The sequence below is a fragment of the Solibacillus sp. FSL K6-1523 genome, from assembly GCF_038005225.1.
GTDB lineage: Bacteria > Bacillota > Bacilli > Bacillales_A > Planococcaceae > Solibacillus.
Genome location: NZ_JBBOSU010000001.1, coordinates 3,051,246 through 3,108,916, shown reverse-complemented (window position 1 = coordinate 3,108,916; position 57,671 = coordinate 3,051,246). Strand labels below are relative to the sequence as shown.

Genomic DNA, 57,671 nt, shown 5'->3' with positions numbered 1-57,671 from the left:
CTTTATAGTTCATTTTAATAAGCTCCTGAATTTCTTCCAATACTTTACTGAAATTATAGCATAGGGAAATTGGTTAATAAATGGAAAAGTGATGTGATGAACCGTTTAAAGATTGAATGCAGCTGAAAAATTTGGTGACTGTTTTATTTGAACAATGACAGATAATAAAAAAGTCTAGGTATCATAATTTCCCTCCGTTCATATTATGTAAAAACCGTGCCCAGGATGGAGGGGAAGATAATCGAATTTTTAAGAAAGATTAGAAATTACCGGGAAGAAGAAAACAGGCTGAAGTGGGAAGGGACTTTTTCAGATTACTTACGGATTGTGCAGGAAAGACCAGAAGTTGCTCAAACGGCCCATTCACGCGTTTACAATATGATAAAAAGCTCCGGGCTTGAACAGCGAGATGGACAAAAATTATTTAACTTTTTTGGGAAAGAAATTTTTGGTTTGGAAGTGGCGTTGGAGCGATTAGTCGAGGAATATTTCCACCCTGCTGCGAAAAGGCTAGATGTTCGCAAAAGAATTTTATTATTAATGGGACCGGTTAGTGGTGGTAAGTCGACAATTGTTACGTTATTAAAACGAGGACTCGAACAATATTCACGCACGGATGAAGGCGCTGTTTATGCGATTAAAGGATGTCCGATGCATGAGGACCCTCTACATTTAATCCCACAGCATTTGCGAAAAGATTTTTATGCAGAATATGGGATCCGGGTTGAGGGAAGTTTATCTCCGCTCAATGCAATGCGTCTTGAACAAGAATATTATGGACAGATTGAGGAAGTTTTAGTGGAACGCATTTTCTTCTCGGAAGATAACCGAGTTGGAATTGGTACATTTACACCGTCAGATCCAAAATCACAGGATATTGCGGATTTAACCGGTAGTATCGACTTTTCGACGATTGCTGAATATGGTTCAGAATCCGATCCGCGTGCCTATCGTTTTGACGGGGAATTGAACAAAGCGAACCGCGGGATGATGGAATTCCAAGAAATGCTGAAATTAGATGAGAAGTTTTTATGGAATTTACTTTCATTAACACAAGAAGGAAACTTTAAGGCTGGAAGATTTGCCCTTATTAGTGCCGATGAAGTTATAATTGCGCACACCAACGAAACCGAATATCGTACGTTTATTTCTAATAAGAAAAATGAAGCATTGCATTCAAGAATTATAGTTATGCCAATTCCGTATAATTTAATGGTCAGCCAAGAAGAAAAAATTTATGAAAAAATGATTAGTGAAAGCGATATGGCACATGTTCATATTGCACCACATGCACTTCGCGTTGCTGCAATCTTTTCGGTTTTGACGCGCTTAGAAACACCGAAAAAAGCAGGTGTTGATCTGCTTAAGAAAATGCGTTTGTATGATGGTGAAAGTGTGGAAGGATACAATCAAGTGGACTTAGAAGAGCTGAAAAAAGAGTATCCAAACGAAGGAATGCATGGTATTGATCCACGTTATGTCATTAACCGTGTGTCATCTGCTATTATTCGTAAGGAAGTACAGTCAATCAATGCGCTCGATGTTTTACGGTCATTGAAGGATGGGCTTGATCAACATGCTTCGATTTCACAGGAAGACAAAGATAAGTTTATGAATTACATTGCAGTGGCTAGGAAAGAGTACGATGATATTGCGAAAAATGAAGTGCAAAAAGCGTTTGTGTATTCGTATGAAGAATCGGCGAAAACGATGTTAAATAATTACTTGGATAATGTTGAAGCGTATTGCAATAAAAATAAAATCCGTGATCAGTTAACGGGTGAAGAAATGAATCCGGATGAAAAATTAATGCGTTCGATTGAGGAACAAGTCGGTATTTCTGAAAATGCGAAAAAAGCATTCCGTGAAGAAATTTTAATTCGACTATCGGCATTTGCACGGAATGGAAAACGATTTGATTACAACTCGCATGATGCTTTGCGAGAAGCCATTCAAAAGAAATTGTTTGCGGATTTAAAGGATGTTGTTAAAATTACGACTTCATTGAAAACGCCAGATGAAGCACAGTTGAAAAAAATGAATGAAGTTGTCGCGACACTCATTGACGAGCATGGTTATAATTCAACATCAGCGAATGAACTATTACGCTATGTTGGTAGTTTGTTGAACCGTTAAAATAATTGCGAATGTTCAAAAAGTAATCTATCGACTTTTTGAACATTCTTTCTTTGGTGGATTTATGAAATATTTAGGACTTAACCGCATATAGTAAAAAAATAAAATTTTATAAAAAATAAGTATTATAGGATGAAACAGGTAATAAAAGGATAAACTTCCGAGGTGGATCTTTAATCTAATCCCTTTTTACCTAGCTAAATCAGTTTAACGAGTTTTTTTGAATAAAGTAAAAAGACTGTCTGGATTAGTATAAACCCATCCCTTTGCTGAAAATTAAATACCATATGAATTTAAAGTCAATCGAGGGGGCAGCCTTATTATGCGGTACTGATAAATCTTAATTGTAATATTTAAGCTAAAGATTAAAATCCGGTATTATATGGTAGCTTTTGTTGTGTGTAATAATTAGATTTGTAGGAGGGATATATAAAGCTTACTTTTCTTTACTAAGCTAAGCGATTTAATTGAATAACATTTAGAATATTCAAACTTTTACTCGGTGACTAAAAATTGTTGGTAAATAAAAATTAATTATTACACGGATTTTACTTTTTCAGAGGTAATAGTGTAATAACCAATATAGTATAAAAGTGTGAAGGTCATCTCTTTAACGAATATTAACATTACAAGAATAAATATTAAAATAATAAATAAGTTCAGTCTTTTTACAACTATATTAGAAAGTGTAAAAATTGAATTGCTAAACTTTCCAGAAACTAAACCTAATCCCAAACAAATTATCGAAAGAAAAATAAATATAAAATCAACCTTATTTAAATTATAATGGAAAGCTAACAAAGTAATTGTTATGGATATTAACATCATTAAAGGAGCTAAAGCTACTTTGAAATTTTTAAAGTTTTTCTTTTCTTTGTAATTAATTAAATCTCCAGAAAGATTAAAAAAGCAAATTATAAAAGATAAAAAATAAAAAATCCCAAAAATAATTAATATCCAAGTGTTAAATAAACAAAAGATTTCCCAATATTGAATTAAAATACAGAAAAATATAGATAATATAGAAACTAAAATTTTGCTTGTAGCTTGATTAGATGCCTTTTCATCAATATAACCATGAACTGTAAACCAAGTATTAATTGTCAAAACGGCATTGATTATTTGAAGTGATAATAAAACATATAACAATTCCCAAGGGATATATTGTGTGTTAAAGCTTAGTTTAAAGGATTTAAAATGAATTTCAATTATTATCCAAATTAATACTAGAATAATCATAAAGAAAACCCGATAATATTTTGAAAATTTATTTTTTGAGGGAATTCCAAATAAATGATTCCAGATATCTTCACCTAAAGATTCACCCATCCAATTGATAAAAAGTTTTTTTGAATTTTTATAAAGAGACTCAGATTGTTTAATAATCGTATAGTTATAAGTATTATCCAAGAAAAATCCATATGCCCTAAGTAAGGTTATTAAGGATAAAATAATAATTAAATTATCAATGGCATTTAAAATTAGCTGGTCTGTAATTTCAATATAATACTTAAAAAGAGATATTGTAATTAAACATAATAATGGCGCAAAATAGTTCCTTGATTTTAGTAATTTTCTTTCGAGAGTAAATAATGAAGATATTCCTAATAATATTATTGAAATTGTAATAGTGAAGCTCATTAAAAACTTTGTTATCAAGGTTATATCTATACTTTTTAAAAGTTCATAAATGCACAAATAGATTAAGAAGGAAAAAATGTGTAAGTAAGTATTTTGGGAAAAAGGTTTATATGAACTTAAAGGTATCAAAGGGATAAATAAACTAATTAAAACTAAAAGTAAATTTGTTTGAAAGTCTCCGGCACTAGATATTAAACTCCAAAAAGTGACTAAAATAAAATAAAGTCCAAAATTTTTATTTAATGAATTTTGGATATTAAAGAATAAAATAATAAATATAATGAAAGTTAGATATATACCATGATTTAAATAACCAAATTTATCAAATAATACATAACTTAATAAAGTAACTAAACCTCCTAATATACCTCTGGTAAGAAAGTTTTCTTTAAAATTATTAAATGTCATATTTAACTCTTGAATTAAATATGAATCTTTGAATTGTTTAAGAATAAATTGTAAAACTAAAGGGCTCGCTAAAAGTAATACGATACCAAAGCCTGAAAAATAAACACTTGAAAAAGTGATGAAAAATAAATACGCAATTAACCATATATATAAAGCCATTTGTTTAATATTAATACGGTTATTTATATCCTTACTTTCAACATTTAGGGATAAAGATGGGAATATTGTCAAAGCTAATAAAATGAAATAAAACATTAAAGCTCCTCCTTGAGCCATATCATAAGTAATATATTTTTTTCAAAAAGTAAAACTATCCAATAATTCCTTATTGGATAGTTTTATTATTTTTAGATTTTTTGTTTTGTAAATTTTAGATTTAATCTTTCGAACAAATATTCTTCGAGGACAATGACTTCAATTTTATGTGAATGTCTTTCATCTTCTAAGAAATATTGCGTATATTGAGTGTTATCGTCTTTTGGATAACATCTAAAAGTACGGGAAGTTTCAAATGCATCAACAACAACATCATTATTTTTAAGTTCTGTTTTAAAGCAAACGATACCATAAAGACGATTAAATGAATGGTTGAATGAGTTCTTTAAAATATTCTTGAATTCAACAAAAAATAAAGCATCTTTTTCTAGACTCACGCTACCCTTTCTTAATTGGGCTAATACATCTATTCCTGCATGTGTATCATAATCTACAATTTCAAAAGGAAATAAATCTGGTTTCAAAATATCTAATGTATGATATAAAGCAAACACACCATGTTCTTGTCGAGGTTCTCTTAATATATGCTCATTAAAAATAGCTATCTTATTTTGTAAAATGTGTTTTTTTCGCGTTTCATAATTTTTCTCTTCCTTCCTCTCACTTAGGAAGGCTTGAGAACTTTGTTCTAAATACTCTAAATCCTCCCAATAACTACTCTCAATAATATCGTTGTATATATCAACTACTTTACTTTGTATAGCTTCAAGTATTTCCGAAGATGTGTTATCAAGAGAACCACGATTGGCAGTAAGCTTTAAATCTTGGCAGTTGAAAAATGCATGAAACTTTGTGTATTCAGATCCTTTTTTTGTAATCCAATCATTTTTTCTTTGGACAGGAATAAAATCTTTACAAAGCCAAATTCCATAACGATCTTGAACTTTATAAGCCCCTTCAGGAGCTTTATATCCACTTCTTCGTATCATTGGATTGTATTTTTGCTTTGCCTTGTTTCCTTCAATATAGAAAACTGCTTGATATTCGATATCGGGAAACTTTTCTAATGTGCCATCATAAGTCAATCTTTTTACGAAGTGATCAGGTGCATCCGACAAATACTTTTCTAATAGTTTGTTCAAGTTTTCGGACTCCTCTGGGAATATGTGTCCGAAAGTTAACACTTCCACTTCATCATGATCTTTGTCGAGCCCTTTTAAATGAATTTTTATATCATTATAAGGACAAATATTATCAAAGATATTTTCGAATGAACCAAATTTTGTGAACCAATAAATATGGTCTTTGATTATATCATGGGTAAAAACAGATCTTTCATCATTGTTATATCCGATAATTTCAATATATGTACCTTTGAACTCTTTATTTTGAATGTTAACATCAATAGTTGGAAGTTTATTATCATATAAAGCACTTAATGGTTCTAGCATTAATGCAGTATATTCTTTACCATTTTGCCCAGTAATAACATTTACGTAATCTGAGTTAAAATAGATTTTTGTACCATGCCCCTTTTCACCAATTAATGTTGTATCAATATCCTTAATATCACGTCTAGATGAATTGCCCAAATCAAAGAAGGAATTAATACCTTCTTCATTCATACCTTCACCATCATCTCTTATAGTGATTTTGAGTCTCTTTCTACCTTTAATAGTAGCAATTTCAAATAATAAATAAATATTTTTGGCTTTGGCATCAAAAGAATTACTAATTGCTTCACGTACGATGTCTAGTGGATTTGAGAAATCTGATGCAATCTCTAAAAATTCTCGGCTTGGATTAACTTTAGGCTCAAATGTATATGTTGTTAATTCAGTCATAGTTTTCACCTCATAAGTAATATTTATTAATTATACATTAGTTCGAATGTAATGTGATGAATGAATTTTGAAATATATTTTATTTCCTTGATAGAACCATACATCTTTGGACGAATTGAAGAACTTTCTATCAACAAGCAACCCATCAATGAACTAGCATGCCAAGTAAATAAAATACAATTGAGCTGTACGAGGAAGACGTCCCTACCAAGGTAGCCTTACAAAAAGGTGTATCAAGGTCAATAAGCAGATTGAGCAACTTGAGGTTAGACTCTTGAAAAAACTAAAGTTGTAATCACTAAAGGTACACAATATAGAGGAAGCTACCATTCAAGTTGTCACGGCTAATTTCCACTTCTTGTTATATTTATTGTATAATAATTATTTGTAATTACATTAAATATATTTGGTGGTGCTGGTAATTGAAAAAATATAAATTAACTTTAGTAAAGAAGGATCAAAAAATTTTTAATCCACATCAATTGGCACAATTTATTTCTGACTATGGTACAGAGTGTTATAAATTAGATTTGATAAAAGGAATTTCATTAGCATTAAGAAACAACGTTGATCCAAGTAAAATTGTTATTTTAGATAAATCATTAAAGAAACTAGGTTTTAGATACAAAAGTATTAAATTAGATAACGGTAATCAATTGAATTCTATGCAGGCAATTGGAAAGCCAGTAAGCTTAGGATTTAATTTGAAAGTCTTTCATGTATCTTTGGTAATTGAGTTATACAATTTTTGTAACGCTCGACTAAAAAAGAATTTAAAACCTAATTACCTTTCATTAGCATATGAATTTTTAAAAAGTGGTGATATTGAAGAGGCATTAGAATTATTGATTCAAAATGCGGTTGAATTGTATTCAAATAGAAGAGGAGCAAGTAGTTTTACTAATGACCTAGAAAAGAAAAAATTGGAGTTATTATCAAAGGAAGATTCTTATAATGAAAATAAGGATGTTTTCTTTACTAAACTCGAAAAATTAAAAAGACCTCTCGTTGGAATAATAAACGGTGATACAATTGAAGTAGTTAAATTTGAACATTTAAACTTAAGAGGCGAACCAGCGATTGATTTTAAGCGTATTGAGCATAACAGTCCATTAGAAGCTGATCCACTTTCAGTATTAGGCTTAGCCAAAACAGCTGTTGATGTATATATGTCGTTTAAGGTAGGTAATGAACAGATAAGAACTGAACAGGAAAAGCAACGGACTGAGCAGATATTGCAAGATTATTTAAGAGAAAGTATTATTAATGATGGTTTAAGAAAAGATGCGATCATATCAAATATTAAGAGGCAGTCAAATGTTTTAGATGAAGAAATTTCTACTAAAGAGGCAATAGATTTGATTCCAAATAGAGAATTGAAAATTCGTGCAACAAATGCATATTTGAACCAGTGTCATCAAATGGCTAAGTTTAAAAGTAAATATAACGTTGATTTAAAAAGCTACGATATAAGTTGTTAAACCGCACTTACATAAAAAGCCGAATAAGAACAAATAAAGTCGCCCATGTAGTACAAGGGCGACTTTATTTGTCTTTGATTTCTATAAGGTCAATGATTTCTCTAATATCATTTAGCTCTAAAGTGTCAGCAATTTTCTCGATATGGTTAAAGTTAATATTTTGCCTCTTGTGATTAGCTAATTCACTTAAAGTAGCGTGGCGTATATCTGTTAACCGAGATAATTCTCTTAATGAAATCCCTCTCTGCTTGACTAGTTCATGAATTTTTACCCTGATTTTACTTGTCATAACTAACCCCATTAAAAAAGTGTATTGACTATCTAGTAAAAGATAGCATATACTCATAACACGAGTGGTACGCAATAGCGTACCGAAAACCTATTTTATTAAGGTTGTAGGTTTCTGGATAAATATAGGGATAGGGAAATCAACAACATTCTAATAATGATGAAATAGTCGAAGGAAATTGAAACTTTTTACAGTACATGTGAAGTTGAAATGTTAGTGGACGATTTGTGAATTGCTGAAAATAGATTTTCCAATTTATACAAACAGGGAATATTTAAGGAGAAATGATGAAATTAACACTTTAACTTTTACTTATGTTTTTAACAAAGTGAAAACAGGGGGATTCGTTGATGGGGGAATATGATGTCGAGGCAATGAAATTAGAAGAAGGTACTGAAATAATTGAGACAGAAATAGGAAGGATTTATATTCTTCCTCCAAAGGAAACGCCAATAAAAGAAAATAGTGAAAATATTTATCAACTCTTGGCTAGGTTACTGATTGAAGATAAAGTGAATGCCAAATAAGAAAGCTTTTTAACAATGGGATATTTTGTATGTATCAGTACAGTGCCGATGAATTGATCGTGGCTCATACGAACGAAACGGAATATCGTACGTTTATTTCCAATAAGAAAAACGAGGCATTGCATTCAAGAATTATCGTGATGCCAATCCCTTATAACTTGATTGTTAGTCAAGAGGAAAAAATTTATGAGAAAATGATTAATGAAAGTGATATGGCCCATGTTCATATTGCGCCGCATGCCCTGCGCGTTGCAGCTATTTTCTCAGTGTTGACGCGTTTAGAAACGCCGAAAAAAGCAGGCGTTGATCTCCTTAAAAAAATGCGTTTGTATGACGGTGAAAATGTCGAGGGCTTCAATCAAGTCGACTTGGAGGAGCTGAAAAAAGAGTATCCAAACGAAGGGATGCATGGCATTGACCCGCGTTATGTGATTAACCGTGTGTCGTCCGCCATCATTCGTAAAGAAGTGCCGTCAATCAATGCGCTGGATGTTTTACGGTCATTGAAAGATGGCCTTGACCAGCATGCATCGATTTCTCAGGAAGACAAAGAAAAGTATATGAATTATATTGCGGTTGCTAGAAAAGAATACGATGATATTGCGAAAAATGAAGTGCAAAAAGCGTTTGTGTATTCGTATGAAGAATCCGCGAAAACAATGTTGAATAATTATTTGGATAATGTAGAAGCGTTTTGCAATAAAAATAAAATCCGTGATCAGTTAACGGGTGAAGAAATGAATCCGGATGAAAAATTAATGCGTTCGATTGAGGAACAAGTTGGTATTTCTGAAAATGCGAAAAAAGCATTCCGTGAAGAAATTTTAATTCGTCTATCGGCATTTGCGCGCAACGGAAAACGATTTGATTATAATTCGCATGATGCATTACGTGAAGCGATTCAAAAGAAATTGTTTGCAGATTTAAAGGATGTTGTTAAAATTACGACTTCATTGAAAACACCAGATGAAGCACAACTGAAAAAGATGAATGAAGTTGTCGCGACACTCATTGATGAGCATGGCTATAACTCAACTTCAGCAAATGAATTATTACGCTATGTAGGTAGTTTACTCAACCGTTAACTTAATTCATCGGGGGTTTAAATCCCCGATGAATCAAGTTAAGCCCCCGGCGGATGTCATAGATTTTTTAGGGGAGCTTTTCGAGCGAGCTCGAAAAAAATCTGGACGCAATTACACCAAGGCGTAATTGATTGAGTACAAGGGTTATCCGAGAAATTGGATACCCCTTTTTTATTTCTCGAATCAAGTACAAAATTGAATAAAAATCGCATAGTATAGACAAAGCCGTTTTTTATGGGCTGTCTTTATGAATTGAAAATTATCTATTATTAAGAGTGGGAAAAATTTAAGAGAACGCAATGTTACTAGAACTTTGAGCTAAATACTATCCTGTAGGTTGCAAATAATAAAACGGCTAAAACAAAAGCTAATTGGTGAAAAGTCTTAATCAGAATCCGCCGCCTCCCACTGGAAGCGGCGCAGCAAATCTAGAAAGCTTAGAATTACACATTTTATGAAAATTCATATTAGAAAGCTTACTTCAACGTAAGATTTTTTTAGTTCATTGTATAAAATTTTTATAGAAAATAAAAAATTAATAGATTGGTGAGGATAAAATGAGTGAAAAAGAACAAAACCGTTTTGTTGTCTCACAGGAAAATTGGTCTCTCCATCGAAAAGGTCACCAAGATCAGCAGCGTCATAATGAAAAAGTAAAAGAAGCCATCAAAAATAATTTACCGGAATTAATAAGTGATGAAAGCATCATTTTGTCGAATGGTGACAAGACAATCAAAATTCCAATCCGTTCTTTAGATGAATACAAAATCCGCTATAACTATGATAAGTCAAAACATGTTGGGCAAGGTCAAGGAGATAGTCAAGTGGGAGATGTTGTGGCGCGGGAACCCGGTAGTGGAAAAAGTGCCGGTGCTGGGAAAGGGAAAGAAGCGGGAGATAAACCAGGGGAAGATTATTTTGAAACAGAAGTAAATATTGAAGAAATACAAGGCCTGTTGTTTCAAGAATTAGAGTTACCTAATTTACAACAAAAAGAAGCGGCGGATATTACGACAGAAAAGATTGAGTTCAATGATATTCGGAAAAAAGGGCTAATGGGAAATGTTGATAAGAAACGAACAATTATGACGGCGATTAAACGTAATGCGATGCACGGGAAAGCCGCGATTAGCCCGATTTTTAATGATGATCTCCGTTTTAAAACGTGGGATGAGGTCGTTAAACCGGAATCAAAAGCGGTCGTGCTTGCGATGATGGATGTCAGTGGTTCGATGGGGAATTTTGAAAAATCTTGTGCAAGAAGCTTTTTCTTTTGGATGATTAAGTTTTTACGTTCCAAGTACGAAACGGTCGAAATTGAATTTATCGCGCACCATACGATCGCGAAAACCGTGACAGAGCAAGAGTTTTTTACGAGGGGAGAAAGTGGCGGTACGATTTGTTCTTCCGCTTATGCCAAAGCATTAGAGTTGATCGATCAAAAATATCACCCTGCTCGTTACAATATTTACCCAGTGCATTTTTCAGATGGCGAAAATTTAACAATGGATAATGAAAAGAGTTTGAAATTGGTGCAGGAGCTTATGAAAGTATCAAGCATGTTTGGCTACGGAGAGGTTAATGAATCGAACAGGACTTCTGCGTTAATGATGACCTTTAAAAAAATTGATGATCCAAAATTCCGCTTCTCGATTATTAAAAGAAGACAGGAAGTATATGATGCGTTAAAGGAAATCTTCAAAAAACAGGAAGCCGATTTGTAAGGGGGGACAATGAATGGAAAGAGAGCTTGGCCGAGCAATTGACGAGATTACGGAAATTGCAGTAGGGTTTGGTTTAGACTTTTATCCAATGCGTTATGAAATTTGTCCGGCTGATATTATTTATACTTTCGGTGCTTACGGAATGCCCACGCGCTTTACCCACTGGAGTTTCGGGAAACAATTTCATAAAATGAAGCTGCAATATGATTTAGGACTCAGCCAAATTTATGAACTGGTTATTAACTCCAATCCTTGCTATGCATTTTTACTCGATACGAATTCATTAATACAAAATAAACTCATTATCGCGCATGTGTTAGCGCATTGCGATTTCTTTAAAAATAATGTGCGCTTCTCCAATACGAGACGAGATATGGTCGAGAGTATGACCGCAACAGCAGAACGGATTGCGAGCTATGAAATTTTATACGGGAAAGATGAAGTTGAAAAGTTTTTGGATGCTGTGCTTGCTATCCAGGAGCATATAGACCCTTCCATATTACGACCGAAATTATTTGCACCAGAGGAAGATGAAGTGGAAGAAATTCAAATTATAAAAACACCATATGATGATTTATGGAAAATGGGGGAGACAGAAAATTCACCGCCACCAGTTAAACTGAAAAAGAAAAAATTCCCCGTGCAACCGGAAAAAGATTTATTGTTATTTATTGAAGAAAATAGTCGTGAATTGGAAGAGTGGCAGCGTGATATATTAACGATGCTACGTGAAGAAATGCTGTACTTTTGGCCGCAATTAGAAACAAAAATTATGAATGAAGGTTGGGCCTCGTATTGGCATCAACGCATTATGCGGGAGCTAAATTTAACAACATCGGAAACGATTGAGTATGCGAAGTTAAATGCTGGTGTTGTGCAACCGTCAAAAACGACAATTAATCCTTATTATTTAGGGGTCAAAATATTTGAACACATTGAAAAGAAATACGATAACCCGACAGATGAAATGAAGCGTTTCGGTGCAAAACCAAATGCGGGGCGCGAGAAAATATTTGAAGTACGAGAAATTGAATCGGACGTTTCCTTTATTCGAAATTATTTATCAAAGGAATTAGTCAATGAAGAAGACTTGTATGTTTTTGCGAAAAAGGGTCAGGAGTATAAAATTACAGACAAGGATCATGAGGAAGTAAAAAATCAGCTTATTTCCATGCGTGTAAATGGAGGATTTCCATATATCGTTGTAGAAGATGGTGACTATTCGCGAAGTGGGGAATTATACTTAAAGCATGGCTATGAAGGAATGGAATTAGATCCGACTTATTTAGAACATGTTTTGCCGTATATTTATCAGCTTTGGGGGCGCCCTGTTTATTTGGAAACGATATTAGAAAATAAAGCAATTATTTATATGTTTGATGGTAAAAAAGGGAGCCGTAGATTTAAGTAAGGGTAGGGCAAAGATGAATAAATGGCGCTTCTTAGGACGAAAAAATCGGCTGAAGAAGTGCTATTTTTTTGTGGAAAAACTACATAACATATGAGCAAATGATGCAGTACAAAGTAGATTAAGGAAAATGGATGAATTGTAACCGTATAGCTCAGACTGGAATAACGAATACTAATATTTGTTAAAGCAATCAACAATCGACTTTTTTCAAGGAATGTAACAGCAGGAGGGAATCTTATTGGCTAGTACAGAACGTGCATTATCCATTTTTGCTTTAGGTGGCATTAATGAAATCGGTAAAAATATGTATGTCATTCAATGTTTGGATGAAATCATCATCATTGACTGTGGTGCAAAATTTGCAGATAAAAGCTTGTTAGGTGTTGATTTAATTATCCCTAATTTTACGTATTTACAGGAAAATAAAGATAAAATTAAAGGGTTAATTGTAACGCATGGACATGAGGATCATATTGGTGGCATTCCATACATGCTAAAAAAATTAAATGTGCCAATCTATGCTTCTCGTTTTACACTTGGTTTGATTGAATTAAAATTAAAAGAACATAAATTACTTCGCGATACACAATTAGTTGAAATTACGGCAGATTCCCATTTAGACTTTGAGCAGATGGCGGTTACTTTTTTTAAGACAAGCCATAGCATTCCCGATTGCTTAGGCTTAGTCTTTCACACGCCTGAAGGAAAAGTCGTTCATACAGGGGACTTTAAATTTGATTTAACTCCTATAAATGATCAAACATCCGATATTCATAAAATGGCTGAAATCGGTACGCAAGGCGTTTTAGCATTAATATCGGAAAGTACGAATGCAGAGCGACCTGGGTCAACACCTTCAGAAAAATTAGTAGCGGGTCATTTAGAAGAAGAATTTTTAAAAGCAACAGGGAAGATTTTTATTACAACCTTTGCATCAAATGTTAATCGAATTCAGCAAATCGTGGAAGCTGCTAAAAAAACGAATCGAAAAATTGTCTTGCTTGGGCGGAGTATGGTGAACGTTACCTCTGTTGCAATGGAACTTGGCTATTTAAACATTCCGAGTTGGATGCTCATTGAAGTAAGTGAAATAAAGCATATCCCACCAGAACGCATTGTTGTTTTATGTACGGGAAGCCAAGGGGAGCCACTCGCTGCACTTTCCCGGCTGTCCACTGGCAATAATCGAGATGTTAAAATTGAACAAGGGGATACCGTTATTTTTGCCGCTTCACCGATTCCTGGAAATGAAAAAGATGTTTCGAAAATTGTAGATAATGTGTTTCAACTTGGTGCCAAGGTTGTATATGGGAATTCCAGTGTGACGGGGATGCATGTGTCTGGTCATGGGTATCAAGAGGATTTAAAGCTAATGCTCACATTAATGAAGCCGAAATATTTCATTCCCATCCATGGGGAATACAGAATGCTTCACATACACCGCTTTTTAGCTGAGGCGGTTGGCATCCCACAACACCGTACCTTTATCCTTCAAAATGGAGATGTTGTGGATATTGAAGGTGCTGTTGCGCGGCAAACACGTGATGTACCTGCTGGCGATACGTATGTGGATGGAGGTGCAGGTATTGGAGAAGTAGGGGAAGTTGTATTACGTGACCGGAAACAGCTTTCTGAGGATGGGATGCTCGTAATTATCGTGACGATTAGTAAATATGATGGCTCCATTATTGTGGATCCAGATACAATTTCCCGTGGATTTGTTTACGAAAAAGAATCAAAGGGAATGTTGAACGATATAAATGAACTTGCGAAAGATGCCGTAAATAAATTTAATGAAGCAAATGCTTATGCGATGAAGCGTGCGATTAAAAAAGTAGTGGACCAATATATATTTACACTGACGATGAGAAAGCCGATGATTTTGCCGGTTATTATTGAAATATAGCACGTGATTCAAACCTGTCTTGGAAGAAGGGAAGTCTGTTTTTGGGACAGGTTTACATAATTCCCCTTTGAAATTTCGTTAATAGCCAACTTCCCGATGATAATAGCCATTTTCCAAGTGTTAATAGACAAAATACATTGGTTATTAGCTGATTGGATACAGTTAATAGCCAATCTACGTTTTAGCTGTTTATTCGTTGTTTTTCAGCAAATTATCAAGCAACCGATTGAATACTTGTTGGTTTTCTAATGGCGCATTATGTCCTACACCTTCAATTATTTCCGACTTACCCAAAAGAGCAAGTTTTTTCATAGACTGCTTCATTAATCGATTTTCCTTTTCACCAATTGTGAATAAAAACTGAGTGTTGGCATTAATAATGGTAGCCGGTAGTACAAAATTTAAATTTTCCTTTAAAATATGTATTAAGTTACTTCTACTCATATTACATGTATCCATATAATATTTTTCGAAATATGTATCACTTATTCCTAGTGTTTTTGCCTGTAATTTAGCGAATGCTCGTTTCTGTATTAATGGATATGTGACATAAATGGTTGGGGAAATACAGAGGCGCATCGTTTTTTGCGGAATTACTAATGCACTGTTAATCATTGCACGTTTGAAAGCGTTTGGTCGTTCATTGATCATTTGAAGGGCAATTTGAGAACCGAGCGAAAATCCAATGACGTTCCAGTTTTTATTGGGGGCAACTTCATCTAACGTATTCCATAATTTATTGATGGAAGATTCCATTGAAAAAACTTCGTTACTGCTCGCCCCATGTCCTGGTAAATCAGGGGTAATACAATGATAATTTTTAAAATAATTAATTTGTGATTCCCACATCCAACTACTAACGCCTCCACCATGAAGAAACAGCAATACTTCTTCGCCATCCCCAAATTGTTTGAAATTCATAATGTGACCTCCTGAATTTTTTGATAGATTGCCATATTTTTTGAAGCGATTTCGGGTTATTAGCCAATTAATCAGCTTTATTAGCCAAACTTACGCACAATATAGCCATATTACGGTCGTTACTAGCCAATCTTCAGCGCTATATAGCCAAAATAATACAGTAACTAGCCATTACACGTTTTACTAGCCAAATTCCCTCAAATACTCGCCAAACTCGCTTCCTACCTATCCGTCAATTCATTCAAAAAAGGAATGATATGTAGAAAGAACGGGATCTGGTTTTGTGCCATTTTTTAATTCAATTTACCCCACTGTAACATTCGGAATATAAAATTTCCATCAAGAGAAAAAAGAGGGAGGCTTAGAATTGCCGTTTTCACGTATGGAGATATATGTTATTCTTATAAGAAAAATGAATTAGTAGGTGTCACGTATGTATAAGGTTGTCACGGAGGAAACATAATGGGTTTTGCCAAGTTCTCATAATAATAGAATGCAATTTATAAATTATGAAACGAGGTATAACAATTATGAATAATCATACAAAGCAGTTTTGGGATAAATATTGGTCTGACTTAGGTGAAAAACAACCGAGTCATGTGGATGCTTTTCAGTTTGGTGATGATGCAGATTGGCTGGCAAGTTTAGTTGTAGAAGGGAAGAAAACCGCTACATGCTCGGGTTATGTTTTTTATGAGTTAGAACAAGAGCCACTTCCACAGAAAGGGCAATATTCCATTGTTATAAATACAAAAGACGAGCCCGTTGCAATCATCGAGCTAACAGATGTTTTCATTTCTCCAATGAATGAAGTGCCAATAGAATTTGCCTTAGCAGAAGGTGAAGGAGATTATGAATATTGGTGGAATGCGCATAAGCAGTTTTTTAGCGAGTTATTGCAGCCTTATCATTTGCCGTTTGAAGAGGACATGTTACTTGTATGTGAGCGATTTAAAGTGATTCATACTGCTGAATAAATTATTTAGTTTGAAGAAAATTATCAATTGAATTTTGACGGTATGTATTGTGAATAGTCGTATATCCTTTTTTAGCAATCGGATATGCGGCTATTTTCATAGATGATTATTTGTAGGATCTTTATGTTAATGTAACTATAAAGATTGTAAGGAAATGCTCTTAAAATCACGAGGTAGGTTAGTAAAGTGAAATGTTTTATAATATCTAACTATTTAGGAGGAATATTATGGGTCAGACATTGTTTGCGTCAAGTGGTTTGTTTATACTTTTAACTTTTTTACCTATTATTATTTATTTACTACTAACTGCTTTTGCTATTTATTTCGTAATTAAAGTAGTTAAGTTCATGAATGAAAAGACAAAATTAGACCGAGAAAAAAACGAGAAACTTACTGAAATCATTAAAGTTCTTAATCAAGATAAAAAGGATTAAATAATATTAAATTTTAATCAACAAACGGTAAAGCATTTATCTTATTGAACTAACGCTGCAGGTTAATTTAATAAGCTATCTTATTTACAAAGGATTATTTGATTGTTTCGGAGTAATAGAAAGAATGTGACGCCATAGCAACTTGGAGGCTATTAATGATTAATGACTTGTGGTTTACAATTCAACAATTGGATGGAAATTCATACGCAATTAGTGAATATGGACATTGGGAGAAAGTACATTCTTTTTTATTATTGGGTAAGGAGAAAGCTGTACTAATTGATACGGGTCTTGGGATTGATAATATAAAAAGAATAACAGACCAATTAACTACCCTACCAATTGAAGTCATCACTACTCATGTTCACACTGACCATATCGGAAGTCATGGACAATATGAAATAATTTATGTCCATGAGAGCGATAAGGATTGGTTAGTGAATGGAATTAAAGGCTTGTCAATAGAACAAATAAGAAGAGATATTAGTAGAGATATAACATTACCTACTCCAGAAACGTTTAATCCCGATAAATATCAACCCTTTCAAGGGGAACCTACAGGCTTATTGAAAGATGGCGATGTAATTGAGCTGGGAAATAGAAAATTAATTATTTATCATACTCCAGGGCATTCTCCTGGGCATATATCCATTTTCGATGAAACGAACGGATATTTGTTTACGGGAGATTTACTTTATGATGAAACCCCTATATATGCTTTTTATCCTTCTACAAATCCTTGTGATTTAGTAAATTCATTGGAAAGAATATCAGAGATACCAAACGTTTCGATGGTTTATGGCTCACATAATACTTTAGGGCTTGAGCCAAAAATTTTAAAGGAAGTAAAAAACGCAGTTAAGTTTTTAAGAGAAAATGAATTAACTAAATTTGGTACAGGCATTCATCAATTCAATGGATTTAGTGTGCATTTTTAACTGTACTTTTGTCACTAACAGAGCAGGTTAATTGAAGCCTATTTATAATTCTGGAGGATATTTATACGTCTTTAAGTGCGTGTGATTTATCAATTTAACTTCAGGTCCAGAAGATATTTCATAAGTCATTCGGTCTTTTCCTATTGGAATCCATTGCCCGCCATCAGTTGGCTCAATTTCAAAAGTAATTTGCAAATCAAAGCCTCGGAAATGATTTCTTTTAGTTTCAATCAATTCAATTTTCCACGGAGTTACATGAGGTGAAACATCCTTTATAACCTTTGGATAATAATAGTTAGTCAAATCTTTTTCAATATAAGGAGTAAGCATTAACATTAGCATATCCTGTAATCTAAGCTCTTCAGAGTCCTGTGTTGCTCCAACTGATGAACCGATTGTTGTTTGAATAGGAGTAATAAGAACAAGGAATAGTATAAAGACGATTAACATCTTTTTCATTTTTTTCAATACACCTCTTTAGAACTACATCTAATTAATTGTATTGTTACCTTATCTGAAGAAAGTATGTGCTTATTCAACTATCAGAGGCTTTAAGTGAATATACGCATCCCGAAAGATCAATCTTTATTCTAGAAACCAACTGTTTTGATCCAACTTTGTTTCAAAACAGTTGGTTTCGTTCTTTTTAAAATCAGTGTGTGTAACTTACTTTTAATCGAATTTTATTCAAAAGCCCCATTAAACCTCGGCATAATCATAGTTTTAGTTCTTCTTACAAGTATCCAACCTCAAATTCGTATATGCATTTTGCTACTGATGCTTTCCATCCCGAGATATTCATAAAATTCTACCGCATTTGTATTAAACGCCCAAACATTTAATTCAATCGAAGTAGCACCCATTTCCTTAGTCCAATTAGTACATGCTTCAAATAGTAATTTTCCGACACCTTGTTTTTGCGTATCCTTTTTTACACCAAAGTCGTGAATATAGCCATAATTGCGTTGTACCAATGATTGGAAAGGAGGGGAAGATTCGATACTTATGACAGCAAAACCGATGACAATTCCATCCTTTTTAGCGATGAAAATTGTACTGTTTGTATCCTCGAGTAGTTCGTGATAATAAGATTCCGGCATAACGGCATCAACACTTTTAAAAACAGTCGGCCTATGTAATACATGTTCATCATGGCCTTCTTTCACAAGCTCATTCACTGCTAAATAATCTTTTTCTGTTGCTAAACAAATCATTGGCATAATTTCGTCTCCTTTAGCTTAGATGTTTTCGAAATTGTACCATAGTGTAAATAGAGTTGGAATAAAAAGGTTGTAGGATTTCGTGCTAAAAAAGACATTCTGCCATAAAAGCAAAATGTCTTTTTAAATAAAGCTAAATCATTCAGCTGTACGAACGACTAAAACGTCACATTTCGCATGACGAACGATTGCTTCGGTATTAGAGCCGATTAAAAATTGTTCTACTGAATTTAATCCGGTTGCACCACAAATAATTAAATCTACGGCTACAAGGTCAGTTAATTTTTTGGATAAAATCGATTTTGGGACACCTTTAGTGATAACTGTATTTACATTTGTAACGCCAGCTTCAGTTGCTTGTGTACGATAATTTTCTACTAAAACTTCTCCGTGCTTTTGAACAAGTTCAATCATATTTTCATATAACATCTCAACGCTTGTTGAAACACTTGTATCAATCACGTGAACAATATGTAAAGTTGAGTCAATATTGCGCTTTGCAACGTCGATTGCTTTACGAAATGCGAGTTCCGCTTCTTTTGAGCCATCTACTGCTACGACGATATTTTGGTATTGGTTAGCCATAGAAAATTCCTCCTTTTAATTATTTTCATTATACCAAACATTCGATAAATGAGAAAATAAAGAGCAGATTCAACTTAGTGAGAAAACAAAACAGGTGTGGAACATTATTGATCCCTCACCTGTTTTGTGTGTATTATTTTGTTTAAGTGGAGCCGAATGAAATATTACTTTTGTTTAATCGGAATGATTTTCAATGTTTTTTGAATGCGGAATGCGAAGAAACCAGCAAAAATCGCTAAAACGATATCTTTTGGCATCGGAGGCAACATCCATAACCATGCCATTTTATAAGTAAAACCATCTGGAGCGGCTGCCCAAAATTTATAAGCAAAATATAGCCAAGTTGTTCCTAACACATAGTTAATGGCTGTTGCTATAAATGCGGCTGTTACAAAAGCTTTTCGTGTTTGGAAACGCTCTACAATTAGACCTGCTACATAGGCACTTAAAATAAATGTTACGACAAAACCAAATGTAGGCTTCAAAATATATGAAAACCCACCCATAAATTGTGTAAATACCGGCGCACCAGCAAGCCCGACAAGCATATAAACGGTACAAGCAATCGCACCTTTCCGACTACCTAATACTAAGCCGGCTAAAACGGCAAAGAATGTTTGAAGTGTAATTGGAACGCCGCCAATTGCTAAAAAGGGAACAATCGTCGTAATGTTCGCCCCAATCATAATAAGCGTAGCAAACAATGCGCTATACACGAGGTCGATCGTTTTAAAATTAGAAGTTCTAGATACAGTTTCCATAGTAATCTCCTTAGTGTTAATGTATGAAATAAATAGGTTAACGTAAATATAAATGGAAAAAGAAGTATTGTCAACTAGTTTTTTTATTGAGTTAACATAAGGTGTGCGGAAGGATAAAAGTTAGATTTGACGGATAAATTCAAAATAGAGGCTATAATAATAGGCAAAGCATGAAAAAAGAAAAGAGGACACAATGAAGAATCATACAACAGAAAATTTTGGATTTCATTTTGAGAATAGCTATTTACAATTACCTAATGAATTTTATAGCAAAGTGCAATTAAATTCGGTTGAAGAGCCAGCTATTTTATTATTAAACCGAACTTTGGCCAAGCAGCTTGAGTTAAATGTAGATGCGTTATTTAAAGAGGGGGCACAGGTACTTGCAGGAAGTCAAATACCAAAAAATGCGGCACAAATAGCCCAGGCGTATGCAGGGCATCAATTTGGACATTTTAATATGCTTGGAGATGGGCGTGCATTATTGATTGGGGAACATGTGACAAAAAATAATACGCGCTTTGATATTCAATTGAAAGGTTCGGGACGCACACCTTATTCCCGTGGTGGAGACGGTCGCGCGGCTTTAGGACCAATGTTGCGCGAGTTTTTAATAAGCGAGGCAATGTTTGCATTACATGTCCCAACAACGCGTAGTTTAGCAGTTACGACAACGGGGGAACCAATTTACCGCGAGCAAGTATATGAAGGGGCAGTACTAACACGTGTTGCCGCAAGTCATTTGCGCGTCGGCACATTTCAATATGCAGCGAGCTTTTGTGACCGTGAAGCATTAAAAGAATTAGCAGACTATGCGATTATGCGTCACTATCCTCAATTAATGCAGGCTGAAAATCGTTATTTAGCATTTTTAGAGGAAGTGCTAGATCGTCAAGCATCCCTCGTTGCGAACTGGCAATTCATCGGATTTATTCACGGAGTAATGAATACCGATAATATGACGATTAGTGGAGAAACAATTGATTATGGGCCATGTGCGTTTATGGACCGCTACGATCGTAGTACGGTATTTAGCTCAATTGATAGAGAGTCGCGCTATTCATACGGCAATCAGCCTCAGATGGCAGGGTGGAATATAGCCCGATTTGCAGAAAGTTTATTACCGCTCATTCATGATGATGTAGACGAGGCAATACAGCTCGCTCAAAAAACAATTGAACAGTTCCCATCGATTTATGAAACGTACTATTATAACGGAATGCGTGAAAAGCTAGGGATGTTAACAGCCGATCCAGGAGACGAGGGATTGGTAGATGAATTACTTGCCTTGATGGAAGAAAATGAAGCCGATTATACGAATACATTACGTGCCTTATCTGAAAATAAGCGAACAGATGAAGCTGTTTTTCAATCTCCAAAATTTGGGGAATGGGAACAAAAATGGCTCACAAGAATTACACAGCAAGGTTCTACTTTAGAAGAAGCACTGCAAGTAATGCAATCGGTTAATCCGGTCGTCATTCCACGAAACCACCAAGTAGAGCATGCGATTCAAACGTTTGTGGAAGGCGACACGGCACCTTTTATGGAGCTGTTGCAAGTACTAACAAATCCATTTCATTTGCAGCCAGAACATAAAAAATATACACAGCTTCCAAATGATGATACACCGCCATTTGTAAGTTATTGCGGGACGTAAAATGAAGAGGGGGAGATGTTGAATGAACAACATCTCCCCCTTTATTAAATCAATTACGCCTCGGCGGAATCAAGTTATGACAATCGATTACGATAATCCTCATATTGGAATGAACGAATTACTTTGATTCCTTGCTCGTCATTGTATGAGCAAATACTCGGTAAGTTTACCCCATTGAACATATGCGTTTTGACCATCGTATAGTGTGCCATATCCGTAAAGACGAGTTTGTCACCAGGTTGTAATGGTTCATCGAATGAATAATCACCAATAATATCACCAGCAAGGCAAGTCATCCCACCTAAGCGGTACGTATATTGCTTTTCGTTTGGCATACCTGAGCCGATAATCATCGCGCGGTAAGGCATTTCGAGCGTATCTGGCATATGGCAAGTTGCAGAAGAATCAATGATTGCGAGCTCCATGCCATTGTGGACAATATCAAGTACTGTCGCCACAAAATAGCCGGTATTTAATGCAATAGCTTCACCTGGTTCTAAAATAACTTTTACATTATACGTTTCTTGAATACGATTAATTAAGCTTACTAAAAGCTCCACATCATAGCCTTCACGTGTAATATGATGGCCACCACCAAAGTTAATCCATTTCATTTGATGTAAGTACTTACCATACTTTTCTTCAAAGTGGACAAGAATGCGTTCGAGTACATCCGCGCCTTGCTCACACATCGCATGGAAATGAATACCTTCTACGCCGTCAAGCTCGTCCGGACGAAATGACTCTACCGGAATTCCAAGACGTGAATTGATGTAGCAAGGGTCATAAAGTGGTGTTTCAACCTCTGAATAACCAGGATTAACACGTAAACCAATTGAAATGTTTTTCTCATGATTTTGCACTTTTTGCTTGTATTTATTTAGCTGATCGAAAGAATTGAACACAATATGATCAACATACGTTAAATATTCATCGATTTCATGCTCTGCATAAGCAGGGGCATAAGCGTGTACTTCTTTGCCAAATTCTTCATAGCCTAAACGGGCTTCAAATAAAGAAGATGAAGTAATTCCTGCAAGATAGTTTTTCGCTAACGGAAACGTTGACCACATGGAAAATCCTTTTAATGCTAATAAAATATCGCAGCCTGTTCGGTCTTGCACGGACTTTAACAGTTCTAAGTTACGAGTTAATAAGCGCTCATCGACGACAAATGCAGGGGAAGGGGCAGCTTGCCAATCAATTCCTGTTGTTTGATCGAGTGCTTCTTTCATAATAGGTCGCTTGCGTTCATTTTTCACGCTGCTCATTATGCCTTAACCTTAGCTTCAGAAGTGAAATCTAAATCAACTAAATCAGGATTTTCTGTTTCTTGCCATGGAAGGCCCCACTTGTTTAATGCATTCATGAATGGATCTGGATTGAAGTCCTCTACATTCCAAACGCCTGGTTTTTGCCATTCGCCGTTCATGACAAGCATAGCACCGATCATTGCAGGTACACCAGTTGTGTAAGAAATCGCTTGAGAACCTACTTCGCGGTAGCATTCTTGGTGATCGCAAATGTTGTAAACGTAGTAAGTTTTTTCTTTTCCGTCTTTTAATCCTCTTACGATACAACCGATATTTGTTTTACCTTTTGTAAGTGGCCCTAATGTTGCAGGGTCCGGTAATACCGCTTTTAAAAATTGGATTGGCTGAATCATTTGACCTTGGAACTCAATTGGTTCAATCGATGTCATGCCAATGTTTTCAAGAACGTTTAAGTGAGTTAAATATTTTTCGCCAAACGTCATCCAAAAACGGATTTGTTTTAGGCCTTTAATGTTTTTTGCTAAAGATTCTAACTCTTCATGGTAAAGAAGATAGCAATCTTTTTCGCCGATTTCTGGTAAGTTGTATACCATTTTATATTCTAAAGGCTTCGTTTCAACCCATTCGCCTTCTTTCCAGAAACGACCGTTCGCTGTAATTTCACGAATGTTAATTTCTGGGTTGAAGTTTGTTGCGAAAGGAAGTCCGTGGTCTCCACCGTTTGCATCCACGATATCGATGTAATGAATTTCATCGAAGTGATGCTTTTGTGCATGCGCTGTGAATACGCCTGTTACACCTGGGTCGAAACCAGAACCTAGAAGTGCAGTAATGCCTGCTTCTTCAAAACGCTCCTTGTATGCCCATTGCCATTTATATTCGAATTTCGCAGTATCAAGTGGCTCATAGTTCGCCGTATCGATATAATGCGTCTTTGTTGCTAAACATGCATCCATAATTGTTAAGTCTTGATATGGTAAAGCTACGTTAATTACCACATCTGGTTTAAATCCATTGATTAGTTCAATTAGTTCGTCCGTATTGTCCGCATCCACCTGTGCAGTATGGATAATCGTTTTACCGCCGTCTAATTTTTCCTTCAAAGCATCGCATTTAGATTTTGTTCGACTTGCGATCATAATCTCCTCGAATACCTCAGAATTTTGTACACATTTGTGTACGACTACGCTAGCTACTCCGCCAGCACCAATAATCAATGCTTTACCCAATTCCTTGTCACGCTCCAAATCTCAAATTATTTTATTTGTTTCAATCCGAAACAAGATTGATTATATAGAATAGTAGGGCAGTTAGCAATTGTGTTTTTATTAAAATAATATTGAGAGGTTTTTTTGTTTTAAAAAAAGAAAAAACATGCAAAAATGAGCTTTTGCATGTTTTTATATAGGGGATTTCCCAGATAGTCGGGATTTATTCGCTTTAATTTTCGTTGCTTTACTTCACGCGTTCCTTTTGCAAGAGTGCGTCTTTATTTGTAACGGCATCTACGGCATCATAAATTGTGCTTTCAAAATGGTTTACTTGAAGTGATGTCACACCTTGAATTGTTGTACCACCAGGGGAACATACTTGATCAATAAGTGCCCATGGATGTGCTTCGGATTGTAACACCATTTGTGCACTTCCTAATACAGAACTTGCGGCAATTTCAAGCGCCATTTGTTTTGGCATACCTTCACGAACTGCAGCGCGTGCAAGGGAATCGATATATAAGTACGTGAATGCTGGAGAAGAGCAACCGATTGATGTAAAAATGGAAAATAGATTTTCTGGTAATTCTACGATTGTTCCGACAGTCGAAAATAATTGCTCAACTAAATTTTTTTGTTCGACATTAGTTGAGTGTGTTGAGTAACAGCTTGTAGAGGCACCAATTGTTGCATTGATGTTCGGCATAACGCGGAAAACGGGCGTTGTTGGCAAGAAACTTTCCTGTAAATAATCAAGTGATTTTCCTGCTGCTATAGAAATGACAAGATGATTGTCCGTTAAATGTTGTTTAATTGTTGGCAGTACGTCGGGAAACATTTGAGGTTTGACGGCAATGACGATGACATCTACATTGTGTATCAGTTCTTCAATAGATGACGCGGCTTGTATACCATACATTTGTACAAGTGTATCTGTCTTTTTTTGTGAGCGGTTAATTCCATAAATGGACGATGCTTCAAATTTACCACTTGCGACCATTCCTTTAATAATTGCTGAGGCCATATTCCCCAAACCGATAAAACCGTATTTCATTTCTTATTCCTTCTTTCATAATCAATTACGCCTCGGCGTAATTGCGTCCAGATTTTTTCGAGCTAACTCGAAAAACACCCCTAAAAAATCTGTGACATCCGCTGGGGCTTGGGTCAACACGATGTTGATCACAAAGGCGTTGTCACAGGACGTGACGGGTTTTAGCCTTTGTTCCCCAATTCAGCCGGGGTTTGAACCCTCACTAAATAGAATTGCATTTTTAGCATTCGTCCCCACCTATAGAAGTAGGCGACTTCTGCTGAATCAAGTTAAAAAGCTTCGTGTCTGCTTTTAAATTCGCAATAATGCATAGCGATTAGTATACCTTACGTAAAAAGGAATGCAAATGAATCGCTATATTTAGATAGTATTAAGGTGCATTTTATCTTTTCAAAATAAAAAAATCATCGTATTGGGCTAAGCCAACAGGATGATTTATGCATGAAATATTATAAGAAAAAAGCATTTTTAATACCGATTGGCCAATCGACAACTTGACCATTTTCTGTTTTTACTTCTAACACTAATATTTCATTTTCAATTGCTTCAATTAGCCAATCACTATATAGAAGTAACGGGTTTTCAGCTCCTAATAATGTCTTGAGCTCTTTGTTAGTAATTGATAAAATTTCGGATTCACATGTTAAATGAATATGCTGTGGAATAATTTGCAGCTTCCCGATTTTGATTGTTCCAGGAATGGTTCCATCAATTTCAATAAGATGTGTCGTGACAACTTGCTTTTTATAATCAACCGTTGTTTCAGTAACAAAATCAAATTTTACTGGATATTCTGCATCATTCACAATAGCGGTGCTTCTACTAACAACACTAATCGGTAAATTTTGCAATGATTTTTCAAAATGGGCTTTAAATTTTAATAATATATCTTCCGACAAGACAACCATTTAAATCACTCCTTCGATAAATAAAAATTAATCTATTATAAAAATACGCATTAAAACATAAAACTAAGGGAATAATAGAAGAAAGTTTTCCCTATTTATTAAAGCCTTTTATTGAACTATATGAATTTAGTATAGCCAATTTTAAGATGCCGTGAATTGAAAGAAGAGTAAAATTTGTGAACGTATTGTTGTTCTCGCGATACACATGTAAAATAAATGCAGTGGATAAGATATGAAATTACATTGACTTAGCAGTGATGGAGTGAAGCGCATGAAAAATAAGAAGAATATTAAAAAGCATGGAAATGTCGTTCTTTTCCCAGGCACTACGGAACGCCTATTAGATGAAGCGCGTGAACTTGCTGGAAATTATCACTTTGTAAAGGCGAATGAATTGTTTGACAAGGTGTTTAAGATAACACCGGGTGATGAAACCTCCTTAAGTGTTTATGCGTATTCTTTATATGAAACGAAAAATTTCGAGAAGGCAAAAGAAGTATGCGAAGAGTTATTGGCACTTGGTCCAAGTATGTATTTTGAAGTAATGGAGCTGTATTTGACGATTTGCATGCAGCTTAAACAATATAAACAAGTGGAAAAAATTATCGCTTCTTTATTTGAGGAGGATATTATTCCATTAGACCAAGTTGAAAAATTTCATCGATTACAAAAGCTGAATGCAGACATTGCAGGAAATCAAAATGCCCAACCGGAACAGCCAGTTGAAGGAAATTCATTTGATGAAATGTTTGAGTTAGACGGGACAGCTTTTATACAAAAGTCTCTTCAAGAACAATTAGTCATCGTCCATGAGCTAGAAGGGAAAAATATTCGACCAATGCTTGCGGAATTAAAATGGATTGTTGAGCATGAGGGTGTGCATCCATTTATTCAAAGTTTGCTTTTAATTGTATTAGTTGAACAAGATGTCAGTGAACCACTTACCATTTCTAAATTGAATCGGACAGAAAACGTCAACCCAGCGCAATTGGAATTACCGACGAAGATGCCACAATTTCAAAAAGTATACCAACATGTGTTGAACCGCTTGGAGCAGGAGCCCTCTACGCTAGAATTAGTAGAATCACTAATTGCTAAGCACGCGATAGTTACGTATCCATTTGAATGGCTCGATTACGATAGTGAAGACGTAGCGAATAGCTATATTAATTTTGTGAAGACAATGTTCGGGGAAATTCCAGAAATGGATGATGAACTGATCGACTTTATACAAGGGTTAGATACATTAATGAATTTAACTGACATATGAAAAAAGTTGAAACATTGAGCATATATGATATACTAAAATGGTTGTCAAATTATATAAATGACGAGTTTGTTTAACAAACAAAAGTTAACTTTGGAGGTAATATATATGTCAGTAAAATGGGAAAAACAAGAAGGTAACCAAGGATTATTAACAGTTACTGTAGCTGCTGTAGAAGTAGATAAAGCAATCGATAGCGCATTCAAAAAAGTTGTAAAACAAATTAACGTACCAGGTTTCCGTAAAGGGAAAATGCCTCGTCCGATGTTCGAAAAAATGTACGGTGTAGAAGCATTATACCAAGATGCATTAGAAATCGTAATTAACTCTTCATACCCAACAGCTTTAGATGAGTCAGGTGTTGAGCCAGTTGATTTCCCTGAAATCGCGGGTACTGAAAACTTCGCTAAAGGTACAGACTTCACTTACACTGCAACAGTAATCGTGAAACCAGAACCAAAATTAGGCGAATACAAAGGCTTAGAAGTTACAAAACTTTCAACTGAAGTAACAGATGAAGAAGTAGAAGCACAAATTACAGAGCAATTAGCTAAAAAAGCAGAATTAGAAATTAAAGAAGATGAAGCGATCGTTGATGGCGATACAGCTGTAATCGACTTTGAAGGTTTCGTAGGTGAAGAAGCATTCGAAGGCGGTAAAGGCGATGATTACGCACTTGAAATCGGTTCAGGTTCTTTCATTCCTGGATTTGAAGAGCAATTAGTAGGCGCTAAATCTGGCGAAAAGAAAGATGTTATGGTTACTTTCCCAGCAGAATACCATGCTGAAGAGTTAGCAGGTAAAGAAGCGAAATTCGTAGTAACGATTAAAGAAGTAAAAACTAAAGTACTTCCTGAGTTAAACGACGCATTTGCAAAAGAAATCGACCCAGAAGTTGAGACGGTTGATGCTTTACGTGCAAAACTTAAAGAAACAACTGCTGCTCAAAAAGAAGCGGAAGCAGAAGGTTCTTTACGTGACGAATTAGTAGAAAAAGCTGCTGAAAACGCAGAAGTTGACGTTCCACAAGGGATGATTAACACAGAAGTAGACCGCATGATTCAAGAATTTGGTCAACGTTTACAATCACAAGGTATGAACCTTGAATTATACTACCAATTCTCAGGTCAAAACGAGCAAGCTTTACGTGAGCAAATGGCTACTGATGCAGAAGGCCGCGTACGTGTTTCTTTAGTATTAGAAGCAATCGGTCAAGCTGAAAACATCGCAGTTTCTGAAGAAGATATCAACGCTGAAGTTGAAAAAATGGCTGCTCAATTCGGTATGACAAACGAACAAATTTTAACTGCTTTAGGCGGCACTTCAGTTTTAGAGAACGACATCCGTACTCAAAAAACAGTTGAGCTTTTAGTTGAAAACGCTAAAATCTCTAACTAAGTAATTGCCCCATAGATAACAGATAGACAATTTTGACAAGGTACGGGCTTTCCCGTGCCTTGTTTTATCACATAAACATCTTTTGACAAATTAAGAAAAAACATTATTTTGTGTTAATTGTTGCAAGAGAAGTTTTTCTAATACATAATCAATTTTAATACAATAAAAGCAACAAGTTGCAGTCAATTTATTTGATAAAAGTAAAAGAATCTTGTAAGATTGTTGCTTGAATAGGGGTGAACCAAATTGTTTAAATTTAATGATGAAAAAGGCAATTTAAAATGCTCTTTTTGTGGTAAGCCACAAGAACAAGTTCGTAAATTGGTTGCAGGACCAGGTGTTTATATTTGTGACGAATGTATCGAATTATGTTCAGAGATTGTCGTAGAAGAGTTAGGTATTGAAGAAGAAATCGAATTTAAAGATATCCCGAAACCTAAAGAAATATTAAATATTTTAGGCGACTATGTGATTGGACAAGAGCGTGCGAAAAAAGCATTAGCTGTCGCGGTATACAATCACTACAAACGTATTAATTCAAATTCTAAAATCGATGATGTTGAATTATCGAAATCAAATATTGTTTTAATCGGTCCAACAGGTAGTGGTAAAACATTACTTGCACAAACATTAGCGCGTATTTTAAATGTTCCATTTGCGATTGCAGATGCAACAAGTCTTACAGAAGCGGGTTATGTTGGTGAGGACGTTGAAAATATTTTATTAAAACTGATTCAAGCAGCTGACTATGATATAGAACGAGCTGAAAAAGGGATTATTTATATTGACGAGATTGATAAAGTCGCTCGTAAATCAGAAAATCCTTCGATTACGCGTGACGTATCTGGTGAAGGTGTTCAACAAGCATTATTAAAAATTCTAGAAGGTACAGTTGCGAGTGTTCCCCCACAAGGTGGACGTAAGCACCCACACCAAGAATTTTTACAAATCGATACATCAAACATCTTATTTATCGTAGGTGGAGCATTTGATGGCATCGAAACAATCATTAAACGCCGCCAAGGTGAAAAAGTGATTGGTTTTGGTTCAAATCCAAAGGTTGGGGAAGAAGAAGGCACATTAATGTCTCATCTTATTCCGGAAGATCTATTGAAATTTGGATTAATTCCAGAATTTATTGGTCGATTACCAGTACTTGCAACATTAGAGCAATTAAATGTAGATGCTCTTGTACAAATTTTAACAGAGCCAAAAAATGCACTAGCGAAGCAATATCAAAAAATGCTTGAGCTTGATAATGTTGAGTTAGAGTTTGAAGATGATGCGCTTGTTGAAATTGCGAAGTTGGCGATTGAACGAAAGACGGGTGCTCGTGGATTACGTTCGATTATCGAAGTAACAATGTTAGACGCAATGTTTGAGTTACCATCACGTGATGATATTAAAAAATGTATCATTACTGCTGAAACAATTCGCGATAAAGCAGAACCAAAACTTATTTTAGAAGATGGCTCTGTTTATGTGAAAGATACGGGTAACGAAAAAACTTCAGCATAATTGATTTAGAAACAAACATGTAGCTGACTTTGACTTCTTAAGCAAGTCCAAAGTCAGCTTTTTCTTAGCGAATAAGCGTACTTTTACTGCAAAATATGTCGTACTAATAAAAGTGTATATACATAATTAATTGTATGTAAAATTTTTAAAAGGTAACACATACTACTATAACTGCGGGTTGTTTTTATGATTTGGATGGAGGTGAATACCCGCGTGAATAAAATATTAAAAGATATGCCAATTTTACCTTTAAGAGGTTTACTCGTCTTCCCATCAATGGTTTTACATATCGATGTAGGAAGAGAACGATCGGTTGCTGCTTTAGAACATGCGATGTTAAATGACAGCACCATCTTTTTAACGACTCAAAAAGATTTACGCGTCGAATCACCAGCAAAAGCTGATTTATTTGATGTGGGAACGACTGCGCGTGTAAAACAAATGCTAAAATTACCAAATGGAACGCTACGTATTTTGGTTGAAGGTGTAAACCGTGCGAAAATGCTCCGTTACAAGGAGTCTGAAAATTTTACAGTTGTTGATTTAGAAGTGTATGTAGATGATACATACAAAGACTCTGAAACAGAAGCATTAATGCGTACACTTTTAACTTATTTTGAGAAATACGCAAAATCTTCGAATAAAATTACGACTGAAACAATTGAAATGGTATTGGATATTGAAGAGCCAGGACGATTAGCAGATGTCATTGCTTCACATTTACCGATTAAAGTTTTAGAAAAGCAAGAAATTTTAGCGATTACATCGATAAAGAAACGATTAGATCATTTAATTATTCGTTTGCATGATGAGCAAGAAATTTTAAACTTAGAGAAGAAAATTGGCACGAAAGTAAAACAAGCAATGGAGCGCACGCAAAAGGAATATTATTTACGTGAGCAAATGAAAGCAATTCAAACAGAGCTTGGCGATCGTGATGGAAAAACGGGTGAAGTTTCAGAACTCCGTAAGAAAATTGATCAAGCGGGATTGCCTGAATCAACGTTAGAAGTAGCTTTGAAAGAATTAGACCGCTATGAAAAATTACCAGCTGCTAGTGCAGAGAGCGGAGTTATTCGAAATTACCTAGAGTGGCTTGTAACGATTCCTTGGAATGAAAAAACGGAAGATCGTATTGATATTTCCTATGCAGAGGAAATTTTAAATCGCGATCATGACGGCTTGGAAAAAGTGAAAGAACGTGTGTTAGAGTATCTTTCAGTGCGTAAGTTAATGAACTCATTACGCGGTCCGATTCTTTGTTTAGCAGGACCTCCAGGCGTAGGGAAAACGAGTTTAGCGCGTTCGATTGCAGAAAGTTTAGATCGCAAATTTGTGCGTGTATCACTTGGTGGCGTTCGAGATGAATCTGAAATTCGCGGACACCGCCGTACGTATGTTGGCGCGATGCCAGGACGTATTATTCAAGGGATGAAAAAAGCCGGGACAGTCAACCCAGTATTTTTACTGGATGAAATTGATAAAATGTCAAATGACTTCCGTGGAGACCCTTCTGCTGCAATGCTAGAAGTGCTTGATCCTGAGCAAAATAATACATTCAGCGATCATTATATTGAAGAGCCATACAATTTACAAGATGTACTATTTATTGCAACTGCGAATGATTTAAGTACGATTCCAGGTCCATTATTAGATCGTATGGAAGTCATTACGATTGCAGGATATACGGAATTCGAGAAAAATGAAATTACAAAAAATCATCTCATTCCAAAGCAAATGAAAGAACACGGATTAAAAAAGGCACAGCTTTTAATTAAAGATGAAGCTATTCTAGATTTAATTCGTTACTATACACGTGAAGCAGGTGTGCGTGGTTTAGAGCGACAAGTAGCAACAGTTTGTCGTAAAGCTGCAAAAATCATTGTTTCTGGTGAAAAGAAAAAAGTAACGGTCAGCTCGAAAGTTTTAGTAGATATGCTAGGGAAACATCGCTACCGATATGGGCAAGCAGAAACAGAAGACCAAGTAGGTGTCGCAACTGGCTTAGCATATACAACGGTCGGTGGTGATACGTTGCAAATTGAAGTTTCATTAACACCAGGTAAAGGGAAACTTCAATTAACAGGGAAGCTCGGCGATGTGATGAAGGAATCCGCTCATATCGCATTAACATTTGTACGAACGTTGACGCATCAGTTAGGTTTGGATGCGGATTATTTCGACCAACATGATATTCACGTCCATGTTCCAGAAGGCGCTGTTCCAAAAGATGGTCCATCAGCAGGAATTACGATGGCTACTGCGATTGTGTCAGCAATTACTGGAAAAGCGATTAAACGTGAAGTCGGTATGACAGGCGAAATTACGCTTCGTGGTCGCGTATTACCAATCGGTGGCTTAAAAGAAAAATCATTAAGTGCACACCGAGCAGGATTAACGACAATCATTATTCCAAAAGATAATGAGCGCGATATTGATGATATTCCAGAAACAGTTCGTGAGCAGCTCACATTTAAACTAGTGTCACAGGCAGAAGAAGTTCTGGCCATTGCACTAGACGGAGGTTTTAAGTAGTAATGAAAGTCCATAATGTTGAAATGGTCGGTAGTTTTGTACGACCAGAACAATTTCCAGAAGACGGTTTTCCAGAGTTTGCCTTAGCGGGTCGCTCGAATGTCGGGAAATCCTCTTTCATAAATCGTATGATTGGTCGTAAAGCACTGGCACGAATTTCGTCAAAGCCAGGAAAAACACAACAATTGAACTTCTATAAAATTGAAGATCAGTTTTTCTTCGTGGATGTACCAGGGTACGGTTATGCAAAAGTTTCAAAATCAGAGCGCGCGGCATGGGGGAAAATGATTGAACAATACTTCATGGGACGCCAGGAACTAAAAGCGGTCGTGTTAATTGTAGATTTACGTCATTCACCAACATCAGACGACTGCATGATGTATGATTTTTTAAAACACTATAATATTCCTGTTATCGTTATTTCAACAAAAGCCGATAAAATTCCAAAAGGCAAATGGGATAAGCATAAAAAAATCGTGCGCGAAAAGTTACAAATGGATAAACAAGATCCTTTAATCGTGTTTTCTTCAGAAAAAGGGCTAGGTTTCGATGAAGCATGGGCTGAAATTGAATCACGTATGTAATAGGGAAAGCCACAATATCCGCTATATTTAAAAAACATCCTTTTGGTATATCCAAGAGGATGTTTTTTTGAAATTAATTTTGATGAAATACATTTAAAACCTTGATGTCGTGCGTCATTAGCCGATAAACATTTTAGGAGGTGCTACATATGGATATTGCCGCTTTAGCAATGTCGATGAATCAAGCGCAATTAATGCAAAATGTTTCATTGGCTGTTACAAAACAAGCGATGGAATTTCAACAACAAAGTGCAGAACAAGTTGTAGAAATTCTAGATGCACCACACCCAACATCAGGTCATTCGATTGATGTTTCGGTCTAAAAAAAACGGCACATGAATTTTATGTGCCGCTTTGGCTGGATTTCGGTAAAATAAAGTGAATAATTGATACTTTTGTGTGACGCGCAGAATAACACGTGTATATACCTAAAATGATTGAAGTTTTGCATTACCGCGTCAGGATGTTTAAGGGATAAAGTATTCGAACAGTAATTTATAATCAATTTATTCAGGATATCTATCCAAGTTATTACATATAAACATTTTTGTCTTATATTTTGATATAATTGCTAGGAGAAAGTAAGAAGAAGGAGGCGGAACAATTGCTGAAAAAAATGGCAACAATTTTAATGGCAATTATTTTTGCTTTAGCAGCACTGCCAATAGGACAACAAGCTGAAGCAGCTACGACATACACATTTGTCAACGTGAAATATGATGAAACAGAAAATAAAGACGGTACGGTGAATCGTACCTTAAGTAAAGTAACATTAAAAAATAGCGCTGGAAAAACAGCTACATTTAATATCGATAATAATGCAAGACTGTACATAAATAAAACATCCACTACGATTGATGGTTTTAAAGCGGGTATGGATGTTACCGTAAAAATAAATTTACGTAAAGTAACGGAAATGCGTGGGACAACAACGATAGAAGAAGGGGCTATTGTTCCAAATAGCAAGCAAAATGCGGGGGTTGTTACAAAAATCGACCCAAATGGCTTATTTATTACAGTAAAATTAGATAGTGCAGGAACGAAAACGTATTACGTGAAAAATACAACAACGATTATTAAAGGCAAGTCAACAGTAGATTTAAGTGCCCTTTATGAAGGGGACCGTGTGAAACTAAAATTTGCCTCGGCAGATACGTCAACAGTATCAGAAATTGATATTATCACTTCTGGTATTATGGTGGAAAACTTATATAAAGCTAAATTAAATACAGTAAACTCAAGTAAAAATACATTTACTGTACAAAATGCACATCCATTTACAAACTGGTTATTCGGTGAAAATGAAAAAGAGGATAAAAATACATTTAATTTTTCAAATAACACAACGATTTATGCAGGCAATGAAAAAATCACAGAAAATCAATTGAAAAACTATAAAAATAGCGAAATGTATTTTGTAACGACGAAGCAATTTAGTAAAGAGGTCGTTGAAAAAATTGTCGTATTAGCGAAAAATGAACGTTCATATTACCAATCATTATCTGAAGTAAATTCGAAATATGGTTACTTTGCGTTATCTAAAGTAGGTCGTTTATTTTATCATGATGGCTCTATATTAATTCGAAATGGTCGCTTAGTGGAGCCTGATACGCTTGCTGCGAATGGGACAGCCTATGTCATTACAGATGGTGCGACGAGCGATAAATATGCCCATGTGGTAAATGTAACGAACGATAGCTTTACATCACCAAACTTATCATCGCATCAGCTTTATTTTGGTCGTTTAGACATAGCTGATTTAGATGCTTACAAAGTTGAACTTTCAGGCATGGAATACTTTAAAAATAACTTCTGGACGAAATTTAATACGGAGTCAATCTTCTCATTCAGTAATTCAACAACGGTTACAGAATTAGATGGCGATACGCAATATAAAATTATTCCAGAAACAGAATTATTCTTATATGAAGGGCAATATGGATATTTCTATGTGAAGGATGGTCATATCCAAGCGATTCACTTCATCCAGAATGAGGCGCGTTCTGTTATTACGGCAACGGGTCGAGTGGATAGTATTGGTACAAATTCAATTGCAGTGAAAGATGTTAGTCAGTGGGTAAGTGGCGGAGAATGGTCTTACTTCGGAGAAACGAAAGTAGACTTAAATAAAGTAGTCATTATTAAAAACGGTAAAGCGATTAAAGCAAGTGAATTAAAACCTTCTGATCGCGTTGTATTATTAATGGACGAAAATCTTGTGACACATGTTGTAATGGTCAACGAATAAATGTGAGGCATGTAGGAATCATACTCCTACATGCCGTCTCATATCGAGAAATGACACGGAAAGAGGGATAATCGTTGTGGGAATGAAAAAAAATATTCTGTTCTTATTAGCATTTACTGTTTTCTTAAGTATGATTATTAGTTTGCCGGTACACACTTCAGCGCAATCGATTGACTTAAATGGCGGTATAAAAAATGAGTATACATATGAAGAATATGTGTTCATTACAGGGAAGCCAATTAAATTTACAGGTACAAATAAAAACGTGACAGTATCAGTCAAAGAGAGTAAAGGCAAGCTATCGGAAACGTATAAATTTACATTAGCGGGACCAAATGGCGAAAAACTAGCACGTAATTTTGTCTATACATATGATGTGACAAACTATGATCAAATCGGTCAAAGTACAGCAGATGGAGAAGTCACAAAGTTTACTGAAACAATAACAGTAGGCAAGGATAAATATACGTTAGTAGATTATCAATTATCGAAAAGTGCTGTGACAGATAAGCGACCAGCATCCGATTATTATACAGGTAATGCGATTGCGAGAAAAACATACACATATAGTGGCGGTAGCGGACGCAATGAAACAGTAAATGAAATTACCGTGAATGCGGATAGTCGTCATGTAGGGTATGAAAACTTCTGGGGAGCGACAGAAACTCAAATTACAGATTTTGAAATGGTTTTCGCAGATGGCTCAATTGGTACAGTAGAAAGTCGCGTATCTACAACAAAATCACGCGAGTTGGAATACGATGAGAGTTCGGCGTCGTTATCAAGTTTTAATGGTACTTACAAAGCAATTAGTACGGCAGATACACTTTCAGAATATGTTTATGAACTGCCAAAAACGAAAGGGAAAGTTGCATTAGATATCGACTATATGCCAAAAGTTGAAATGTTAAAAATCCCAAAATTCCGTGACCTTTCAGCACACTGGGCACGTGGCAGCATTGAAAAACTATATTCTTTAGGGATTTTAGATGACCAATCTAATTTCTTCTCGCCAAATACACCAATGGTACGCTATGATTTTGCGATTGCAATTGGTAAAGCGATTGATTTACGTGTATTAGAAGATACGTCGAAAAAGAAAAAAGCGCCTTCTACAAGCATTTTTAAAGATGTAAAACGCACGGCAAAAGACTATAACTATTTATTAGCTTCTGTTAATAAAGGGGTTATTCAAGGGATGACGGCGACAACGTTTGAACCAGATGGCTATTTATCACGCCAACAAGCAGCGACAATTTTAGTTCGTGCACTCGGTCTTGAAGGGAAAGCGCCAGATCCAGGTTATACAACGTCGTATACGGATGATAATAAAATATCAGACTATGCACGAGATTCTGTTTATGTAGCATCAGAGCTAGGATTGATGAAAGGCAGTGACGGAAAATTCAATCCGAAAGGCAATTTAACACGTGCAGAAGCCTCATCAATCATTGAACGATATTTAAAATACTTAGAAAATGACTTAAAGCAAAATTATCGCGATGATATTTTGTTCTTTGAATAAGGAGTGAGCTCTTATGACCAATTTTAAGAAGCTAATAGCGGTATTTTTATCTTGTTTGATCGTATTTTCTGGTGTGTTGCCTTTAAATCCAAGAGAAGCAGATGCGGCAACGAATGACGCATCATTAGCGGAATGGGAAATGCTAAAAATGATGGCTGAATTAGATGGGAATTATCCATTTAAAGGCTACGATAAAGGGATGCTTTACGCGCATTATGGCGAATTAAATATTCCACTATATGGGGTAGGTAATGCGTCAAAACAAAATGCGAATATTTCAAGAGGTCATTTTGCGAAAATTTATGCGGCGATGAATGGTCTAGATTTATCGGAAATACAAGCAGTTCAATATATGTACATGAGTGAAATTACGACTGGGGTTACTGGTAAGCGTACGTTTGAAGATTACAAGTCAACGAGCAACCTGAACCGTAATGATATAAAGGCATTTATAGCTCGCATGAAAAAACAAGGGAAAATCGCATTTGAAGGATTAACAAGTAAAGCATCAGGTAAGGATAATCATAAAATTACGTTACCGGCGAACTTTATCGAAAACTCAGATGGTTCTGTTCAATTAGAGCCGAAGCCAGGAGAAAATACCGATGATAAAGTAAACCGTCCAAGTGTTTATAAAGCAGTGGAAAGCATTAATGTAGCGTCTGAAAAATTGATTGCAAATGGTGTGGATTCAACATTAATTACAATCCAATTAAAAGATAGCTACGGGAATCCAATCCCGTACGAGGAATCATTAGCATTTAAGGTCACGTCTGAAGCAGGTGCTTCATTCTCTGCAACAAACTCGAGCACAAGCGGGAAAGCGCAAGTTGTTTATACGGATGGACCTGAGCTCAATGTATTTGTGACGGCACCAGCAGTGACAAAATCAGTTGTCGATAAAATTCGATTTGAGTTAGTAAACAATGATGATCCAAGATTTTATACGTATAAAAACCAAGTAATTGAAGCATCTGTTCGCTATGTGCCAGAAGCAGAATTACGAATTTCGTATGAAGTATATGATCCAGATCAGCCAGACTGGACAGGCGGAGATGTCGACCCAGGCATTAAGCCATTACCTGCTTTACCAGAGGGAGTTATTGACGGTAAAACGGTATCATTTACAGTAAATGGTGTGATCACGGTTACAGATTATGATGAAGATTTAAAATTATTGACAGGTTCTAAGCACGAAGCATATACGCATCCAACGACAGGTCAACCAACACAAGGTGAAATTACTTCTAAAGAGATTCAGTATGGTAATGCAGAATTAAAATTAGAAGGTCAAATTATTTCTGTTTGGCTGTTTGAACAAATTTTAGATTATATGATTTACGGCAATGAAAAGGATCCAAATGCCTGGGGCGGAGTTGGTTCAGCGAAAGTCATGTATACGTTAAATAAAGAGGGGCGAGCTACGTACGATTTGCAAGGTGTGATGAGTGAAGAACATACAGCACAGTTTGAATCGACATTGCATGCAGCGATCATTTATTTAATCAACTTTTTACCAAAAGCAGATGATATTACGTTAGCGCATGAAGACAGTGTACTTGCAATTAAAGCGTTATATGACACGCTTGGTCAAATTGATAAAAACATTTTACAAAAAGGATTTGCCCAAGCGATTGGTAAGCTTGAAGGGGCAATGTCGAAAATTGAAGTTTTGAAAAAAGGACAAGAGCTTGAGCAACGTCCTGAAGGTACGGAACGTTATACGAAGGTCATTGTGAATGTCGTAGCGCCAAGTGGTGTCGTAATAACGGATTATCGCGGCACAGTTGAGGTAACATTTAATGGTACCTCAAGAACGGTTTCATTTGATACGAATACAAAAGACTATAATTCGGGAACGGGTTATGCCGGTTCAGCGGTCGTGTATTTCGACGATATCGTTTACGGACAATCACCTGTAACGGCAAAACTTATCGACAAAGACCCACGTTATGCAAAAGCATTACAAGGATTGGATAATAAAATAGTAACGAAAACAATTTTTGCAAATCCTAAGTTTGAGAAAAATACTTGTAACGGTAAAGCGGAAGTAGCTTTTGTTGTCGATCACTCTGGTTCTGTTCGCAAAAACGATCCAAATAACGACACAGCTAAAAAAGTAAAGCAAGTAATTAAACAAATAGGGCAAGGTACGAATCATGTGTATCACTTTAACAATAAACCCCATTTTGAAAAAAGTGGTGCAGCAAATGAAGTGGCAAGTATTCCTAGCTTGCTAGAGTATAAAAATGATGGCAATGCAACAAATATTGCAGATGCGGTTAAAGTAGCACTCGATAAATTCACACCTAATCAGCAAACGACAAAGGCACTTGTCCTTGTGACGGATGGCAAAACATCAAAATCTAAAATTGCAACCATCACAAAATTAGCAAAAGATAAAAATGTGAAAGTGTACACAGTAGCTATTGGAAAATATAATACAATTAATGAAGCACTTTTAAGAACGCTATCAACGGATACGGGTGGAGCGTACTTTAACTCTGAAACGATTTATAATCTACATGGGTCATTCCAAGCGATTATTAACTCGATTTTATGTAATAAAGAAGTTGTAGATAATAGCTGTGCAGTAGGAGACACTTTATTTAATGAAGCGAGCGTTAATATTTCACGTACCAATGTCATATTAAATGCCCGTATTAATCAAAACTGTAATAATGTAACGGCTGTTTCAGTAACCTTTACGGCTTCTGGAGGAAGCGTCACATACGATTTACAAGGTCGAGGCGCGTCGATTTATCGATTAACACGTTATGTAAATGAATTTAAGCCATTCAATTTATATAATGATGTAGAATTCCAAGCATTTGACCAAGCAGGACAATTAATTGCTGCAAAATCTGTGAAAATTCAATAAATGATAGTGGGTTAGATTGCCACTTATAAGAAATGGCATGTTGAAATAATTCAGCATGTCGTTTTTTATATTAAAACACTTAGCCGATATACTTAGTTCATTGAAAAGAACCAGGAAATTTGATACAATAATTTAGAATTATTCTTAATAAAAGATAGTATTCATAGCGTGTTCACAAAATGAAAGTGAAAATTATTTTCTTTATGATAAAATAGAAATAATGAATGAAACGTGTGAGGTGTGAGAGTTCGTGCATACATTAGTAGTAGGCTTGAATCATAAAACAGCGCCTGTCGAAATTCGCGAAAAATTATCCTTCATTGAACAGGATATCCCGAATGCCATGGCAGCGCTCCAACAGGAAAAAAGCGTATTAGAAAATGTAATTGTTTCAACGTGTAACCGTACGGAAATTTATGCGGTTGTTGATCAACTGCATACAGGGCGCTATTATGTTAAAAACTTTTTAGCTAATTGGTTTAATATTTCACTGGAGCAATTTGAGGAACACTTATTTATTCGTGAGGAAGATGAGTCGTTCAATCACTTATTCCGAGTTACAGCTGGTGTTGACTCAATGGTGCTAGGTGAAACGCAAATTTTAGGGCAAGTGAGAAAAAGCTTCTTACAAGGTCAAGAACTAGGCACAACAGGTACGGTGTATAATCAGCTCTTTAAGCAAGCGGTTACATTTGCTAAACGTGCGCACCATGAAACAGCAATTGGTGAAAATGCCGTTTCGGTATCATATGCAGCCGTGGAATTAGCAAAGAAAATTTTTGGTTCATTGCAAAACAAGCATGTCGCGATTTTAGGTGCTGGTAAAATGGGTGAACTCGCGATTCAAAACTTGTATGGCAACGGTGTCGGAAAAGTAACAGTTATTAATCGAACATTTGAAAAAGCACAACATTTAGCATCTAAGTTTGAAGGCGATGCTAAATCAATGGACGAGCTACAATGCACATTGCTTGATGCGGATATTTTAATTAGTTCGACAGGTGCGACAAATTATGTGATTGATCATGAATTGATGAAGGATGTCGCAAAACTTCGAAAAGCTGATCCATTATTTATGGTCGATATTGCGGTACCACGTGATTTAGACCCGAAAATGGGCGATATTCCGAATATCTTCTTATATGATATCGATGATTTACAAGGCATTGTCCAAGCAAACTTAGCAGAGCGTGAACGTGCGGCTTCTGAAATTACAGCGATGATTCAAGACGAGCTTGTCCAATTTAAAGATTGGTTTAATACGCTTGGTGTCGTTCCAGTAATTTCAGCATTGCGTAAAAAGGCAGCTGCGATTCAGGAAGAAACGATGGTCAGTATTGAAAATAAAATGCCCGATTTAACAGATCGCGAGCGTAAAATATTAAGTAAGCATACGAAATCGATTATTAATCAACTTCTAAAAAATCCAATTTTACAAGTGAAGGAAATGGCGAATTCAACTCAAGCAAACGAGCAACTTGCATTATTCCAACAAATTTTTGGTATTGAAGAAGATGTACAACAAGAAGTGCGTGCTCAGCAACAGGAGCAAAATAAAGCGCGTAAAAATACAAATGAAACAACTGTGAATCCGGGCTTATCTTATTAAGTGAGTGACATAATTGTTTAGAAGCGTTTTCGTATCTATATGGTAAATTTATAGATATAGGAGACGCTTTTTTTAACTTGCTTCAGCAAGTTAAAACCTCCGGCGGATGTCACAGATTTTAAGAGGGGAAGGAAGTCAGCCTAAAAACGTCACATTGTGTGACAACGGCTGACTGACCCACGTCCTGTGGGCCCTCGAAAAAATCTGGACGCAATTACGCCGAGGCGTAATTGATTTTATATGGAGAAGTTTTAGGAGAAGGTTGCGTATGACAGAAGTGGCGATGGCTAGATTATATGAGCTTATGATTATTCTTTATGCGCTCAGTATCGTGCTATATTTTATTGATTATTTATATAAAAATTTAAAAGCAAGAAGGGTTGCTTTTTGGTTTGTATCCATTGTTTGGATCATGCAAATCCTTTTTCTCGTCTTGTTTATTATCGAAACAAAACGATTCCCGGTACTGTCCTTATTTGAAGGTGTCTTTTTTTATGCGTGGCTATTAACAACGCTTTCGATTGTGTTGCATTGTATTGCCCGCGTAGACTTACCAGTATTTTTTATTAATGTATTAAGCTTCGTATTTGTAACAATCCACTTGTTTGCGCCTGATACGGCAACTCAAATTGTGGGAGAATCACTTGTTTCAGAAATGTTGCTTATTCATATTAGCTTTGCCATTGTTTCTTATGCAGCTTTTTCATTATCCTTTGTTTTTTCGATTTTGTATTTAATTTTATATCGTATATTAAAACAGAAGAAGTTGACGAGCTTATGGTCAAGGCTACCCAATCTTCAACAGATGAGTAAGTGGATAAGCTATTCCAATTTAGTGGGCGTTCCATTACTTCTGATTAGCCTTCTTTTAGGTTTAGAATGGGCGATGATGTCATTAGAGGGGCTGTCCGTTTTCGATGTGAAAATTATTAGTTCCTTTATTGTGTCTGTTGTATACTTAGTTATTTTATTGTTACATCGCAAAGGTAAATTAGTAGGTGTAACCTTTGCCTGGGTACAAATCTATTTATTTTTACTCGTTGTTATTAATTTTTTCCTTGGTAGCAAGCTATCGAATTTCCATCTATGGGTCTAATAGAAAGGTCGGAGTATTTTGAGAAAAATTATTGTCGGATCACGAAAAAGTAAATTAGCTTTAACGCAAACAAATTGGTTCATTAATGAGTTAAAAGCGGCAGGTGTGCCATTTGAATTTGAAATAAAAGAAATTGTAACAAAAGGTGACCGCATTTTAGATGTTCAATTATCAAAAGTTGGCGGTAAAGGGCTTTTTGTTAAAGAGATTGAGCAAGCGTTATATGACAAAGAAATCGATTTTGCTGTGCATTCAATGAAGGATATGCCATCTGTTTTGCCAGAAGGTCTTGTTATCGGTTGTATCCCACCGCGTGAAGATGCGCGCGATGCTTTCATTTCAAAAGGCCATGTAAAATTTGCAGATTTACCACAAGGAGCAGTCGTTGGGACGAGCTCATTACGCCGTAGTGCACAGCTTTTACAAGTGCGCCCGGACCTAGAAATTAAATGGATTCGTGGAAATGTTGATACACGTTTAAATAAATTAGAAACAGAACAATATGATGCCATTATTTTAGCGGCAGCTGGCTTAAAACGCCTTGGCTGGAGTGATGAGGTCGTAACGGAGTATTTAGATATCGATCTTTGTCTACCTGCTGTTGCACAGGGTTCACTAGGCATTGAGTGCCGTGCGGATGATGCAGAGTTATTAGAGCAATTAGCGAAATTGACAGATGCACCGACTTGGCAAGCAGCTCATGCTGAACGTTCGTTTTTAGCGGCAATGGATGGCGGATGCCAGGTGCCAATCGCAGGCTTTGCAACATTGGACGGGGATTCGATTACATTCACAGGGTTAGTTGCAGCACCAGATGCTTCTGTTTTCTTTAAAGAAACAGTAACAGGTACAAATGCAGATGCTGTCGGAAAAGAAGTTGCAAGGATTTTGACGGAGCAAGGCGCATTTGATTTAATTCAAAAAGTAAAGGCTGAGTTGGATGTCGAGTAATTTACCATTAGCAGGTAAAACAATTATTTTGACCGGTTCACATAAAATACAAACAATTGCGCCTTATATTGAAGCGAATGGTGGGCAAGTAAAAATGTTTCCACTTATTGAAGCGCAGGAATTGGTGTCGACTGAGGATGAAATGCGTCTTACACAATGCAATGACTATGATTGGCTCATTTTTACGAGCCAAAATGCAGTTAGTGCATTTGTAGAGAAATTAACGCGTTTTGGGGTACCTAGCTCTACTATTCAATGTAAAATTGCGGTCGTAGGTGAGCGAACTGCTGAAAGCTTACAACAACACGGTTTGGCATTTCATTTTATGCCAACAGTGTATAGCGCCGATGTATTTGTACAAGAATTTAATTATGAAGGTCGTGCACTATTTTTACGTGGTAGTCTAGCGAAGTCGACCATTGCAGACGGTGTTGGCGCAGATGAATGGACGGTTTATGAAACGGTGCCATCTAGCAAGTATATTGAAGCGCTTCATGAGGCTTTAATTGCAGAAGCTGAACCGATTGTCGTTTTTGCGAGTCCATCCTCTGTCGAAATTTATGCGCAGGAGCTTGTCCCGATGCTTGATTGGCGTTATGTCAAATTTGCAACGATCGGCCATGTAACGACACAAGCTTTAGCGAAATATGGGATTGCACCGATTGTCCAGCCGCAAAAATATACGATGAAGGCTGTTATTGAACAACTCATTTTGGAGGAAACGAAACTATGACTGAATTATTTTTCCAACGTCATCGCCGCCTGCGTCAAAGTGCAGGTATGCGTGCATTAGTAAAGGAAACTTACTTACACAAAGAAGATTTAATATATCCATTATTTATTATTGAAGGCGACAACATTAAAAATGAAGTTAGCTCAATGCCAGGTGTATTTCAGCTGTCTTTAGATAATTTGGCGACAGAAGTAGATGAAATAGTCGACTTAGGTATTCGCGCGGTATTATTATTCGGTATTCCAGCTGAAAAGGATGCTGTTGGTACGGGTGCATTCCATAATCATGGCATCGTACAAGAGGCGACTCGTCTTATTAAGGCGCGTCATCCAGAGCTATTAGTCATTGCGGATACATGCTTATGTGAATTTACAGATCACGGGCACTGTGGTGTTGTTGAAGGCGATCAAATTTTAAATGACCCTTCACTTGATGTGTTAGCGCGTACAGCTGTTTCACAAGCACAAGCAGGCGCGGATATTATTGCACCTTCGAACATGATGGATGGCTTCGTGACGGCGATTCGTACAGGACTAGATGCTGCAGGCTTTGAGCATATTCCGATTATGTCTTACGCTGTGAAATACGCATCGAGCTATTATGGACCGTTCCGTGAAGCGGCAGATGGAGCACCAAAATTTGGCGATCGTAAAACGTATCAAATGGATCCATCTAATCGTATGGAAGCAATCCGTGAAGCAACATCTGATATTGACGAGGGTGCTGATTTCTTAATCGTGAAGCCAGCGCTTGCTTATATGGATATTATTCGTGATGTGAAAAATAGCTTCCCGATTCCAGTTGTTGCTTACAATGTGTCGGGTGAATATTCGATGGTGAAAGCAGCTGCGGGTAATGGTTGGATAAATGAAAAAGCGGTTGTATTGGAAACTTTACTTGGCATGAAGCGTGCAGGATCTGATTTAATTATTACGTACCACGCAAAAGACGTGTGTCGCTGGTTGGAGGAGAAATAATATGCGTACTTATGAAAATTCGAAAGCAGCATTTACAGAAGCGGTTAATTTAATGCCAGGTGGTGTAAATTCACCTGTACGAGCATTTAAATCCGTTAACTTAGATCCGATTTTTATGGAGTCTGGTTCAGGCGCTGTAATTAAAGACATTGATGGCAATGAATATATTGACTATGTTTTATCATGGGGACCGCTTATTTTAGGGCATGCACATCCAGAAGTTGTCGATGCGATTCAACAGCAAGCGGCAAAGGGTGCTTCATTTGGTGCGCCTACTTTATCAGAAAATAAATTAGCGAAACTAGTATTGGACCGTTTACCATCTGTCGAAATGATTCGTTTTGTTTCTTCAGGAACGGAAGCAACGATGTCAGCCCTTCGTTTAGCGCGCGGATATACAGGACGCGACAAAATTTTAAAATTCGAAGGCTCTTATCATGGGCACGGGGATTCACTATTAATTAAAGCGGGTTCAGGTGTTGCAACATTAGGTTTGCCAGATTCGCCAGGTGTACCGGCAGATGTTGCTAAAAATACGTTAACGGTTGCGTACAATGATTTGGAATCAGCAAAATTAGTATTTGAAAAATATGGTTCAGAATTAGCCGCTGTTATTTTAGAACCTGTTGCAGGAAATATGGGCGTTGTTCCACCACAACCAGGCTTTTTAGAAGGCTTACGCAAGCTAACGGAAGAGAATGGTACAGTACTGATTTTTGATGAAGTAATGACAGGCTTCCGTGTCGATTATGGCTGTGCACAACAATATTATGGCATCCAACCAGATCTGACTTGTCTTGGAAAAGTAATTGGTGGTGGATTACCAGTAGGTGCATTCGGCGGAAAACGCGAAATAATGGAACAAATTGCGCCATCAGGTCCAATCTATCAAGCGGGTACATTATCTGGTAACCCACTTGCGATGACTGCGGGTTATGAAACATTATCACGTTTAAATGAAGAAACATACACTTATTTCCGTAAGCTTGGTGACCAATTAGAAGCTGGTTTCCGTGAAGCGGCAACAAAATACAATATTCCACATACTGTAAATCGTGCAGGTTCAATGATTGGCTTCTTCTTTACGAACGAAGAGGTTATTGATTTTGAATCGGCAAAAACTTCAGATTTAGCATTATTTGCGGAATACTTCAAATTAATGGCAGAAGAAGGTGTGTTCTTACCACCATCGCAATTTGAAGGGTTATTTATTTCGACAGCACATACAGAAGCGCATATCGCAAAAACGGTACAAGCATTCCATACGGTGTTTAAGCAATTAGCACGTTAATTTGAATCGTAAAATGACATTTCCCCTCGGGTTGAAATGTCATTTTTGCATTTATTATGTACATAAGGTTTGGGAAATTGTCTATTAAAGCACACAAAATGTCGATAGCATAAAGTTCCTCATAAATAGAATAGATTGTACATAGAGTTATTCGAGGGGGGATTAGATGAAGGATATTTCCTGGGAAATGGATGAGTACTTCTTTTTTCCAAACAATTTTGGTGCTGTAGCAGAAGTACAATCGGTAAAAATTTCACCGCAATGGGTGCCGATGGAGCTCGACAATTCGATGCGGTTAAATGGCATTTATCATTTTGCTGTGGAAGTGGCTTTCAATGATGGACGGGAAGCAACATTACAAAAAGGCACTTATATTGAAGATTTAGATTTAAATGATAATGTGGGATACTTTGAATATGCTTTACCATTTAGCATTGATTTACCAGATACAGCGAAGCAACTTGATAGCGTAAAAGTGTTAATTGAAGGAGAGCAAAGTGCGGTATTTGATGGAGGCTGTCAAGTGAAGTGGAATGTTCGGTGTCAATTTGAAGATCATGTCGCAGAGAAAATCGACAATCAAGAAATTGTAGTGAAAAATATCGAACAAAAAGTAGAACTGCCTGCAATTTCGGAAACACATGAAGTGACAACGGTTACGGAAACTGAAGAAGTTACAGCGATTTCAGAAACACATGAAGTAACTGCAATTTCAGAAACGAAAGAAGTAAATGTCAGTGCCGAAAGCCCTGTAGTGAGTGCGGTCGCGGAAACTCGTGAAGTGAGTGAAACGGTGGTGCTGAAAGAAGTGAATGAAGTCGCGGAATCTCCAAAGCAAATGGAGGAAGAATTGATGTATACTGTGCCTTCAGATGATTTTTATCGAGATCTTTCTGAGGCGTATAAAGTACATCAAGTTATCACTCCAAAAGCTAGAGATAATCAGTCATAAGCAAATAACTGAGACCGATTAAAAGAACGAGTAAAATAATATCGCCAGTTGTCGGTACGAATATTGTTCGAATAGCTTGGAAAATTGTTATGGGGATGATGCAATTTTTTATGAAAAAGCGAGTTTTACGTAACCATGGTGGAAGTAAGTAAGGATTATAACCTTTACGCATTTTCATCATCTCCTTTTTATCAGTATATGCAAGACTTGGTCATGAAGTGAAAAATTGACGTAATGGATTTTAGAAATGGGAAGGCATGGCTTTGCGATTGAGCGAGCGATGTCTTTTTTATTTGTACCTTTTTTAGAGGAAATACTGATATATATAGCTATTGTAAAGAAAATGATAGTTTTGTAAATGTCCTTTTATAAATGGGAAACATTTAGTAAAGTTAGGATAAGTGGATAAAGATAATTTTTTAGGAGTGAAAATTTGCGGAACTTTTTGGATATTTTTTGGACATCGTTGAAATTAGGAGTTACATCGTTTGGAGGACCCGCTGCACATTTAGGATATTTCCAACACATGTATGTGAAACAGAAAAAATGGCTGACGGATGAAGAGTATTTAGATTTGGTCGCATTAAGTCAGTTTTTACCTGGTCCTGCTTCAAGTCAGGTCGGTATGGGAATCGGGTTACGAAAAGGTGGAGTAGCTGGTAGTATTGCCGCGTTCATTGGATTTACACTACCATCAGTCTTGATGTTGATTGTATTTGTGTACATAATGGAACGCTTTGAGATGAGTATCGGTTGGCTACAAGGGTTGAAAATTGTTGCAGTAGCGATTGTTGCACAAGCTATTTTGGATATGGGGAAAAAAATATTAAAGACCCCTTTGCAGTATGCGCTGTTAATTTTAGCGACAATTTTATTACTTTACGCTACATCAATCTATTCACAAGTGGGTGTTCTTATTGGGAGTGCATTCATTGGATTTTTGTTTTTGAAACAGCCAGGTCAAGCGATTCCTAGCGTTGTATTTTCGAAAAAATGGGGTGCCGTATTTTTATCCGCATTTTTGGTGTTATTAATCGGTTTGCCTATTGCTTCCCAATTATTGAAATGGGAATGGCTCGTGCTATTTGAAAAGTTTTATTTAGCGGGGTCACTTGTTTTTGGTGGTGGACATGTTGTTTTACCATTACTAGAATCGCAATTCGTTGGTTCATATGTGACAGCGGAATCCTTTTTAGCAGGATACGGATTAACGCAAGCAGTACCAGGGCCATTGTTTACGTTTGCTAGTTATTTAGGAATGGTCATTGGTGGCATTCCGATTGCCATGCTTGCGACAGTGGCGATCTTTTTACCAGCATTTTTATTAATTGTTGGAGCGTATCCGTTTTGGTCAAGTATTAGTAGTCATCAAGCGTTACGTGGGGCAGTAGCTGGAATGAATGTAGCAGTTATTGGTATTTTAATTGCCGCGTTTATGTCGCCTATTCTCACGTCAACAGTTCGCGATGTAATGGATGCATTTTGGGCAATTGTTTTATTTGTGTTGCTTGTGAAGTTCAAATTGAAGCCGTGGATCATTGTCGTGATAGGTGCTTTAATTGGTGTTACATTTTATCGTTAAATCCGAATTGCATTTTTGGTATATCAGATGGACTCCTGTACTTGAAATTTTAACGAAAAGAGCGTAAAATATATACAATTATATAAATGAAACGTTGAGTAGGAAGAGTATGCTTGAGCGTGATGGTTAGAGAGGAAACGGTAGCTGAAAAGTTTCTACATTGCACGAGCAGAAGGTAGCCTAGGAGTTGACTTAGTGAACGAAGAGTAGCTAATGTCCGGTTAAACACCGTTATCGAATGAAGTGCCGAAAAGCTTAATGAAATTTTGCGAGCGCATGACACGACAAAGGCTTAAAAGAAAGCGTTTGTCAGTCAAGGAACGACGAAGCGAAGCAACCGCAGTGAACTAATGGTTCATGAGGATTGCTGAGTGAGGAGTGACGAAGAATGCGAACGCTTGTCTTAAGCCGCTCGGAATTAAAGGTGGTACCGCGACTTAACTCCCTCGTCCTTTTTTAGACGACGGGAGTTTTCTGTTTGTTCAAAATCTGAACGTAATTACGTTCAGAAACAATCGATTATTTTATTGATAGAGGAGAGAATACAATGACTGAAATTTCAATGCCAACTAAGTATGATCCACAGTCCACAGAAGCAGGCCGCTATGAATGGTGGTTAAAAGGTAAATTTTTCGAAGCAGATCCAACAAGTGATAAGGAACCATACTCAATTGTTATTCCACCGCCAAACGTAACAGGGAAATTACACCTTGGTCACGCTTGGGATACAACGTTACAAGATATTTTAACGCGTATGAAACGCATGCAAGGTTACGATGCGCTATGGTTACCAGGGATGGACCATGCAGGAATTGCAACACAAGCGAAAGTAGAAGAAAAATTGCGCGGAGAAGGCATTTCACGCTATGACCTTGGTCGTGAAAAGTTCTTAGAAAAAACATGGGAATGGAAAGAGGAATATGCCTCACATATCCGTGCACAATGGTCAAAACTAGGTCTTGGATTAGATTATTCAAAAGAGCGCTTCACGTTAGACGAGGGCTTAAATGTTGCGGTTAATGAAGTATTCGTAACATTATACGAAAAAGGCTTAATTTACCGCGGTGAGCGTATTATTAACTGGGATCCAGCAGCTAAAACAGCGTTATCTGACATCGAAGTAATTCACAAAGAAGTAGAAGGCGCATTTTACCATATGGAATACCCATTAGCTGACGGTTCTGGCGTTTTACGTGTTGCGACAACTCGTCCAGAAACGATGCTTGGTGACTCTGGTATCGCGGTTCACCCGGAAGATGAGCGCTATGCACACCTAGTGGGGAAAACAGTTATTTTACCAATCGTTGGACGCGAAATACCAATTGTAGCGGATGACTATGTTGATAAAGATTTCGGAACTGGCGTTGTTAAAATGACACCAGCACATGACCCGAATGACTTTGAAGTTGGTAATCGTCATAACTTAGAACGAATTTTAGTGATGCATGAAGACGGTACAATGAATGAGCTTGCGGGTAAATATAATGGTATGGATCGTTTTGAATGCCGTAAGCAAATCGTAGCGGATTTACAAGAAGCAGGCGTATTAGTTGAAATCGAAACGCATGTACATCAAGTAGGTCACTCAGAGCGTACAAATGCTGTAGTAGAGCCATATTTATCGAAACAATGGTTCGTGAAAATGGGGCCATTAGCAGAAGATGCGTTAGCAATGCAAGCAAATGAGGACGAAAAAGTAAACTTCGTGCCAAACCGCTTTGAAAATACGTATAATCGTTGGATGGAAAACATTCATGACTGGTGTATTTCTCGTCAACTTTGGTGGGGACATCAAATTCCAGCTTGGTATCATAATGAAACAGGCGAAGTATATGTAGGTAAAGAAGCACCAGCAGATGCTGAAAACTGGACGCAAGATGAAGATGTACTCGATACATGGTTCTCATCTGCTTTATGGCCGTTTTCAACGATGGATTGGCCAAATGAAGACAGTGAATTATTCAAACGTTATTACCCAACTAGCACGTTAGTAACGGGCTATGACATTATTTTCTTCTGGGTTAGCCGTATGATTTTCCAAGGGAAGGAATTTACAGGCGAGCGTCCATTTAAAGATGTATTAATTCACGGTTTAGTACGTGATGAAGAAGGACGCAAAATGAGTAAATCCCTAGGTAACGGGGTTGATCCAATGGAAGTAATCGAGCAGTACGGTGCGGACTCATTACGTTATTTCTTAGCGACAGGTTCTTCACCAGGGCAAGATTTACGCTATTCTACAGAAAAAGTAGAGTCAACTTGGAACTTTGTTAATAAAATTTGGAATGCTTCACGATTTGCATTAATGAACATGGAAGGCTTAACATTCGAGCAAATTGATTTAACAGGTGATCTTTCAACGGCAGATAAGTGGATTTTAACGCGTTTAAATGAAACGATTGAACGTGTAACGACATTATCGGATAAATACGAGTTCGGTGAAGTTGGTCGTGAGCTTTATAACTTCATTTGGGATGATTTCTGTTCTTGGTATATTGAGATGGCGAAATTACCATTATACGGTGAAGATGAAGCGGCGAAATTAACAACGCGTTCAGTATTAGCGTATGTTTTAGACAATACGATGCGTTTATTACACCCATTAATGCCATTCGTTACAGAAGAAATTTGGCAGCACCTTCCACATGAAGGCGAGTCAATTACAGTAGCGGCTTGGCCAACTGTAAACGATGCTTACAACTTTAAAGATGAAGCGGTAGAAATGCAGTTGTTAATGGATATTATTCGCGCTGTTCGTAACATCCGCGCAGAAGTTAATACGCCAATGAGTAAAAAAGTAGCGATGACGATTTCAGCTAAAGATGCATCAATTGCAAGTATTTTAGAAGCAAACAAAGGCTATATCGAAAAGTTCTGTAACCCAGATGGCTTAACAATTGGCGCTAGCTTAGATGCACCAGCGCAAGCAATGTCAGCGGTTGTATCAGGTGCAGAAATTTTCATGCCACTTGCAGGCTTAATTAATATCGACGAAGAAATTGTGCGATTAGAAAAAGAGCTTGAGAAATGGGCGAAAGAAGTAAAATTAGTTTCAGGCAAGCTTTCAAATGAGCGTTTCGTTGCAAAAGCACCAGAAGCGTTAGTAGCGGTAGAACGTGAAAAGTTAGCGGATTATGAAGCAAAATTTGCAACAGTTGAAAAACGTATTGCGGAATTAAAAAATATGTAATTAGTGCAGAGCTGTATAAAAGGTCAAGAATCTTTTATACAGCTCTTTTCTTTGTGAAATAATTGCAAATCAAAATAGGAAGGAAAGCATACAGAATGAAAACTGAGCGGCTCTTTTCGATTTTAATTTATTTACTGCAAAAGAAGAAAGTTTCTGCTGAACAATTAGCTAGTCAATTTGAAGTAAGCAAGCGAACGATTTACCGAGATATCGATGCTTTATGTTCCATTGGTATCCCGATAATATCCTATTTAGGGAAAAATGGTGGCTTTACATTAATCGATACATATAAGCTTGATAAATTTACATTTAGCGAGGAGGAAAAACGTTTTTTATTACAAGTTCTTTCATTAAAAAGTGAATTATTTGATGTTCAACAACTCGCAACTTTGCAAAGAAAATTGGAGCTATTAAAGGACAATAATCAAGACGGCGGATCTAATATTTCGATTGCCTCCTCTACTTTGCATCGACAAACAATCGAGAATGAAACAAAAGTAAAAATACAAAACATTTTACCCGTCATTGAGCAACGATATAAAATGAGTATTTCATACGTATCACAAACAGCAAACATTTCCAATCGTATTATCCAACCGATAAAGTTGAATTTCATGAATGGAAGTTGGTATTTAGAAGCTTATTGTGAAGTTAGAGAAGCTTTAAGGCTATTTAAGCTAACTCGCATTCGCAACATGCAAATTATAAAGGATACTACGAGAGCTACCAATTTTGAAGAAACTGCGCAATCTTCAACTAAATCCGTCAAAATGGAGGAAATCCGTTTATCTTTTTCAAAAAGTGAGCTTGGAAAATTATATGATTTCTTTATGGAGGATGAAATAACACTACTTGAAAATGGTCAGGTGAATGTGACATTTACATACGATACAAATAAAAATATGCTTCCGTTTCTATTAATGTTTGGCAGACATGTAAAAGTACTCGCCCCGGAATGGTTAAAAAATAACTACATGAGCGAAATCAAATTTATTTTCGAAAGCTGACATACTGTTGTCATATTAACGGTGCTACACTTGAATTATTAATAGCAAGGAGGAAATAGACATGACTAAAACCATTACTGAAAAAAACATTTACGGGAGAAAGGTGAGAACGAATAACCAAAATCCAGATGAGATTCTTAATCTGTGGGAAGCATTTAGTCGGTTAAATGTGCAAGGCGATGTTTACGCTGTTTATAGTAATTATGCGAGTGATTTCACAGGAGATTATGATTTACATATCGGTACGGAAGAGAACGTTACAAATGAAAGTAATGTTAAGATTCCAGCGGGTAATTACTACGTGATCGATGTAGATCCGACTATCGAAAATGCGGTTTTTAATGCGTGGGTGGAAATTTGGGGAAGTGAATTACAAAGAGCGTATACAACGGATTTTGAATTTTATGGAACAGATGGACGTGTGCAAATTTATTTATCAATGAAGTAATACTTTTTTAAAAGGAATCCCGTTGTTTTTTCAATGATGAAAAGACAACGGGATTTTTTATAATTGTATTAATAAATAATCAATTAATAACGTTGGTAAATCTTCCTTGTATAAATCAAAAAACGAACGCGCCCCAACAGGATCTTCTATTTCATTAAAGTAAAATTGCCCGTCCTCTCCGACTAAAAAATCGATGCCGATATAATCAGATTGAAGTGTATCGACGAGCTTTGCTACATATTGCGCTAGCGTGGCAGGTACATCAAATATTTCAATTGTTCCACCTAATGTGTAGTTGGATTTAAATGTTTTGCCCGTACGTTTGACAGCACCGATAATCGTTTTGCCAAGTACCCAAATGCGAACGTCTTGATTATTGGACGAGATAAATGGCTGAATGATGCTATTTTCTCCGAATAGGCAGAGTCGTTCATTTAGCTCGGCTTCCGTTGTACAAAGCACGACTTCCTTGCCTCCATGTCCATCCTTTGTTTTTACGACGACTGGATAAATCATTTCAGTATTTGGCTCAGTCCAAGTGGCAATACACGGAATATCGAGGGAACGAGCGAGTTGCTGTGCTTTTAATTTATCATTCGCAATGGCGTTGACGACTGGAATGTTAAATGTTTTCACACCAAGTGCGTAATAATGTGCCACGAGCTGACTGTCCCGCGTGCGATTCCATATGAAATGAGGCAGGGGACCTGTTAGCGGTATATTATTTGCTAATTGTAAATGCAGCTCACAATTTTTTTCTCGGGCTGCTCCCTGTAACATACGGATAAAGGATTCATTAAGCTCAGCATCTGCGCGTTCATATAATAGCCAGCCTTGGATCATTTGCCGAGCTTCCGTAAAATATATTCGGTTAATGCTTCCCCTACATTGACGCCTGTAACATTATAAATATTGCGAATATGTGCAGCTGCATTCACTTCACATACGAGTGGTTCTTCATTTTCTCCATATAATAAATCGACCCCAGCGTATTCGGTACCAAGTACATTTGCTGCATCTAATGCAAGCTGAATTTGCGTTTCGGTTAATTCGATTTTTGAAGCGACCCCACCATTTGTAATATTCGCACGGAAATCAGTTTCGGAGTGGCGATACATGGCCGCAACGACCTCTCCACCGACAACATTAACCCGAATATCACGTCCGAAACTTGTCGCGACATATTGTTGGAATACGTAGTCAATACCTGACAGCTCACTTACTTTTTCAAAAAAGGCTTCACGCGTTTCAATTAAATATACCTTCATTCCAAAAGAGCCATGTGCCTCTTTTATAACAAGTGGTAAACCGAGTGCTTGAATGACTTGCTCATAATAATTAGTATGTAAAATCGAGAAGTTTTTATAAACTTTCGGTGCAACAATTGTTTTAGGCATTGGAATGTTAGCCTGCGCTAAATTGATATATTGCTTTGCTTTATTATCGCAAATTTCAATTACATCCGGGTCATTAAATAATGGAATGCCTTGCTGTTTTAAATACTGCCCTAACAATACGTCTTTATCAAAAAAGATGGCAAAATCCGGCTTATTTTCAAGTGGTTTGTCTAATTCAATTAAAATATCGCAATTTTTTTTAAGTATCGGTTGTACATCGTATTTGCGAACCGCTTCCGCCATTAAATTGGCTTGGTCTACAAATTTATCATTTACGAGACTACCGTTATAAATAATCCAACAACTCGTCATAAAATACCTCCGTTAAGGGAACTTTGATCTTTCCCATAGTAACATTTTTGCAATCTATAATATACTAGACTTAGTTTGTAAGTAAAGGGGATTTCAGCATGATACCAGGTTTAGAACAGTATAAAGAAAAGTGGAATGTAACAAGCGACCGCGCCATTAAACCGGGGCTACAGGCGATAAAGGATGCGCTCGCATTAATGGGGAATCCAGAGCAACGTCTAGCCGTTGTGCATTTAGCTGGGACGAATGGCAAAGGCTCAACATTAACATTCATAGAGCAAATATTGCGCCAGCACGGCTTACGCGTAGGGAAATTTATGTCGCCATGTATTTTAGATGTACATGATCAAATTCAAATTGACGGTTCGCCGATTACAGCGCTGCAAATGGATACGGTGTTTCAGCATTTGTACGCATCAAATATTTCAAGCAAGTTAACGGATTTTGAATTGTTAACATGCACGGCTTTCCTTCATTTTGCGAATCAAGACGTGGATATTGTGCTTCTTGAAGCAGGGATGGGCGGTCGTGAGGATAGTACAAATGTTGTGGAGCCGCTTGTTTCGATTATTCCAAGTATTGCCCTGGAGCATACGAATTTTTTAGGGACTACTTTGACGAGTATTGCCCATCATAAGGCGGGTATTATTAAGGCGAGTAAGCCCGTTATTATTGGGGCTTTACCAGAAGAGGCAGAGCAGGTTATTAGAGTCGAAGCGTCGCAACAACAGGCGTCAGTCTTAAAATTAGGACAGGACTTTAAAGTTTACGCGGCGGAACAAGGGGACGTTTATGAAAATGATGCCAAACAAATCGTCATCCAAGCACTGCAACGTCAACTACTTGGTCAGCATCAAGCGCAAAATATGGCTTTAGCGATTACCGCCTTTTTTGAAGTAGCGCCAATTTTGAATGTGACACCTGCGCTAAATAAGGTGCAAGCGGGTGTGCAAAATGCAACGGTGCCTGGTCGTTTTGAGCAAGTTTCCCAAAATCTTTATTTTGATGGTGCGCATAATCCTGCAAGTATTCGAATGCTTGTGGAGACAGTTAAACAGCAATTTCCAGGTAAGCGCATTGAATTTGTACTTGGCATTTTGGCGGATAAAGATGTAGAGGAAGTACTGCGCATTTTAGAAGAAGTAGGAGATGCCTTTTATTTTATGGACATTGACAATGAGCGTGCGATGAAAGCGGACCGTATTTTACAAATGAGTCGCGCACAAGAAAAAAAGATACTTGTAAATGAACAATCCTTTTTACGAGAAAAGATCTCACAACAAACCGTCCGAATTGTAACCGGGTCTCTCTATTTATTAAGTGATATTCGCCTGAAATTAAAACAAGGTAGGAACTTCTAATAGCATAAAAACTAAACTGAAGCATTCATACAAATTATTTGTGTTGAATGCTTTAGTTAATTTTTCATTTTTATAAAAGTTACATATTAATCTAACTCCATGGTAGCCACCGAATATAATCGATTAATCCTCTAAAATAACTATCAAATATAAGGACGCAACTTAGCATTTTTTGAAGTTGATAAACATATAATTATT

General features: G+C 36.5%; 47 protein-coding genes, 1 pseudogene and 1 other annotated feature (1 of these 49 only partly in view). Of the genes and pseudogenes, 32 read left to right on the top strand and 16 right to left on the bottom strand.

The window, feature by feature from the left end; all coding sequences use genetic code 11:
- Window positions 1–13: the start of a hypothetical protein gene (locus tag MHI10_RS15015; RefSeq protein ID WP_340786771.1), read on the bottom strand. 434 nt of this gene lie to the left of the window's left edge; the window shows 13 of its 447 coding nt (coding positions 1–13); it begins with the start codon at window positions 11–13; its stop codon lies beyond the left edge, outside the window.
- Between the two features lie 227 nt (window positions 14–240).
- On the opposite strand from MHI10_RS15015, the gene MHI10_RS15010 reads away from it, so the two are divergent.
- Window positions 241–2,136, top strand: a complete 1,896-nt coding sequence (locus MHI10_RS15010) for a PrkA family serine protein kinase (RefSeq protein ID WP_340789259.1) — start codon at window positions 241–243, stop codon at window positions 2,134–2,136.
- Window positions 2,137–2,673: 537 nt separating this feature from the next.
- Here the strand turns inward: MHI10_RS15010 and MHI10_RS15005 are convergent.
- Both MHI10_RS15005 and MHI10_RS15000 read right to left on the bottom strand, forming a co-directional pair.
- A complete protein-coding gene (locus tag MHI10_RS15005; protein WP_340786769.1) occupies window positions 2,674–4,440 on the bottom strand; it encodes a hypothetical protein in 1,767 nt (588 codons plus the stop codon).
- A 92-nt stretch (window positions 4,441–4,532) separates the two neighbouring features.
- Entirely contained in the window at window positions 4,533–6,245 is a 1,713-nt protein-coding gene (locus MHI10_RS15000; RefSeq protein ID WP_340786767.1) for an ATP-binding protein, read from the bottom strand.
- A 422-nt stretch (window positions 6,246–6,667) separates the two neighbouring features.
- On the opposite strand from MHI10_RS15000, the gene MHI10_RS14995 reads away from it, so the two are divergent.
- Entirely contained in the window at window positions 6,668–7,726 is a 1,059-nt protein-coding gene (locus MHI10_RS14995) for a hypothetical protein (protein ID WP_340786765.1), read from the top strand.
- Between the two features lie 64 nt (window positions 7,727–7,790).
- Here MHI10_RS14995 and MHI10_RS14990 read toward each other — a convergent pair whose 3' ends face one another.
- The gene (locus tag MHI10_RS14990) at window positions 7,791–8,015 is read right to left on the bottom strand and encodes a helix-turn-helix domain-containing protein (protein ID WP_340786763.1); all 225 of its coding nucleotides are present in this window, start codon (window positions 8,013–8,015) and stop codon (window positions 7,791–7,793) included.
- Window positions 8,016–8,365: 350 nt separating this feature from the next.
- On the opposite strand from MHI10_RS14990, the gene MHI10_RS14985 reads away from it, so the two are divergent.
- The 5 genes and pseudogenes from MHI10_RS14985 (at window position 8,366) to MHI10_RS14965 (ending at window position 14,668) form a co-directional block, all read left to right on the top strand.
- Window positions 8,366–8,542 (top strand): hypothetical protein, encoded by a 177-nt coding sequence (locus MHI10_RS14985; protein WP_340786761.1) that lies wholly within the window; start codon window positions 8,366–8,368, stop codon window positions 8,540–8,542.
- 38 nt (window positions 8,543–8,580) lie between these two features.
- Window positions 8,581–9,627 (top strand): annotated as a pseudogene (locus MHI10_RS14980) (protein prkA); the annotation flags it as partial.
- 557 nt (window positions 9,628–10,184) lie between these two features.
- Window positions 10,185–11,351, top strand: coding sequence for a sporulation protein YhbH (yhbH, locus tag MHI10_RS14975; RefSeq protein ID WP_340786759.1), 1,167 nt, complete (start codon window positions 10,185–10,187; stop codon window positions 11,349–11,351).
- A 13-nt stretch (window positions 11,352–11,364) separates the two neighbouring features.
- A complete protein-coding gene (locus MHI10_RS14970; protein ID WP_340786757.1) occupies window positions 11,365–12,762 on the top strand; it encodes a SpoVR family protein in 1,398 nt (465 codons plus the stop codon).
- Between the two features lie 238 nt (window positions 12,763–13,000).
- The gene (locus MHI10_RS14965; protein ID WP_340786756.1) at window positions 13,001–14,668 is read left to right on the top strand and encodes a ribonuclease J; all 1,668 of its coding nucleotides are present in this window, start codon (window positions 13,001–13,003) and stop codon (window positions 14,666–14,668) included.
- 189 nt (window positions 14,669–14,857) lie between these two features.
- Here MHI10_RS14965 and MHI10_RS14960 read toward each other — a convergent pair whose 3' ends face one another.
- Window positions 14,858–15,589, bottom strand: a complete 732-nt coding sequence (locus MHI10_RS14960; protein ID WP_340786754.1) for an alpha/beta fold hydrolase — start codon at window positions 15,587–15,589, stop codon at window positions 14,858–14,860.
- A gap of 530 nt (window positions 15,590–16,119) precedes the next feature.
- Here MHI10_RS14960 and MHI10_RS14955 point away from each other — a divergent pair.
- From MHI10_RS14955 to MHI10_RS14945, 3 genes are all read left to right on the top strand, one after another.
- Window positions 16,120–16,566: an ASCH domain-containing protein gene (locus tag MHI10_RS14955; protein WP_340786752.1), complete on the top strand. Its 447-nt coding sequence runs from the start codon at window positions 16,120–16,122 to the stop codon at window positions 16,564–16,566.
- A 227-nt stretch (window positions 16,567–16,793) separates the two neighbouring features.
- A complete protein-coding gene (locus tag MHI10_RS14950; protein ID WP_340786750.1) occupies window positions 16,794–17,000 on the top strand; it encodes a hypothetical protein in 207 nt (68 codons plus the stop codon).
- 155 nt (window positions 17,001–17,155) lie between these two features.
- Entirely contained in the window at window positions 17,156–17,938 is a 783-nt protein-coding gene (locus MHI10_RS14945) for an MBL fold metallo-hydrolase (RefSeq protein WP_340786748.1), read from the top strand.
- Window positions 17,939–17,980: 42 nt separating this feature from the next.
- On the opposite strand, the gene MHI10_RS14940 is transcribed toward MHI10_RS14945, so the two are convergent.
- From MHI10_RS14940 to MHI10_RS14925, 4 genes are all read right to left on the bottom strand, one after another.
- Window positions 17,981–18,397 (bottom strand): DUF3888 domain-containing protein, encoded by a 417-nt coding sequence (locus tag MHI10_RS14940; RefSeq protein ID WP_340786747.1) that lies wholly within the window; start codon window positions 18,395–18,397, stop codon window positions 17,981–17,983.
- A 290-nt stretch (window positions 18,398–18,687) separates the two neighbouring features.
- Complete coding sequence (locus MHI10_RS14935; protein ID WP_340786745.1) at window positions 18,688–19,158, bottom strand: GNAT family N-acetyltransferase; 471 nt, start codon at window positions 19,156–19,158, stop codon at window positions 18,688–18,690.
- Window positions 19,159–19,296: 138 nt separating this feature from the next.
- On the bottom strand, window positions 19,297–19,743 hold the full coding sequence (locus MHI10_RS14930) for a universal stress protein (RefSeq protein ID WP_340786744.1): 447 nt from the start codon (window positions 19,741–19,743) through the stop codon (window positions 19,297–19,299).
- Between the two features lie 164 nt (window positions 19,744–19,907).
- Window positions 19,908–20,504 carry a biotin transporter BioY gene (locus MHI10_RS14925; protein ID WP_340786742.1) on the bottom strand — a complete coding sequence of 199 codons (597 nt, stop codon included), beginning with the start codon at window positions 20,502–20,504 and terminating at the stop codon, window positions 19,908–19,910.
- Between the two features lie 193 nt (window positions 20,505–20,697).
- On the opposite strand from MHI10_RS14925, the gene MHI10_RS14920 reads away from it, so the two are divergent.
- Window positions 20,698–22,164, top strand: a complete 1,467-nt coding sequence (locus MHI10_RS14920) for a protein adenylyltransferase SelO (RefSeq protein ID WP_340786740.1) — start codon at window positions 20,698–20,700, stop codon at window positions 22,162–22,164.
- 74 nt (window positions 22,165–22,238) lie between these two features.
- Here MHI10_RS14920 and nspC read toward each other — a convergent pair whose 3' ends face one another.
- The 4 genes from nspC to MHI10_RS14900 all read right to left on the bottom strand — a co-directional run bounded on the left by nspC (window position 22,239) and on the right by MHI10_RS14900 (window position 26,611).
- Window positions 22,239–23,399 carry a carboxynorspermidine decarboxylase gene (nspC, locus tag MHI10_RS14915; protein WP_340789258.1) on the bottom strand — a complete coding sequence of 387 codons (1,161 nt, stop codon included), beginning with the start codon at window positions 23,397–23,399 and terminating at the stop codon, window positions 22,239–22,241.
- Window positions 23,400–23,434: 35 nt separating this feature from the next.
- Window positions 23,435–24,667, bottom strand: coding sequence for a saccharopine dehydrogenase family protein (locus tag MHI10_RS14910; protein ID WP_340786739.1), 1,233 nt, complete (start codon window positions 24,665–24,667; stop codon window positions 23,435–23,437).
- Between the two features lie 226 nt (window positions 24,668–24,893).
- Window positions 24,894–25,703, bottom strand: a complete 810-nt coding sequence (gene proC / locus MHI10_RS14905) for a pyrroline-5-carboxylate reductase (RefSeq protein ID WP_340786737.1) — start codon at window positions 25,701–25,703, stop codon at window positions 24,894–24,896.
- Window positions 25,704–26,152: 449 nt separating this feature from the next.
- Window positions 26,153–26,611, bottom strand: coding sequence for a hypothetical protein (locus MHI10_RS14900; RefSeq protein WP_340786735.1), 459 nt, complete (start codon window positions 26,609–26,611; stop codon window positions 26,153–26,155).
- 271 nt (window positions 26,612–26,882) lie between these two features.
- On the opposite strand from MHI10_RS14900, the gene MHI10_RS14895 reads away from it, so the two are divergent.
- The 16 genes from MHI10_RS14895 to MHI10_RS14820 all read left to right on the top strand — a co-directional run bounded on the left by MHI10_RS14895 (window position 26,883) and on the right by MHI10_RS14820 (window position 48,176).
- Window positions 26,883–27,881 (top strand): tetratricopeptide repeat protein, encoded by a 999-nt coding sequence (locus MHI10_RS14895; RefSeq protein WP_340786733.1) that lies wholly within the window; start codon window positions 26,883–26,885, stop codon window positions 27,879–27,881.
- A gap of 105 nt (window positions 27,882–27,986) precedes the next feature.
- Window positions 27,987–29,276 carry a trigger factor gene (tig, locus tag MHI10_RS14890; RefSeq protein ID WP_340786732.1) on the top strand — a complete coding sequence of 430 codons (1,290 nt, stop codon included), beginning with the start codon at window positions 27,987–27,989 and terminating at the stop codon, window positions 29,274–29,276.
- Window positions 29,277–29,522: 246 nt separating this feature from the next.
- A complete protein-coding gene (gene clpX, locus MHI10_RS14885) occupies window positions 29,523–30,794 on the top strand; it encodes an ATP-dependent protease ATP-binding subunit ClpX (RefSeq protein ID WP_340786731.1) in 1,272 nt (423 codons plus the stop codon).
- Window positions 30,795–30,989: 195 nt separating this feature from the next.
- Window positions 30,990–33,329: an endopeptidase La gene (gene lon, locus MHI10_RS14880; protein WP_340789257.1), complete on the top strand. Its 2,340-nt coding sequence runs from the start codon at window positions 30,990–30,992 to the stop codon at window positions 33,327–33,329.
- A gap of 2 nt (window positions 33,330–33,331) precedes the next feature.
- Complete coding sequence (gene yihA, locus MHI10_RS14875) at window positions 33,332–33,913, top strand: ribosome biogenesis GTP-binding protein YihA/YsxC (RefSeq protein WP_340786729.1); 582 nt, start codon at window positions 33,332–33,334, stop codon at window positions 33,911–33,913.
- A gap of 149 nt (window positions 33,914–34,062) precedes the next feature.
- Window positions 34,063–34,236: a YjfB family protein gene (locus MHI10_RS14870; protein WP_340786727.1), complete on the top strand. Its 174-nt coding sequence runs from the start codon at window positions 34,063–34,065 to the stop codon at window positions 34,234–34,236.
- Between the two features lie 281 nt (window positions 34,237–34,517).
- A complete protein-coding gene (locus MHI10_RS14865) occupies window positions 34,518–36,161 on the top strand; it encodes a phosphate ABC transporter ATPase (RefSeq protein WP_340786725.1) in 1,644 nt (547 codons plus the stop codon).
- Window positions 36,162–36,243: 82 nt separating this feature from the next.
- On the top strand, window positions 36,244–37,686 hold the full coding sequence (locus MHI10_RS14860) for an S-layer homology domain-containing protein (RefSeq protein WP_340789256.1): 1,443 nt from the start codon (window positions 36,244–36,246) through the stop codon (window positions 37,684–37,686).
- Window positions 37,687–37,699: 13 nt separating this feature from the next.
- A complete protein-coding gene (locus tag MHI10_RS14855; protein WP_340786723.1) occupies window positions 37,700–40,567 on the top strand; it encodes a VWA domain-containing protein in 2,868 nt (955 codons plus the stop codon).
- A gap of 250 nt (window positions 40,568–40,817) precedes the next feature.
- Window positions 40,818–42,176 (top strand): glutamyl-tRNA reductase, encoded by a 1,359-nt coding sequence (gene hemA / locus MHI10_RS14850; RefSeq protein ID WP_340786721.1) that lies wholly within the window; start codon window positions 40,818–40,820, stop codon window positions 42,174–42,176.
- Between the two features lie 268 nt (window positions 42,177–42,444).
- Entirely contained in the window at window positions 42,445–43,272 is an 828-nt protein-coding gene (gene ccsA / locus MHI10_RS14845; protein WP_340786718.1) for a cytochrome c biogenesis protein CcsA, read from the top strand.
- An 18-nt stretch (window positions 43,273–43,290) separates the two neighbouring features.
- Window positions 43,291–44,223 (top strand): hydroxymethylbilane synthase, encoded by a 933-nt coding sequence (gene hemC / locus MHI10_RS14840; protein ID WP_340786716.1) that lies wholly within the window; start codon window positions 43,291–43,293, stop codon window positions 44,221–44,223.
- Window positions 44,213–44,956 (top strand): uroporphyrinogen-III synthase, encoded by a 744-nt coding sequence (locus MHI10_RS14835; protein WP_340786715.1) that lies wholly within the window; start codon window positions 44,213–44,215, stop codon window positions 44,954–44,956. The genes hemC and MHI10_RS14835 overlap by 11 nt, the downstream gene beginning before the upstream one ends.
- Window positions 44,953–45,933: a porphobilinogen synthase gene (hemB, locus tag MHI10_RS14830; protein WP_340786713.1), complete on the top strand. Its 981-nt coding sequence runs from the start codon at window positions 44,953–44,955 to the stop codon at window positions 45,931–45,933. Before MHI10_RS14835 ends, hemB begins: the two co-directional genes overlap by 4 nt.
- A gap of 1 nt (window position 45,934) precedes the next feature.
- On the top strand, window positions 45,935–47,224 hold the full coding sequence (gene hemL / locus MHI10_RS14825) for a glutamate-1-semialdehyde 2,1-aminomutase (protein WP_340786711.1): 1,290 nt from the start codon (window positions 45,935–45,937) through the stop codon (window positions 47,222–47,224).
- Window positions 47,225–47,390: 166 nt separating this feature from the next.
- The gene (locus MHI10_RS14820; protein WP_340786709.1) at window positions 47,391–48,176 is read left to right on the top strand and encodes a hypothetical protein; all 786 of its coding nucleotides are present in this window, start codon (window positions 47,391–47,393) and stop codon (window positions 48,174–48,176) included.
- On the opposite strand, the gene MHI10_RS14815 is transcribed toward MHI10_RS14820, so the two are convergent.
- Window positions 48,157–48,348 (bottom strand): hypothetical protein, encoded by a 192-nt coding sequence (locus MHI10_RS14815; protein WP_340786706.1) that lies wholly within the window; start codon window positions 48,346–48,348, stop codon window positions 48,157–48,159. The two genes, MHI10_RS14820 and MHI10_RS14815, sit on opposite strands and share 20 nt — an antisense overlap.
- Window positions 48,349–48,609: 261 nt before the next feature.
- Between MHI10_RS14815 and chrA the strand changes: the two genes are divergently transcribed.
- The 4 genes from chrA to MHI10_RS14795 all read left to right on the top strand — a co-directional run bounded on the left by chrA (window position 48,610) and on the right by MHI10_RS14795 (window position 54,403).
- The gene (chrA, locus tag MHI10_RS14810; RefSeq protein WP_340786704.1) at window positions 48,610–49,758 is read left to right on the top strand and encodes a chromate efflux transporter; all 1,149 of its coding nucleotides are present in this window, start codon (window positions 48,610–48,612) and stop codon (window positions 49,756–49,758) included.
- A gap of 85 nt (window positions 49,759–49,843) precedes the next feature.
- Window positions 49,844–50,215 (top strand) — a binding site (T-box leader).
- Window positions 50,216–50,305: 90 nt separating this feature from the next.
- Window positions 50,306–52,948 (top strand): valine--tRNA ligase, encoded by a 2,643-nt coding sequence (locus MHI10_RS14805; protein WP_340786702.1) that lies wholly within the window; start codon window positions 50,306–50,308, stop codon window positions 52,946–52,948.
- Window positions 52,949–53,043: 95 nt separating this feature from the next.
- Window positions 53,044–53,955 (top strand): helix-turn-helix transcriptional regulator, encoded by a 912-nt coding sequence (locus MHI10_RS14800; protein WP_340786700.1) that lies wholly within the window; start codon window positions 53,044–53,046, stop codon window positions 53,953–53,955.
- Between the two features lie 61 nt (window positions 53,956–54,016).
- Window positions 54,017–54,403 (top strand): GyrI-like domain-containing protein, encoded by a 387-nt coding sequence (locus MHI10_RS14795; protein ID WP_340786697.1) that lies wholly within the window; start codon window positions 54,017–54,019, stop codon window positions 54,401–54,403.
- A 57-nt stretch (window positions 54,404–54,460) separates the two neighbouring features.
- Here MHI10_RS14795 and MHI10_RS14790 read toward each other — a convergent pair whose 3' ends face one another.
- A complete protein-coding gene (locus MHI10_RS14790; RefSeq protein WP_340786696.1) occupies window positions 54,461–55,246 on the bottom strand; it encodes an ATP-grasp domain-containing protein in 786 nt (261 codons plus the stop codon).
- Window positions 55,243–56,112 (bottom strand): ATP-grasp domain-containing protein, encoded by an 870-nt coding sequence (locus MHI10_RS14785; RefSeq protein ID WP_340786693.1) that lies wholly within the window; start codon window positions 56,110–56,112, stop codon window positions 55,243–55,245. Before MHI10_RS14785 ends, MHI10_RS14790 begins: the two co-directional genes overlap by 4 nt.
- A 98-nt stretch (window positions 56,113–56,210) precedes the next feature.
- Between MHI10_RS14785 and MHI10_RS14780 the strand changes: the two genes are divergently transcribed.
- Complete coding sequence (locus MHI10_RS14780) at window positions 56,211–57,473, top strand: bifunctional folylpolyglutamate synthase/dihydrofolate synthase (RefSeq protein WP_340786692.1); 1,263 nt, start codon at window positions 56,211–56,213, stop codon at window positions 57,471–57,473.
- The last annotated feature ends 198 nt before the right edge of the window (window positions 57,474–57,671 follow it).

What these genes read in the sequence shown, in the direction of transcription:
- MHI10_RS14970 (WP_340786757.1), top strand. Translation starts at nt 11,365, where the DNA reads ATGGAAAGAGAGCTTGGCCGAGCAATTGACGAGATTACGGAAATTGCA.
- ccsA (WP_340786718.1), top strand. Translation starts at nt 42,445, where the DNA reads ATGACAGAAGTGGCGATGGCTAGATTATATGAGCTTATGATTATTCTT.
- hemL (WP_340786711.1), top strand. Translation starts at nt 45,935, where the DNA reads ATGCGTACTTATGAAAATTCGAAAGCAGCATTTACAGAAGCGGTTAAT.
- yihA (WP_340786729.1), top strand. Translation starts at nt 33,332, where the DNA reads ATGAAAGTCCATAATGTTGAAATGGTCGGTAGTTTTGTACGACCAGAA.
- MHI10_RS14815 (WP_340786706.1), bottom strand. Translation starts at nt 48,348, where the DNA reads ATGCGTAAAGGTTATAATCCTTACTTACTTCCACCATGGTTACGTAAA.
- MHI10_RS15000 (WP_340786767.1), bottom strand. Translation starts at nt 6,245, where the DNA reads ATGACTGAATTAACAACATATACATTTGAGCCTAAAGTTAATCCAAGC.
- MHI10_RS14950 (WP_340786750.1), top strand. Translation starts at nt 16,794, where the DNA reads ATGGGTCAGACATTGTTTGCGTCAAGTGGTTTGTTTATACTTTTAACT.
- MHI10_RS14935 (WP_340786745.1), bottom strand. Translation starts at nt 19,158, where the DNA reads ATGCCAATGATTTGTTTAGCAACAGAAAAAGATTATTTAGCAGTGAAT.
- MHI10_RS14870 (WP_340786727.1), top strand. Translation starts at nt 34,063, where the DNA reads ATGGATATTGCCGCTTTAGCAATGTCGATGAATCAAGCGCAATTAATG.
- MHI10_RS14920 (WP_340786740.1), top strand. Translation starts at nt 20,698, where the DNA reads ATGAAGAATCATACAACAGAAAATTTTGGATTTCATTTTGAGAATAGC.
- MHI10_RS14940 (WP_340786747.1), bottom strand. Translation starts at nt 18,397, where the DNA reads ATGAAAAAGATGTTAATCGTCTTTATACTATTCCTTGTTCTTATTACT.
- hemB (WP_340786713.1), top strand. Translation starts at nt 44,953, where the DNA reads ATGACTGAATTATTTTTCCAACGTCATCGCCGCCTGCGTCAAAGTGCA.
- MHI10_RS14930 (WP_340786744.1), bottom strand. Translation starts at nt 19,743, where the DNA reads ATGGCTAACCAATACCAAAATATCGTCGTAGCAGTAGATGGCTCAAAA.
- MHI10_RS14895 (WP_340786733.1), top strand. Translation starts at nt 26,883, where the DNA reads ATGAAAAATAAGAAGAATATTAAAAAGCATGGAAATGTCGTTCTTTTC.
- MHI10_RS14800 (WP_340786700.1), top strand. Translation starts at nt 53,044, where the DNA reads ATGAAAACTGAGCGGCTCTTTTCGATTTTAATTTATTTACTGCAAAAG.
- MHI10_RS14855 (WP_340786723.1), top strand. Translation starts at nt 37,700, where the DNA reads ATGACCAATTTTAAGAAGCTAATAGCGGTATTTTTATCTTGTTTGATC.
- MHI10_RS14900 (WP_340786735.1), bottom strand. Translation starts at nt 26,611, where the DNA reads ATGGTTGTCTTGTCGGAAGATATATTATTAAAATTTAAAGCCCATTTT.
- MHI10_RS14785 (WP_340786693.1), bottom strand. Translation starts at nt 56,112, where the DNA reads ATGACGAGTTGTTGGATTATTTATAACGGTAGTCTCGTAAATGATAAA.
- tig (WP_340786732.1), top strand. Translation starts at nt 27,987, where the DNA reads ATGTCAGTAAAATGGGAAAAACAAGAAGGTAACCAAGGATTATTAACA.
- MHI10_RS15005 (WP_340786769.1), bottom strand. Translation starts at nt 4,440, where the DNA reads ATGTTTTATTTCATTTTATTAGCTTTGACAATATTCCCATCTTTATCC.
- MHI10_RS14860 (WP_340789256.1), top strand. Translation starts at nt 36,244, where the DNA reads ATGAAAAAAAATATTCTGTTCTTATTAGCATTTACTGTTTTCTTAAGT.
- lon (WP_340789257.1), top strand. Translation starts at nt 30,990, where the DNA reads ATGGAGGTGAATACCCGCGTGAATAAAATATTAAAAGATATGCCAATT.
- MHI10_RS14925 (WP_340786742.1), bottom strand. Translation starts at nt 20,504, where the DNA reads ATGGAAACTGTATCTAGAACTTCTAATTTTAAAACGATCGACCTCGTG.
- nspC (WP_340789258.1), bottom strand. Translation starts at nt 23,399, where the DNA reads ATGAAAGAAGCACTCGATCAAACAACAGGAATTGATTGGCAAGCTGCC.
- MHI10_RS14945 (WP_340786748.1), top strand. Translation starts at nt 17,156, where the DNA reads ATGATTAATGACTTGTGGTTTACAATTCAACAATTGGATGGAAATTCA.
- proC (WP_340786737.1), bottom strand. Translation starts at nt 25,703, where the DNA reads ATGAAATACGGTTTTATCGGTTTGGGGAATATGGCCTCAGCAATTATT.
- yhbH (WP_340786759.1), top strand. Translation starts at nt 10,185, where the DNA reads ATGAGTGAAAAAGAACAAAACCGTTTTGTTGTCTCACAGGAAAATTGG.
- MHI10_RS14790 (WP_340786696.1), bottom strand. Translation starts at nt 55,246, where the DNA reads ATGATCCAAGGCTGGCTATTATATGAACGCGCAGATGCTGAGCTTAAT.
- MHI10_RS14835 (WP_340786715.1), top strand. Translation starts at nt 44,213, where the DNA reads ATGTCGAGTAATTTACCATTAGCAGGTAAAACAATTATTTTGACCGGT.
- MHI10_RS14795 (WP_340786697.1), top strand. Translation starts at nt 54,017, where the DNA reads ATGACTAAAACCATTACTGAAAAAAACATTTACGGGAGAAAGGTGAGA.
- MHI10_RS14780 (WP_340786692.1), top strand. Translation starts at nt 56,211, where the DNA reads ATGATACCAGGTTTAGAACAGTATAAAGAAAAGTGGAATGTAACAAGC.
- MHI10_RS14820 (WP_340786709.1), top strand. Translation starts at nt 47,391, where the DNA reads ATGAAGGATATTTCCTGGGAAATGGATGAGTACTTCTTTTTTCCAAAC.
- MHI10_RS14990 (WP_340786763.1), bottom strand. Translation starts at nt 8,015, where the DNA reads ATGACAAGTAAAATCAGGGTAAAAATTCATGAACTAGTCAAGCAGAGA.
- MHI10_RS14805 (WP_340786702.1), top strand. Translation starts at nt 50,306, where the DNA reads ATGACTGAAATTTCAATGCCAACTAAGTATGATCCACAGTCCACAGAA.
- MHI10_RS14960 (WP_340786754.1), bottom strand. Translation starts at nt 15,589, where the DNA reads ATGAATTTCAAACAATTTGGGGATGGCGAAGAAGTATTGCTGTTTCTT.
- MHI10_RS14955 (WP_340786752.1), top strand. Translation starts at nt 16,120, where the DNA reads ATGAATAATCATACAAAGCAGTTTTGGGATAAATATTGGTCTGACTTA.
- MHI10_RS14985 (WP_340786761.1), top strand. Translation starts at nt 8,366, where the DNA reads ATGGGGGAATATGATGTCGAGGCAATGAAATTAGAAGAAGGTACTGAA.